The sequence below is a fragment of the Arenibacter sp. P308M17 genome (genome assembly GCF_003426735.1).
In the GTDB taxonomy this organism is placed as follows: domain Bacteria; phylum Bacteroidota; class Bacteroidia; order Flavobacteriales; family Flavobacteriaceae; genus Arenibacter.
Genome location: NZ_QVON01000010.1, coordinates 115,343 through 164,585 on the forward strand (window position 1 = coordinate 115,343; position 49,243 = coordinate 164,585).

Genomic DNA, 49,243 nt, shown 5'->3' on the forward strand with positions numbered 1-49,243 from the left:
TCCTGGAGGAGTTCAATACGGCATTTATCACCTTATCCCAGGAAGAACTGGATAGCTACGATTACAAAAAGGGGGATACCGAAGGGTTTGTTAATTATGGCCTAACCTTGGAAGGAATTGTTTTTGCCGTTATTTTTATTGAAAATCGGGAGGAAGGAATCATCAAAATCTCTTTTAGATCGGAAGGTAATTTCTCTGTAAATGAATTTGCTAGGGCCCATTTCAACGGAGGCGGACACACCAATGCCGCGGGGGGAAGAAGCGATGTTTCCATGATAGAAACAATAAGCCAATTTAAGTCCCTCCTACCCCAATATAAAAATGACCTAAACGCATGAAACACCTAATTTATTTTTTGCTTATTATCGCCTTAACCAACTGTAAGGGGCCGGAACCGCGTAGGCCGGTCAAAGTTAAAACGGGGAGTATTTTACAAAAATCGGTGGAACGCAATAAAGACCTATTGGCAAAGGAAGAAAAACAGATAATGGAAATTATTAAGGGCGACTCCCTGAACAGCTATTTCTCCAGTGGCAACGGTTCCTGGTATCATTACATCCACAAGAACGACCAGACGGATTACCGCCCAAAAACGGATGACCTGGTTACGCTACAATATAACGTTATAACCTTCAACAATGACACCATATACTCCAAAGAGAATATCGGGACCATAACCTATAAGGTAGATAAGCAAGATCTTTTTCCCGGCCTGAGAAATAGTATAAAACTTTTAAAGGAAAAGGAAAGTGCCACCTTCCTATTTCCATCCTCCCTTTCCTACGGATATCACGGGGACAAAAATAAAATTGGGGTAAACGTCCCCATTAAATCCACCATTACCATTTTAAATATAGACAAACAAGAAGACAACAATTAAAAATCAACTACAATGAAGAAAATTTATTTATTATTGGCAATCGCATCCATTGCGTTTTCAAGCTGCAAGTCTGGCAAGCATGCCGATTTGGGAGATGGCATTTTTGCTGATATTACCACCACCAAAGGTGAAATCCTCCTAAAATTGGAGTACCGAAAGACCCCTTTGACGGTTGCCAATTTTATATCCCTTGCCGAAGGAAGCAATCCTTTTGTTACCGACAGTCTGAAGGGCAAAAAATATTATAATGGCATCATCTTTCACAGAATTATAAAGGACTTTATGATCCAAGGAGGGGATCCTACCGGAACGGGCATGGGAAATCCCGGATACAAATTTAAGGATGAATTTAACGACTCCCTAACGCACCATAAGGCCGGCATCCTGTCCATGGCCAACTCCGGACCTACCACCAACGGAAGTCAGTTTTTTATTACCCATAAGGAAACTCCTTTTTTAAACGGCAGGCACACTGTTTTTGGGGAAGTTGTTGAAGGAATGGATGTTGTGGATTCCATTGCCAATGTAAAAACTGGGGAAGGCGACAGACCGGTGACGGACGTGGTAATGAACACCGTTGAAATTATTAGGAACGGCAAGGAGGCCAAAAAATTTGATGCCGTAAAAGTAATGAGCGATTACTTTGCCGAGGAAGAGGAAAAAATCAAGGCGATGGAGAAAATGAAAACTGATTTCGTTGCCCAAATCGCCTCGGAGGAAGCTACGGCAAAAGAGCTGCCGTCAGGGCTTAAAATACTTACCCTGACAGAGGGGGATGGTGAAAAACCCAAAGTGGGACAAAAGGTAAAGGTGCTATATGCCGGATATTTAGCCGACGGATCGCTTTTTGACAGTAATTACGAGGAGATCGCCAAAAAATATGGCGTTTATCAGGAGGCCAGAAAACAAGGTGGCGGTTACGAAGCCATTCCAATGGATTACAGCCCGGAAGCTAGGATAATTCCAGGCTTTAAGGAAGGTCTTATGGAAATGAAGGTCGGGGACAAGGTCCGCTTATTTATACCCTCCCATTTAGGTTATGGTGAAGCTGGTTACGGTCCTATTCCTCCAGATGCCAAATTAGTTTTTGATCTGGAAATTACGGAAATAGCCCAATAGTTATATTTTAATAAACAAAAAAACCTTGTTTGCATCCAAAATGGGAACGAACAAGGTTTTTTTTAATTTTAGTACATCAAAATCTCTCTTTAAAGGTTTCTCTGAAAATCGGCTTTGCCTCACCCGGAACTGCTGAAAAGCAGTCCCGACCCTGCCTACCGGCAAAGGCAGGCTCTCCCAAGGAGACGTAAACCCGTCCGTACCGTATCTGACGGATCGGAGAATCTTTAGATTAAAAAAATCTTGCGTAATTGAATTTTATCATGCTCTATGCTAACTTGTTTATACCTGAAAGTTGGTAATCAAAAAACAATGGGCAAGAAAAATTTGCCCAGCATACCAAATACGGAGGAAAAATGTATTACCAATTAGAGGATTTAAGTTTTAAAGTAGCTTTTAAAATATCTTTCTGGGAAATTTGTCCGACCAACTTTCCGTTTTCCACTATTGGAAAACGTCTGCGCCTTTCGTTCAAAAACTTATTGGCCGCATCAAAAATATTCATATTGCCATCAATCGTTTCCACATTTTTTACCATGTGTCCCTCCACGGTTAAATTGGAGCTTGGAAGATTGTGGTACCTGTTTTCGCTTATGTGCTTAATACAGTCCCCTTCAGAAATAATCCCGATCAATTCATTCCTATCGTTTACCACCGGACCCCCGGAAATTTTGTACTTCAAGAGGGCCACGATCACTTCTTCAACAGATTGTTCCGGTCTAAAAGTTATCAGTTTTCTGGTCATATAATCACTGACCCTGAGTGGTGCCTCTTCACTGGGTTGTTGAATTCTTGGGCCCTGAAAACTTTTGATACCCATATCAAATTACTTTAGACTCTTTTTAAATATAAAAAAATTTTTGAAGTTAACCTAGAAAAAAAGCGCTACACTATTACACCCACATTATTTCTCCTTCACTATATTAAAGTGAGTTCGGTTTATACTTAATTGTTAATGTGTTATTTATGATAATTTTGTCCGGTCGAGCGCAGTCGAGACCTTAATTTATGATATAACTGTCAAAAAAAACCTCTCGACTCCGCCCGCCTGAACGGCACGGGCAGGCCACCATTGGCAACTTTACTGAGAATCTCAATATCAATGATATGAACGGGGCAACGGTAGTCACTTCGACAGAGTCCCTTTTCGGGACTCCAGATAATTATCGGGAGAGAAGTCACAAATACTGGCCGGGAGCTAGATGTGCGATTTAGCTCATGCTATATTATTTTAGGGGTATTCGTGAACCTTCGGTTTAGCTTCGCTGAACCTTCGGTTTCTCATATGCATTCGAAATGACTACCTTGAAATCTTCAATTTATAACAGAAACCTATAAATATCTCTCTCTACCTATATCATATTTAATATGTAACCCAAAATCAACTTTTTGAAATAATGTCATTTTATCCGCTTGAAAAATGAAATTTCTTGGGTCTCGAGGGAGACAGTAGCATTTTTTTAAATATACGAAATCAATGTCTTGCAAATGCTTTTATATCAAACTCACGTTATATTAGTAAATGACAAAATTCAATTCCGTAAGATTTTCCTTAATTTTTGACCCCGACCCTAGAGGGAGAAATCAAAGAAAATCAGGCTCCCCTTAGTCCAGATAGTTTCTGGGAGCGAGTAAAACTGATTTTCCGAATAAACTTGTTACGACGATTTTTGTCATGTACTAGGCTTAACTGTATAAAACCGCAATAAATATCCAATCATCCTAAATCTTATTCCGAACCCAAATAGGCCATGACAAATCTACTTTTTGGGAATTGCCTTAAGTATTTCCAAAATGAACTTCCAAAATTTTTGTAATGACGATATGCTGGCCCGTTCATCGGGGGAATGGGCACCCTTTATAGTGGGCCCAAAACTTATCATATCTACCCCAGGATAATTCTTTCCCAAAATTCCACATTCCAAACCGGCGTGACAGGCAACTACTCTTGGCTGTTCATTAAAAAGTGCTATATATTTGATGCGTAACAATTCCAAGATGGCCGAATCGGGATTGGGGTTCCAACCGGGATAATCCCCGCTTAAAATCACTTCATAGCCCGACTTTTCGAAATTATCCTTCAATTCCTTGGCCAGCTCCATTTTCCCTTCCTCTAAGGACGATCTGGTTAAACACGCAATGTTTATCTGTCCATTGCCCACCTCCACCCTGGCCATATTATTGGATGTCTCTACCAAGTCCTTCATAGTGGCACTCATATTATAGACACCGTTATGGGCGTTCTTAACGGCATCCGTAAAAGCCAGCTGATCATGGGTATCCATTACCATTTTTGGAAGATGGGCAGCTTCGCAAACCATCTGTAGGTTAGGTTCGGTAGCTAGAAACTCCTTCTTCAATGAATGGGTCCAATCCTTGAACAATCCGTCCCATTTATCCGAGTCGGATGCTTTTATTGCTACCCAGGCGGTACTTTCCCTTGGAATTGCATTTCGCAATCCACCACCATCAATTTGCACAATCCTTAAACCGAGTTGTTCTTGCCCCAGTATCAACAAAGTATTCATAATCTTATTGGCATTACCCAATCCTTTATGGATATCCATTCCACTATGACCTCCCAAGAGTCCTTTTACCCCAATTTTGTAAGCTACAAAGCCTTCCCTTAAGGGGACCTCTCTATACATACCTTTAGCAGTAACATCTATACCTCCCGCACAGCCTATATCAATTTCATCGTCTTCCTCGGTATCCAGATTCAGCAAAATATCACCCTTCAACATTCCCCCCTGTAATCCCTTGGCCCCGGTCATTCCCGTTTCTTCATCAATGGTGAACAGTGCTTCCAAAGGTGGGTGGGAAATATTCCTGCTCTCCAACAGTGCCATAATGGTGGCTACCCCCAGACCGTTATCGGCCCCCAAGGTGGTACCTTTGGCCCTCACCCAATCCCCATCAATGTACATCTCTATGCCTTGGGTATTAAAATCGAAATCGGTATCCGCATTTTTTTGGTGTACCATATCCAAATGTGACTGTAAAATTACGGTCTTCCTATCTTCCATCCCAACTGATGCCGGCTTCCTAATGATTACATTTCCTACGGCATTCTTCGTGGTCTCAAGACCAAGGGACTTTCCAAAATCCAACATAAATGCAATTACCCGTTCCTCGTGTTTGGAGGGTCTTGGGACGGCATTCAGATCCGCAAATTTGTTCCAAACATTTTTAGGCTCCAAAACTCTTATTTCATTGTTCATATTTATTAATTGTTAAGAGAACAACCTCGGGGCAAGCCCACGAGGCATCAGGCTAAAACCTGAAAAACATTTCGACGCCCGCCTGAACGGGCAGGCCTGTCCGAACGGCACGGGCGGGCAAGCGTCGGACCATTTTAAATCTCACTTAGTGAGTCAAAAATACAGATAGAAAAACAACCATGCTAGATTATTGGCTATTTTTGGCCTGATGAAAACTAAAATCAAAAATCTTACCGCCCTCCTATTGCTTCCACAAATATTCTTGATAAAATGGCTAGGGCAATATCCCGAATTTATAGAAACCTATTACAGCAAAGGGATATATCCCTATATATCCGGATTTTGGCGCATCATATTGGGGTGGATCCCTTTTTCCGTAGGCGATATCTTGTACGCGCTTTTGGTTATCATGGGAATCAGATATATTATTATGAACAGAATGTCCATTAAATACAATATCCTTGGGTTTCTAAGGGACATCACCATGATATTGTCCGTAGCCTATTTTACATTTCACCTTCTATGGGGTTTAAACTATTACAGGCAGCCCCTTTCAAAAACCTTGGGTCTAGGAGAAAAACACAGTCAGCAGGACCTAATAAAATTTGTGGACCGATTGGTGATCAAAACCAATGAAATCCAATTTAGGATAACTTCGGATACCAGTAAAATGGTTAAAGTACCTTACAGCAAAAAGGAAATAATGGCCCGTACCTTGGAAGGTTACCAATCCCTAAATAATAAAATCCCTATTTTCACCTACCTCCACCCCAGTTTAAAAAAATCCATTTTCAGTGTCCCTTTGAGCTATATGGGCTATGGCGGTTATTTAAACCCTTTTACCAATGAGGCGCAGGCCAACAGTGCCTTGCCTAGTTTTAGGTTTCCGGTCATATGTGGCCATGAGATAGGGCATCAATTGGGGTTTTCCGCAGAAAATGAAACCAATTTTATTGGTTATTTGGCCACCGTTAGCAATGAGGATATCTATTTTAAATATTCGGCATATGCCTATGCCCTAAGCTATTGCCTAAATGAACTGGCGGGTCGGGACCAAGGGGAATTTAACCGCCAATACAACAATCTAAATCCCGGTGTTAAAAAGAATTATAAAGAAGTAGCAAAATTCTGGGAGGCCCATTCCAATCCAATGGAGCCTGTTTTCAAATCCATATTCAGTACCTTTCTAAAGGCCAACAACCAAAAGGACGGAATAAAAAGCTACAATGCCGTGGTTACCCTTTTGATCAATTATTATCAGCAAAATCCCTTATAACAGAAAAATAGTACATAAAAGCCGTGTTAAATTGAAAAAACATTAATTAGCTATATTCATTAAATTAATGAACAAAATACGATAAGCAAAAACTAAACTCAAAAAGGAACATCAAAGACTAATACTACTGATATTTTGAACCAGTATTTTCGAGGATCATAAACAAGAGGATCGTAAACAATAAGTGCATTTTTAGTAAGACCCTATTTTATTCTTGCGCCTTTCCCTCTACAAATACCCCATTTTCAGGCTTCGCAAAGAAACTTCTTGGTTTGCCCTGCCCACTAAACGCTATTCCTTCAAATAGCACCGGTATTTTGGGCGCTTTGATGGTCCGCCCTTCGGAATTGTACCAAGTCAATGTTTTGGGAACCATGAGGCCCGCTACGCTCGTCCAATCATGATACCCTATCCAATTTACACTGTTGGAACGTTCCCCGCTACCATAACTTACGGTATATCCAAGCCAAGCCATTTTATGGGTCTTGGGGTGGTAATGTAGGAAGTACTGATCTTTATAGGAGGTACCGATTCCCGATTTGAAACGTACGGCAATACCCGGATATTGGACACCTGCATATACCAGATCTTCAGTTTCCCCATAAACAATGCCCTTATCCCCTAACACAAAAGGCATATTGAAAAAATAGGATTTAAGATTGTGATAGAATACTGGATCACCTTTAAATGTATCTTCATCATCGAGCAACCATACTCTATCCCCATCAAACCCTAGGGAATAAGCTGGTCCGTCTATCCGGTCCATTCTAGTTTGAAGATCAATGGTATGCAGCTCCTCCCCCTGCCTAAAGACCAAAGTCCTCTGTTTTTTCCATTTCGCCAGGCCGCCATGGGCCTAAAAAACCTTTAATAATGGTTCCGGATACCGTGCAGGGAGAAGCTTGTCTTCCAATATTGGTTTGGCCGCTTCCACTTCCCTGGTCTTGTTATCCATCATACAAGATAGCATACTGGCTAAAAACAAGGCCATAAGTACATATTTCATTTTATTTAATTTAGTTGCCCCCCTTAGTCGCAAAATCAAAACTAAGTTAACATAATACATTATTTTTGTACCAATGAGCAATATAAAGGAGATCAGCAGTATTCACAACCCCTTGGTAAGGAGTGCAATAGCATTAAAGGAAAAATCCCGTGAACGAAAAAAAAACGGGCTTTTTATTATTGAAGGTTTAAAGGAGTTGCAGCTGGCCATTAAAGGACAATATACCCTAAAGACCTTTCTTTTCTATCCGGAACTCATTTCCGGCAATGCTGTTATGGAGCTTGTTGATGGTATTTTCCCTGCCCCCGAAATAATTTCCATATCCAAGGATATTTTTCAAAAATTAGCACATAGGGATACTACAGAAGGAGTATTGGGCATAGCCGTGGCCCGGGAGCATTCCCTGGAATCCTTAATATTTAAAAACGACAGCCCACTTATTTTGGTGGCGGAGGCTCCGGAAAAACCGGGCAATATTGGTGCCCTTCTTCGTACCGCAGATGCTGCCGGACTGGATGCCGTAATTATTGCCAATCCAAAAAGCGACCTGTACAACCCGAATATAATTCGTTCAAGTGTTGGCTGTATATTCACCACCCATATCGCAATGGGATCCACACCAGAAATTATCCAGTTTTTAACGAGTCGCCAAATCGCCATCAATTGTGCGGCATTAAGTGCCTCCAAGCCATATACGGAGGTAGATTTTACCAAAGGAACGGCAATTGTGGTAGGAACGGAAGCCACTGGCCTATCTGAACAATGGCTTAATAAGGCCGCTCAAAATATTATTATACCCATGCATGGGGAAATAGACTCCATGAACGTCTCCGTATCAGCTGCAATACTTATCTTTGAGGCGAGGAGACAACGGGGATCCTGACAAAGGATCGTTATCCTCTAATCTACAACATAATTAATATTTAAATCCTTTAGTCTTTTTATAAATGAACAGTAACGTCCTATTTTACATCATAATGTCCATTTTATTGATTCAATTTATAATTGAAGCCGTGCTGGAACATTTAAATGCCCAACGCTATACCGATGCTGTTCCCAGTGAGCTAAGCGACGTTTTCGACATGGAGGAATACCAAAAATCCCAAGAGTATAAAAAGACCAACTATCGTTTTGGCATGCTAAGCGCAGTCTTTTCCCTTTGTCTCACCTTGATGTTTCTGATTTTTGGGGGATTTGATTGGATAGACACCATTGCCAGGGGCTTCAGCGACAACCCTATTGTGATAGCCCTTATTTTTTTCGGGATTATCATGATCGGCAACGATATTGTTACCACTCCTTTTTCCTATTACCACACCTTTGTTATAGAGGAAAAATTCGGATTTAACAAGAGTACCCGAAAGTTATTTTGGGCAGATAAAATTAAAGGTTGGGTAATGATGATAATTCTTGGTGGCGGAATATTGGCATTGATAATCTGGTTTTTTCAATGGGCGGGCACCCACTTTTGGATTTATGCCTGGGCCCTCGTCGCCGTTTTCACGTTATTTATGAACCTATTTTACAGTAAGCTGATCGTCCCGCTTTTTAACAAACAGACCCCCTTGGAGGAAGGCAGTTTAAAAAGTAAAATAGAGGCCTATGCCAAAAAGGTGGGGTTCGAATTAAAAAATATATTTGTAATAGACGGATCTAAACGATCTACCAAGGCCAATGCCTATTTTTCCGGATTTGGCAAAGAAAAGAGAATTACACTGTACGATACCCTGATCAATGATCTGGACGAAGACGAAATTGTGGCGGTTCTTGCCCATGAAGTGGGACATTACAAAAGAAAGCACATCATCTTCAATTTATCGGCCTCCATTTTGTTAACGGGCTTTACCCTGTTTATCCTATCTATTTTTATAAATAATCCGCAGGTATCTTTGGCTATTGGTGTTTCACAGCCTAGTTTTCATGCAGCACTTATCGGTTTTGGAATATTATACAGCCCTATATCGGAAATTACGGGATTGGTCATGAACGCCATGTCCAGAAAATTTGAATTTCAGGCAGATGATTTTGCCAAAAAAACCTTTGCCCCCAAACCCCTTATAACCTCCTTGAAAAAGTTATCCAAAAATAGCCTAAGCAATCTCACTCCCCATCCTGCTTATGTTTTTATGCATTATTCGCACCCGACCCTAATATCCAGGATCCAAAATTTAAAGGCATAATTTTTGTTGTCTACAATCATAGTTTATGCTATTTTTAATATGAACTCATTTAAACCTTTTGGACTGAGGTGAACCCGCCTGATCCGGTCCGGGCTGGAATTAGATATTTTTTGCCCAATTGAAGATTTTTTTGAGTTGCATAGCATCGCTACGGAAGGAAAACCTGCCTGCCGGAAGGAAGGAAAAGGAAAAAATGGGTAAAAGGATGATTTTTTAACCAATTGAGAAAGTTTAAAGGAGTTCTATATGATGACCGAAGCTGCCATTGAGAAAGAGAACAAGGAAATAGCGAAGCAATATAAGGAACTGCTCCGCATAAGCTATCAAAATCTTACCGATGAGGACAAGAAGTTGATACGCTCTGCCTTTGATATTGCCGTTGATGCCCACAAAAACCAAAGAAGAAAATCGGGAGAGGCCTACATTTTCCACCCTATAGCGGTAGCCAAAATTGTGGCTTCAGAAATGGGTTTGGATGCCGTTTCCATAGCCTCCGCCCTACTCCATGATGTAGTTGAGGACACCGAATATACCCTAGCGGACATAGAACGTTTGTTCGGGGAGACCGTTGCAAGGATCGTAGACGGACTCACTAAAATTGCCCACCTGAAAAAGGATATGAACATATCCCAACAGGCCGAAAATTTTAGAAAAATGCTGCTTACCCTAAATGACGATGTACGGGTAATCATTATAAAAATTGCGGACAGATATCACAATATGCTCACTATGGACTCCATGCCAGAGCATAAGCAAGTGAAGATAGCCTCCGAAACCTTGTACATTTACGCACCATTAGCACATAGAATAGGGCTCTACAATATAAAAACTGAACTGGAAGACCTTAGCCTGAAATATACGGAACAAGATGTATACGAAGATATATTGGGCAAAATTGAAGAGTCTAAGGAAGAACAGCAGGCATATATCGATGCTTTTTCCAGCATGATCAGCAACTCCCTGGATAAAGAAAGTCTGAATTACCATATTAAGGGACGGATGAAATCCATATTCTCCATTCGTAGAAAAATGAAGGTTCAAAATGTATCCTTCGAGGAGATATATGACAAATTTGCGATACGGATTATATACAAATCAGACCGACATAACGAAAAGTTTTTGGCTTGGAAAATATATTCCATTGTTACCGATCACTTCACTCCCAACCCTGTTCGCCTGCGGGATTGGATCTCCTCGCCCAAATCCACGGGCTATGAAGCGCTGCACATTACCGTAATGGGCCCAAAGGGCAAATGGGTGGAAGTTCAGATCCGCAGTGAAAGAATGCATGAAATTGCCGAAAAAGGGTATGCCGCCCATTTTAAATACAAGCACGGCAATCAAAAAGAACAGGGAATCGAGGAATGGCTCAACAAACTACAGGAAGCCTTGGAAAATGCCAACAGCAATGCGGTCGATTTTGTGGAGGAATTTAAACTTAACCTATATTCCAAAGAGATTTTTGTTTTTACCCCCAAGGGAGAACTAAAATCCCTTCCCAAAGGGGCCACCCCATTGGATTTTGCCTTCAATATACATACCGAAGTGGGCATGCATACCCGGGGAGCAAAAGTAAACGGTAAGTTGGTACCCTTAAATACTACCTTACAAAGTGGGGACCAGGTGGACATCCTCACTTCCGACACGGCCAAACCCAGTCAAAGCTGGTTGGATTACGCCACAACTGCAAGGGCCAGATCGAAGATTAAATCCTCCTTAAGGGAAGAAAAAAAATCCACTGCCATTGAGGGCAAGGAAATCCTTAGGCGAAAATTGAGGTCCCAAAAAATTACACTTAACGAGGATACCATTAATAAATTGGTCGTTTTTTTTAAGCTCAAGACCAGTCTGGATTTGTTCTATAGGGTGGGCATAGGGGCTATAGACAATCAGATGCTCAAAGATTTTGCGGCCTCCTATAGCAACGCCTTTATAACTTTCTTTAAAAACAAGATAAAGAGAACTCCGGTTCCGGAGGATATCCATAAGGAGGAGATTACCACAAAATACGATACCCTTGTATTTGGTAAGGAAGAAGACAAGCTGGAATATAAATTATCGCAATGCTGCAATCCTATTCCTGGAGACGAAGTATTCGGATTTGTTAGTGTAAACGATGGTATCAAGGTGCATAAAAAGAACTGTCCCAATGCCATTTCACTGCAATCCAACTACGCCTATAGAATCATATCCGCCAAATGGATCGATTCTTCCCAAGAGGAATTTACCGTGGAAATAATGCTCACCGGCATAGATAACATAGGCCTGATCAGTGAAATTACCGAGATAATCTCCGGCAATTTACATGTAAACATGAGGAATATTAATTTCAGTACGGATGGCGGAACATTCTCGGGAAGAATAACCCTGGTTGTAAAAAACAATGCTATCCTTAAAAAAGTAATTGATAATCTAAAGCGCATTAACGGCATCGATAAAGTATCCAGAATTTAAATTTTAACTGTACATTTGTACCCTAACGCTGGGTAAATGCTATGGGCGAAAATAAGAATCAAGAAATAGTTAAAAATGTGTTCACCACTTTTCTGGAGGAAAATGGCCACAGAAAAACACCTGAACGCTACGCAATTTTACAGGAAATCTACGAAAGCGAAGAACATTTTGATATAGAATCGCTCTATATCACCATGAAAAATAAAAATTATCGGGTAAGCAGGGCCACACTGTACAATACAATAGAGCTTCTCTTGGATTGCAAATTGGTAAGAAAGCACCAATTTGGTAAAAATCAGGCCCAATACGAAAAATCCTATTTTGACAGGCAGCACGATCATGTTATCCTAACGGATACCGGAGAAGTTATGGAGTTTTGCGATCCCCGTATCCAAACTATTAAAAAGACCATAGAGGAAGTTTTCAACATTAAGATCAACACCCACTCGCTCTATTTTTACGGAACGCGAAATAAAGAAGAGAACACGAACAATTAATCCAATTACATACAGAATGGCAGTAGATTTACTACTAGGACTCCAATGGGGAGATGAAGGAAAAGGGAAAATAGTTGATGTTTTAACCAAAAACTATGACATTATTGCACGTTTCCAAGGGGGGCCCAATGCTGGCCACACATTAGAATTTGATGGGATAAAACACGTTTTGCATACCATTCCTTCAGGAATTTTCCACAAAACTGCGGTGAACATAGTTGGCAACGGGGTGGTTATAGACCCTGTTATCTTTAAAAAAGAGCTGGATAATCTTAAAAAGTTCAAACTGGATATTAAAGCCAAACTATTTATCTCTAGAAAAGCCCATTTAATTTTGCCCACCCATCGTTTACTGGATGCAGCTTCTGAAACTGCCAAAGGCAAGGCTAAAATTGGATCCACACTTAAGGGGATTGGCCCCACTTATATGGACAAAACCGGAAGGAACGGGATGAGGGTAGGTGATTTGGAGTTCTCGGACTGGAAAGAAAAGTACCGGATATTGGCCAACAAGCACGAAGCCATGATCAGCTTTTACAATGTGGAGATTCAATATAACTTAAAAGAATTGGAGGCCGATTTCTTTATGGCCGTAGAGGAATTAAAAAAGTTAACCTTCATTGATAGTGAAGAATATATTTTCAATGCACAAAGAGACGGTAAAAAAATATTGGCAGAAGGTGCCCAGGGATCTTTATTGGATATCGATTTTGGAACCTATCCCTTTGTAACCTCATCCAACACCACTGCAGCGGGAGCCTGTACAGGATTGGGGGTGGCCCCCAATAAAATAGGTAAGGTTTTGGGGATTTTTAAAGCGTATACCACCCGAGTGGGCAGTGGACCCTTCCCTACAGAACTTTTTGATGAGGACGGCGCCACAATGGGTAGGGTCGGAAACGAATTTGGTGCAACCACAGGGAGGCCAAGACGTTGCGGATGGCTGGATCTGGTGGCCCTTAAATACGCCGTTGAGATTAATGGGGTAACGGAACTGATGATGATGAAAGCGGACGTGCTTAGTGGATTTAAAATCCTAAAAGTATGTACCGCATATAACTATAAGGGAGAACAAATAAAACATCTGCCCTACAGCATAGAACCGGAATATGTAAGCCCGATCTATACGGAAATGAAGGGATGGGCCAAGGATTTGACCAAAATGAGCAAGGCCGATGAACTTCCGGACACCCTTATAGATTATATTAAATTTCTGGAAAAGGAACTGGAAGTTCCCATTAAAATTGTTTCGGTGGGCCCAGACAGGACCCAAACCATACATCGATAAAAAAGAGCCATCTTCACGATGGCTTTTTTGTTGGATAGGTTTTATTAAAACTATCCCAAACAATATTATCCTCCCTTAAAATATACTATTTTTGAGCAAAATTTTAAATATTGCTTAAGTCCGTATTTTTATTATTAACAATTTTCATTTGTTGGAGTGGTTGGGCTCAGGAACCTGAGACGGAGGTTAAACAAATAAACATTGTTTATGGCGGAACCTTTACCAAGAATGAAAAACAATATCCCGGGGCGGCCATCTTTAGCAAAGATGACCGGCAGGTTCAATTTGAACACGAAGGGGCGGATTTATGGTGCGATATTGCCATCTATTACCAAAAAGAAAATAGACTTAAGGCCATTGGGAATATTAAACTGCAACAAGGAGATTCCGTTCAGTTGACCAGTGGCAAAATTGATTATGACGGCAATTTAAACCTGGCCAAAGCCTGGGAAAATGTGGTTTTGAACCAAAACAGTATGACCCTCACCACGGACACCCTACGGTTCGATAGGGAAAAACAAGAGGCTTTCTATGAGCATTACGGAACAGTGGTAGATTCCTCCAATACCCTTACCAGCAAAATAGGGCGTTACTTTACACAACTTAAAAAATCGCAATTTTTAGACAGCGTAAACCTGGTCAACCCTGAATTTAAATTGGTTTCCAAACAATTGGACTACTACACCGTTTCCAAAAATGCCTATCTGTACGGTCCGTCAACCATCACCGGGGAAGCCTATACAATGTATTGTGAACGTGGGTTCTACGATACCAAGATCGAAAAAGGATACGGAATTAAAAATACCCGTATAGATTATAATAACCGTATTATTACAGGGGACAGCTTATATTTTGACAAAAAGTTGGAGTTTGCCTCTGCAACCAATAATATTACGATAAGGGATACCGTAAACAACGGATTGATCAGGGCACATTATGCAGAAGTGTACAAGGCCAAGGATTCCGTTTTTGCCACCAAACGGGCAGTATCCATCAATCTGGTGGAGCAGGACTCGTTATATATGCACGGGGATACCTTAATGATCACGGGGAAACCGGAACAACGTATCCTGAGGGCATTCAGAAACGCAAAATTCTACAAGACCGATTTAAGCGGCAAGTGCGATTCCATCCATTTTAACCAAAAAACCGGTATTACCGAGCTGATTACCAATCCGGTAATTTGGAACGGGGAAAATCAGATGACCGGAGACAGTATCCACTTATTATCCAACTTGGAAACCGAAAAACTGGACTCATTAAAAGTGATCAACAATGCCTTTATAATTTCTTTGGACACTGTTGGAAAAGTAGGCTACAATCAGGCCAAGGGCAAAGACCTATTCGGGAAATTCATAGACAACCAACTCAGCACCATAGATTTGGTAAAGAACACCGAACTTATTTATTATACCTACAACGATGACCAGGAACTTATCGGAATCGACAAGACCATTTGTAGCTCTATCCGAATGACCTTGGCTGATAATGAAATAGAGGAAATGACATTTTTCACCATGCCCGACGGGGACATCTTCCCGGAAAAGGATCTCCCGGAAAACAGTAGGCTATTAAAAGGGTTTGTCTGGCGTGGCAAGGAAAAAATTCTTAGCAAGGACGATATTTTTGATGAAGATGACAACAACATCCAACTGGTCACTATTCAAGGAGTGGACAACCCCATTGATTTGGATATAAGCGCTGAAGAAGCCGTGGAAGAGGAAAGAAAAAGGGATTCTATTAGCACGGCCAAAGTACCCTTGGCCAACCCAATAGAAGTAAAAGCGGAACCGAAAAAAAACGATAATTCCCCTAAACTTCGGAAAGATCCTATAAAATTGGATACCATACCAAAGGGACGCAACGAGGAGAAAGACAATTAATATCCGTCATGATAGAAGATTTCATTAAATATCAGGCCCAAACTTCTTCGCACCCATTGGCCTTGGAGGTCTCATATGCAAAGGGGAGCTATATTTATGATACCCGGGGAAAAGCCCATCTCGATTTTGTTGCCGGGGTATCCGCTTGCAGCTTGGGACATTGCCACCCAAGAGTGGTAACCGCCGTTCAGGATCAGGCGCAAAAATATATGCATGTTATGGTCTACGGCGAGTACATTCAGGAACCTGCCGTTACATATACCAAGCTGCTGGCAAGCCTACTCCCTGAACCCTTGAAAACGACTTACCTTGTAAATTCCGGAACTGAGGCTATGGAAGGTGCCTTGAAATTGGCCAGAAGGTGTACGGGAAGAAGCCAAATTTTATCCGCCAAAAATGCATACCACGGCAATACCATGGGAAGTCTGAGCATAATGGGCTATGAAGAGCGTAAAAGTGCCTTTAGGCCACTTATCCCGGATGTAGGCTTTATTCAATTTAATTCGGAAGGGGATCTAATGTCCATAACCGAAAAAACAGCCGCAGTTGTTTTGGAAACCATTCAAGGGGGCGCGGGTTTTATTCTACCGGAGAACGGGTATTTAAAAAAGGTAAGGGATCGATGTACGGCAGTTGGCGCTATGCTGATACTGGATGAGGTTCAGCCGGGCTTTGGACGAACGGGAAAGTTGTTTGCATTTGAGCATTTCGATTGTATTCCGGATATTCTGGTCATAGGAAAGGGTATGGCCGGTGGCATGCCAGTAGGCGCATTTGTAGCTTCCCACCAAATGATGCAATCATTGATAGAGAACCCTAAACTTGGCCATATTACCACCTTTGGAGGCAACCCTGTAATTGCCGCCGCCTGTCTGGCCACCCTACAGGAAATAACCGAAAGTAAGCTTATTCAGCAGTCTTTGGAAAAGGAGGCCCTTTTTAGAAAACTTTTACAGCACCCGTTGATTAAGGAAATTAGAGGTAAAGGATTGATGTTGGCCTTGATTATGGAAAAACCGGAAGTTGCCAATGAGGTAATCCTTACATGTGCCAAAAAAGGCCTCATATTATTTTGGCTCCTCTTTGAACCAAACGCAATTCGTATATCACCGCCAATGACGATTAGTAATCAGGAAATTAGTCTTGGATGTACGCAAATTCTAGAGGTGTTGGACGGAATCAAACAATAAATTGTTAACTAATTTGTTAATATAATAGACCAAATCTGTCGGAATTAAGGATTTCAAAAGATTACTTTAGTTCCAATGAATAACTAGAAGTTCCTATGGCGTTAGAACCAAACGAGAGACCAGGGCAACCAATTGCAAAGTTTGAATCCATGCTAAAGACGGATGACGTCTATTTCTTTGACGCAGAAGATTTTCAGGATATTATTCACCACTACCTCAATAACGGTAAAATTGCATTGGCCAAAAAAGCCATTAAAATAGGTCTACAACAGCATCCGGACAGTATAGAGCTTAAGTTATTGTCCATAGAGGTCCTGGTTTTTGAAAATAAGCTGGAGCTGGCGGAGAAGATGCTGGATGAACTGCAACTAATAGACGGCAATAATGAGGAAATATACATTCAAAGGGCCAATATCTATTCCAAAAAAGACAACCATGAAGCTGCGGTCTCCCTTTTGACCCATGCATTAAATTTAACGGACGACAGTTTTGACATCCATTCCTTACTTGGAATGGAATATTTGTTCATGGATAATTTTGAAGACGCCAAACAAAATTTTATGATGTGCGTGTCCTATGACGAGGAGGATTATTCATCGCTTTACAATGTTATCTATTGTTTTGAATTCCTAGAGGATTACGATGGAGCCATCGTTTATCTAAATGATTATTTGGAACGAAACCCTTATAGCGAGGTGGCCTGGCACCAATTGGGAAAAATGTACTTTTCCAAAAAGATGCACAAGGAAGCCCTAACGGCCTTTGACTTTGCCATTATTTCCGATGACACTTTTATTGGTGCCTATTTTGAAAAAGGAAAGGTATTGGAAAAAATGGGCAGGTACAAGGAGGCCATAGAGAATTATGAGACCACCATTGCCATTGAAGACCCTACCTCCCACGCCTATTTAAGGATTGGCAGATGTCACGAAAAATTAAAAAACGATGAATTGGCCAAATCCTATTATTACAGGACAGTTCATGAAGATCCCCTGTTGGACAAGGGCTGGTTGGCTATTACGGATTACTACATTAGACAGGAGGATTATAAAAAAGCGCTATACTACATTAATAAGGCCATAAATATAGATGGTGAAAATTCCAAATACTGGAAAAAATGCGGAAAGATCCATGCCAATCTAAAAAATAATGACGAGGCCTATTATGCCTATCAGCAGGCGGTAGACCTAGGGAATTTTGAATTTGATACATGGTTTCATTGGGCAGATGCGGCAGTACAAAACTTGGACGTTCATGCGGCCATAGAAATATTGCTCCAAGGCCATGAATTTTATCCTCAGCGATGTGAAATGCAATATAAAATGGCCGGATTCTATCTACTTATAAGCGATTTCCCCAGAGCGCAATACCGATTGATCAACGCCCTTAAGATAGATTTTGACCAACTACATTTATTTGAAGATGAATTTCCCCAATTCTTCCATACAGATTGGACCCAAAACTTAATTGAGGATGTGAAAAAGGCTTCCAGATAAATAAACTATTTTTGTTTTTTATCTTATATGGAAAAGCGCAATCTATTATCATACATCATTATTTTATTTAAAGGAATGTCCATGGGTGCTGCGGATGTTGTACCCGGTGTTTCAGGTGGCACCATAGCCTTCATCTCCGGAATTTACGAAGAACTGATTAGCAGTATCAACAACGTAAACCTATCCCTTTTAAACACATTGAAAAAGGAAGGCATAAAGGCCTTCTGGACCAAATTAAATGGCAACTTTCTGCTTGCCCTGCTACTTGGCATCGGTATTAGTATCCTGTCCTTGGCCAAACTCATTAGTTGGTTAATGGAGAACAAGCCCATACCCTTATGGTCCTTCTTCTTTGGCCTGGTCGTGGCCAGTATTATTTTGGTAGGCAAGGAAATAAAAAAATGGAATTTGTCTACAATACTCATATTTATCTTGGGAGCTGTCATCGCTTTTTACATCACAATACTGCCCCCTTCGGAAAATTCCGGTTCCCTCCCCTATTTGTTCCTGTCCGGAGCATTGGCCATATGTGCCATGATTCTACCCGGAATATCCGGTGCTTTTATCCTTGTACTCTTAGGTTCCTACAAAACAGTATTGGATGCAGTACATGAACGCGATCTTACGATTATTATCGCCGTAGGCCTAGGGGCCATTTTTGGACTTCTTAGTTTTGCAAAACTTCTAAAATGGATGTTCACACATTATAAAAACATAACTTTGGCATTACTTACTGGATTTATATTGGGTTCCCTTAATAAAATTTGGCCATGGAAAGAAGTCCTGGAAACCAAAATGTTCGGAGAAAAAGTAATTACCATAAAAGAGCGAAATATCTCCCCATTTTCTTTTGACGGAGACCCCCAGTTAATAAGTGCGTTTATTTTAGCTTTACTTGGTTTTTCCCTTATTTTTATACTGGAAAAATTGGCTGCAAAAAAATAAACTTCCTGCCCAAATGAAAGACCCTAGAACATTTACAGATAAATTTTTCCTTGTTATCAAGGGACTGTTTATGGGTGCTGCCAACAAAGTTCCAGGGGTATCCGGGGGCATAGTGGCCTATGTAGGAGGGTTTTATGAAGAGTTTATCCATTCCCTTCAAAAGGTAAACGGAAAAGCATTTAAACTCCTGATCAGCGGAAGGCTAAAAAGTTTCTACCGCTATACCAATGGCCAGTTTTTGACCCTCCTGATTTTTGGTATGCTGGTGAGCTATTTCAGTATCTCCAAAATTTTGGATTATTTTTTGGAAAGAAATGAACTTTATGTGTGGTCGTCCTTTTTTGGGATGATATTGGGCTCTATTTACTACATAGGAAAGGACTTTGAACATTGGAAAAAAAAAACTGTCACAGCCGGATTAATCGGATTGATCATAGGCATATCAATCAGCTTCCTTAATCCCGCTACACAAAACGACAATTTAATATTTATATTTTTTTGCGGCATGATCAGTGTATCCGGCATGACCTTACCTGGTCTATCGGGTTCTTTTATACTGATTCTTTTGGGGAATTATGTACTACTTTTGGTAGATTCCGTAAACGCACTTTATGATACCTTTGCAGAAATTTTATCGGGCGATTTCAGTTTTGTCAACAATCCAACACGGCTCTATACCTTAAAAATACTGGCGGTATTTACCGCGGGATCGGCCGCTGGATTAATCACCCTCTCCCATCTATTGACCTATGTACTAAAACATTTTAGGCATATAACAACAGCGGTGATCATTGGTTTTATTACGGGTTCATTAGGAGTGGTATGGCCCTGGAAGCGTACTTTGTTCAAAACGGATTTAAATGGCGATCTACTCTTGGACACGAACCATAACCCTATTATAAAGAATTATCAGAGGTTCCTACCCAACTTGGGATCTTCAGAGACTTGGTGGGCTATTTTTTTTATATTTATCGGGGTATTAATTTTATTAGGATTGGATTGGTATGGAAAAAACAGAAAAGGATAAAATTAGATTTGGCTTAATTGGAAAAAACATTTCCTATTCATTTTCCAGGGGCTATTTTACCAAAAAATTCTCCGAAATGGGGCTGAAAAGGCATTCCTATGAGAATTTTGACCTAGACCATATTAACCAGTTCAAGGGGCTATTGGAAGAAAACAAGAATATCAAAGGCTTTAATGTAACCATTCCCTACAAGGAACAGATTATACCCTTTTTATCAAAAATAGATCCCGAGGCAAAAGCTATTGGAGCAGTGAATACCATTAAGGTAAATGGGCAACAAACCGTAGGTTTCAATACGGACGCCTATGGGTTTCAAAAATCCATAGAACCCTACCTTCAGGAACATCATAAAAAGGCACTTATCCTAGGTACCGGTGGGGCTTCCAAGGCAGTTGCATACGTACTTCATTTATTGGGAATACCCTATAATTTAGTCTCCAGGAATCCAAAGGACAGGCAGCTCAATTACTCGGACCTGAATAAAGAAGTGTTGTCACAGCATACAGTCATTGTAAATTGCACTCCTTTAGGCACTTACCCCAATGTAAACAATAAGCCGGACCTGCCGTACAATTTCATTACCAATCAACATTTGCTTTTCGACCTTATCTACAATCCGGAAAAAACAGCATTTTTAATGGCGGGCGAACAGCAGGGAGGTATAATAATCAATGGCTATAATATGCTTCGATTTCAGGCCGAAAAATCCTGGGAAATATGGAATTCCTAACATAAAAAGCAATTAGGTCCCTAAAAACCATAAAAATAGAATTCCTCTCTTTAATAAACCTTAAAAAGAAGTTTCATTACCTTTGATATATAGACGGATGTAATTATATTTCCGTACATTACATTTAGAAAGCTATAAACATTCATAAAATGTTAGAAGACAAAGACGACAAACTACAGAATAATGTAGGGACAGAGGAGACCTTGGACAATACCGAAGCTATAAATAATTCGGACGCCGGGACAGAATCAAAATCCGCTCCCGATCCCGATACCGTGGAAACGGATTCTGAAAATAACACCGAGGAATTGGTGGAGGACCAAAGTACATCTATCCATTCAGAAGCCAAGGACGAAGAAAAAAGTAAAGAAAGTGCAACCCCAAAAACTCCGGAAAAAGTAACGTCCCCTGAAAAAAAAGCCACTTCGGAAAAACTTGTGGATGATTCTGCCAACAATGAAGGGATGGCCGAGTCAATCGAAAAGAAGGAAGAAGATGTTCTAGAGGAAATAGATGAATCCAATGCAGAGGACGCCGAAGATTCTGATAACCATCAGCGACACCATATTCCCATGCCAGATTACCACGCCATGCCCATGGAGAATTTGGTAGGGGAACTTCAACGATTGGTAAGGAACGAAAAGGTACAGGCCATTAAAAAGCATGTTGATGGCATTAAATATGAGTTCGATCAAAAGTTTCAGGAGTTTTTGGACGAAAAAAAGGAAGACTTTATCAATAGCGGTGGAAACGAAATAGATTTTCGATACAATTCCGTAACCAAAAGACAGTTTAACGAGGTCTATTCGGATTATCGGGAAAAAAGAAATAGCTATTACAAAAACCTGGAACAGGGCCTTAAATCCAATCTTGCGGAAAGGTTGGAAATCATCAACGAGCTTAAGGCGTTGGTAAACGTTGAAGAAGATATAAACACAACCTATAAAAACTTTAAGGATCTTCAGGAGCGATGGAAAAATGCCGGGCCAATTCCACGTGCCAATTACAATGATGTTTGGCGCACCTACCACCATCACATAGAAATATTTTACGACTTCCTGCATTTAAATAGGGAGCTAAGGGATTTGGATTTTAAGCACAACTACGAGGAAAAACTAAAAATCGTAGTGCGGGCGGAAGAGCTGGTCCAAATGGAGGATCTGAACAAGGCATTTCAAGAACTTCAGACCCTACATAAAATCTGGAAGGAAGATATCGGCCCCGTTGGCAAAGAGCACAGGGAAGAAATTTGGGACCGTTTTAGCAATGCCACCAAATTACTGCATCAAAGACGACAGGATTACTATAAAGACTTGGAAAAGGTCTACGAACAAAATCTGGAAAGGAAAAACGAAATTATCAGCTCTATAAGCTCCATTGCCACCCATATCGCCTCAAGCCACAAAGAATTGCAACAACAAATAAGGGAAATTGAAAAATTGCGCGATGCGTTCTTCAAGGCTGGGAAAGTACCCCAAAAAGTGAATGAGAAGACCTGGTCCAATTTTAAAGGTGCAGTACGCGAGTTTAACAGAAATAAGAACAACTACTATAAAAATTTAAAGAAGGACCAACAGCTTAATCTCGATAAAAAGAGGGCATTGTTAGAGCTTGCAGTTTCCTTAAAGGATAGTGAAGAATGGGATACTACCACCGAGGAAATGAAAAGAATCCAGAACGAGTGGAAAAAGATTGGACATGTTCCCCGAAAATACTCTGACAAAATATGGAAGGAGTTCAAAAATGCCTGCAACCATTATTTTGACCGATTACATGCTTTAAAAAATGAGGCCCAAAAAGAAGAGATCGAGAATTTTGACAGAAAAAATGCCTGCCTGGAAAATTTAAAGAATTTCCAATTAAGCGGGGATAAGGGCAAGGATTTGGCAGCAATCAAAGGGTTTATTTCCGAATGGAAAGAAGCTGGCCGGGTACCCTTCAATAAAAAGAGCATCAACGCCAAGTTTAACAAAATTCTGGATGCACTTTTCAAAAAACTGGATATTAATAGGCAGGAAGCCGAGCTTATGAAGTACGGCAATAAGATTCAGCAGTTGGCCAATAATGACAACGACTACGCCATCTCCAACGAACGTACCTTTATCAGAAGAAAAATAGACGAAAGCAAGAATGAAATCAGACAATTGGAAAACAATCTTCAATTCTTTTCCAATGCTTCCGAGGACAATCCCCTTGTAAAAGAAGTCATTAAAAACATTGACAACCACAAGGATTCGTTGGCCACATGGAAAGCCAAACTAAAAAAATTGAATATTCTGGAAAATAATTTGATGAAGGAGGCCGAAGAAGCGGAAAACGAAGAGGATTCCATATCAGACGAAGAATAGCATCGTTGGCGCGAGCGTCACGCTCGTGCTAACAACATATTAGCAATCTTCCTTTTGTGCCTTTATACCAATTCTGGGCAGTTTGGCTTTAATGCCAACTTCAGATTCTTGTCGAAGTGTATTTGTTCTAGAAAACTATAGACATGGAGACTTCGTATTGTCAATACATCAGTCAAAAAAGCAGGTTAAAATTTTAGTTTGGAAATCGATGTGTTTTTTGTTCTAAATAGGAGCTAGCCAATAAATTGAATGACTTGTTGTAATTAAGGCTCTAGCGTGACACCTAGCGCCAGCGAGTATAAAAAAGTCTGTCCAAAGAATGATAGCTAGAATCATTCTTTGGACAGACTTTAAAAAATTACCTATTTTTTATTTAGCTACGTTTACTGCTCTGGTTTCCCTAATGACCGTAACTTTCACCTGACCGGGATAGGTCATGTCCGTTTGTATTTTTTGGGAAATTTCAAAAGAAAGTTCGGCCGCTTTGTCATCGCTCACTTTATCACTTTCCACAATAACCCTTAATTCCCTTCCTGCCTGGATGGCGTAGGCCTTTTGCACTCCACCGAACCCGAAGGCGATATCTTCCAAATCCTTTAATCGCTGGATGTATGAATCCAATACTTGTCTTCTTGCCCCTGGTCTTGCCCCGCTAATGGCATCACATACCTGCACTATCGGCGCAATAAGTGTCTTCATTTCAATCTCGTCATGGTGGGCACCAATGGCATTGCACACATCGGGCTTTTCACCAAATTTTTCTGCCCATTGCATACCAAGAATGGCATGTGGGGTCTCAACGTCCGCCTCGGTATTTGGAACCTTTCCAATATCGTGCAATAGACCGGCACGTTTGGCCAATTTTGGGTTTATTCCCAACTCGGCCGCCATTACACCGCACAATTTGGCCACTTCCCTGGAGTGCTGTAGGAGGTTCTGTCCATAGGATGATCGGTATTTCATTCTACCCACCGCCTTGATCAATTCTGGATGAAGACCGTGGATCCCTAGATCGATTACCGTACGTTTACCTATTTCAACAATTTCTTCCTCTATCTGCTTTTCTGTCTTCTTAACAATTTCCTCAATTCTTGCCGGATGTATCCTTCCATCCGTTACCAGTTTATGCAATGACAAACGTGCAACCTCCCTGCGCACGGAATCAAAACAGGAAAGGATAATGGCCTCTGGTGTATCATCTACAATGATCTCTACCCCTGTAGCCGCTTCCAAGGCCCTAATGTTTCGCCCTTCACGTCCTATAATCCTACCCTTAACATCATCGGACTCCAAATTAAAGACGGAAACACAATTTTCCACTGCCTCTTCCGTACCTATACGCTGAATGGTGTTGATAATGATTTTTTTAGCTTCTTGTTGGGCAGTAAGCTTGGCTTCTTCCACTGTGGTCTGTATGTAGGCCATAGCATCGGATTTAGCCGTATCCTTAAGGGACTCCAACAATTGCGATTTGGCCTCCTCGGCGGACAGTCCTGAAATTACCTCCAGCTGTTGCACTTGGCTTTTGTGAAGTTTTTCAAGCTCGGATTGTTTCTTTTCCAAGAATTCGCTCTTGTAATCTACCTCTTTCAGCTTAATTTCTAGCTGCTCTCCCAATTTCTTCCCTTTAGCAAGTTCACTACTTACCTGGGATTCCTTATCCCTTATCCGTTTTTCTGCCTCTGAAATTTTCTTATCCTTATTGATAATGACCTTCTCGTGCTCCGCTTTTAGTTCCAAGAACTTTTCCTTGGCCTGAAATATTTTATCCTTCTTAACATTTTCCCCTTCAATATTGGCCTCCTTAATTATATGTGCCGCCTCTTTTTTTGCGCTGGCAATGGTTTTGGAAGCCTTGCCCTTTTCCAAAAATTTCGCAATGGCAAATCCAATTCCCAATCCGACCAATCCTATTATAATTGCTATACTATCCATATTTATATTGAAAATTATTTATAAAAAAGCCCACATTGATGGAAGATTTGTACAAACCCCGATAAACAGGTTTAGGGCTACCAGACTGCTCAAGGATCCTTATACAAGTAAGGCCTGCTTTTACAATCTAAACTCACCCTTTTCAAACAAATTAGTGTTGAGTTTGTCAAAAATTAATTACCAATGTGGGCAGTAACTTTGTTTATTTTAAAGAACGTTATTTCATCCCCAGCTTGGAACTGACCAACATATCCAGTGCTTTTAGTCGCTCTGCAGCTTCTTTTACACCTTCGGAATGGTCTATTCCCTTTTGCTCAATCTTAGAGGCAAACTGAAGTGCGCACATGGCCAGCACATCCTGTTTATCCCTAACGGCATAATTTTGCTCAAATTTCTTTGCCAACTGTTCTATATTCTTAGCCGCCTTTCTTAGGCCCTCCTCCTGTAAAGGATCAATTGTTAAGGGATATACCCTGTCTGCTATAGAAAGCTTGATTTTGAGCTTTTCTGCCATATTGTTCGATTACACTATTCTGAAAGTTGGGCAATGCAATGGTCCAACTCCCTAATCAATGTGTTTATTTTAAGCTTAGCTTCGGTCTTATTCGTATCACTACCCAACATAGAACTCGCTAATTTAAGTGAATTGTATTTTTCCTGCCATTCATTAACCGAAACCCTTGTAGCTTCATGCTCACTTTTTACGGCAACCAATTCTTCTTCCAATTTTATGTTGGTATGGTGCAAAAGCTCCAGCTTGTGCAACAACTTACTAATTTTATTTTCTAAAGAATCAACAATATCTACCAATTCACTCATTTGCAAATATCAATGCATTTTACACAAAGTTAACACACCTCTTCATACTTAGCAATTCTTTTTTCATTTATTCTTAAAGTGACCTACCAGAGGCCAACACAAGAGACATCAAGCGGAAAACCTGAAAACATTTCGACGCCCTTGTCCGAAGACTTTAAACCATACTTAGTGGGTAAAAGTTATAACTTCAATTTAAGAAAAATAATTATCCCTTTTTAAGTATTGAACTTATATAACACCGACTTTTTTTTGAATTAGAACCGTATTAATTACTTTCGTACCAAGTTAACACATCTATGAAAGGTTTTATCTTAGGATTTTTTCTATTTACCTCAATGTTTTATGGACAAGCGCCATATCCGAAGGATTTTTTTCGTCCTCCCTTGGATATTCCGATAGTGCTATCCGGAACTTTCGGAGAACTGCGCTCCAACCATTTTCATGCAGGCATCGATATAAAAACGCAACAGCGACAGGGATTAGCCGTATACTCCATTGGTGAGGGCACGGTGACCAGAATAAAAGTTTCGGAATGGGGATATGGAAAAGGACTTTATATTGCCCATCCCAATGGGTACACTTCCGTCTACGGGCATCTCCAAAAGTTTTCCCCCGAGATTGAAGCTTATGTAAAGCAAGTACAATACCAAAAAAAATCCTTTGAAGTAGAAATATTTCCTGAATTTTCGGAACTTAAGGTCCAGAAAGGGGATCTTATTGCCTATACGGGAAATACCGGGGGATCTGCCGGACCCCACCTACATTTTGAAATTAGGAACAGTGCCTCTGAAATGCCGACGAATCCGCTTCTATTTGGAATAGAGGTAAGGGATGCTACAGATCCCACTTTGTTGGGTGTTTATGCCTATCCCCTTTCCGGGAAAGCCCAGGTAAATAAAAGTGAGAAAAAAATAAAACTGAAATACCATAGACAAAGTGATGGCACCTATCTTGCCGACAAGGTAACTGCCATTGGCACTATTGGATTCGGAATAAATGCATTTGATCGTCAGGACCTCGCTGCCAATCAAAACGGGATCTATTCCGTAAAACAAATAGTGAACGGGAAATTATATACCGATTTCAATTTTGAGACATTCTCATTTACGGAAAGTAGGTATATAAACACTTTAATAGATTACGACCATTACAGTACCTATAGGGAGAGGATTCAAAAGTGCTTTAAGGATGAAAGCAATCTTTTGGGGATTTATAGGACCATCTACAATAGTGGAAAACTTGAGGTAAGCGAAGGGCTGTCCTATAATGTGGAAATCCATATTTATGATCTTGCCGGTAACCTTACCAAATTGGTCATACCAGTAGAAGGAAAACTTGAAGAAATTATAATTCCAAAAATTGAAGAAAAAACGGAAAACTTTATAATTGCAAAAAGGCCTAACAATTTTGATTTGGGTGCCGCAAAAGTGTACTTTCCGGCCAATACGTTCTATGACAATTTTTATATTGACCTAAAGAATGGCGCGGATACCGTTACTATTCACAATAACAAAGTACCCGTACATAGAAACTTTACCATAACCTTTGATGTCTCAAAATATTCGGACGAGGAAAGAAAACAACTGTTCATCGGGAGATTGAACAATAATGGATCTGTAAATTATGCCTCTACCTATAAACGGGGCACCACCTTTACAACAAGGACCAGGGATTTGGGCACCTATACCTTGGCCAAAGATAGTATAGCCCCCCAGATTGGACCACAAAATTTTAAAGATAAACAGTGGCTTACCAATTACAGTTATCTAAGCTTAAAAATTACGGACGACCTAAGCGGAATAGACACCTACAATGCAACGCTTAATGGGGAATGGATACTTTTGGAATATGAGCCAAAGACCAATACCATAACCTATAATTTTGATGATCTTATATTGGACAAAAAACAATGTGATTTGAAGGTAGTGGTTACCGATAATGTTGGCAATAGCAGTACTTTCACAAGTACTTTTTACAGAAAATGAAGCATTGAGACTTTTTAAACTATTTTTTCTTGTCGTATTAACATCTTCGACTACCATTCTAAACGCACAAACGGCCATCATAACCGGTGTGGTTTTTACCGAAGACCGAACGCCCTTGCCCAATGTGAACATTACATGCGATAACCAAGGAACCTTTTCCGATGTGAACGGGTTTTATATATTGGAAATTATAGCGGACCGGGAAACAACAATAACCTTTTCCCATCTAGGAAACGAAAAGTTGATCATAAAGGATTTAATTCTTAATACCAATGAGAATTATGAGTTTAACCCTGTTCTAAGAAATGAGGCCATACGTATTGCCGAGGTGCTGGTAACCCCTGTAGGTGGTAGGTACGCTGAAGGAATCACAACTATCCCATCGGATATTGTCCGGAATACCCCAGGACCCAATGCGGGGGTTGAGAATATCTTAAAGCTATTGCCAGGGGTTTCCTCCAATAATGAGCTTAGTACCCAGTACATGGTAAGAGGGGGCAATTTTGACGAAAATTTGCTGTATGTCAATGATATAGAAATTTATAGGCCCTTTCTAATACGTTCAGGACAACAGGAAGGCCTAAGTTTCATTAATAGTGATATGGTGGAAAACCTGCAATTTTCCGCAGGAGGCTTCCAAGCCAAATATGGGGATAAACTTTCTTCCGTTCTGGATATCAGCTATAAAAAACCAGTTACTTTCGGACTTAAAATAAGTGCCACCCGTCTAGGGACCTCCACTACATTGGAAAGCGTATCCAAGAACAAAAAGTGGTCCTCACTAACCAGCATCAGGTCGCGGGACAACAGCTTACTGCTGCATAGCCAGAATACCAATGGTAACTACGACCCCTCTTTTTTTGATATACAACAATATACCACCTACCTATTTTCCAACAAATTTCGAATTAGCTACCTAGGAAATATTTCGATCAACAATTATAGAAACCAACCGTTTACCAGACAGACCCGCTTTGGGACACTGGATGATATAAAAACGTTAACGGTCTATTATTCGGGAAGTGAAAAAAACCGGTACAACACCAATCTAAATGCCCTGAAAGCAGAATACCGACCCAATGATAATACCACTTTAAAACTTATTTCCTCCCTGTATTTTAATAGGGAGCAAGAATATTCCGATCTAATATCCCAATATCGGCTTAATGATTTGGAAACAGAACTTGAGGACGATATTGAATGGGAGCCTACCCCCATAAAGGGATTGGCCACACAATACAATAAGGCCGGAAATACGTTGGATGCAAAAATCATCAATTTGGAACATAAAGGAATCCACACCAAAGATGGTAGGGTCGTTTCTTGGGGACTCAAATACGAACACACCTATATTAGGGATCAAATTTGGGAATCGGAATCCATGGACTCTCTGCAATATATGGTTCCCTACGAGGGTATTTTTGGTCAGAATTCCATAAACACCAATAAACTCTCCGGATTTACCCAATATAGCCATAGGACCCAATGGAACGACCATAATATTTACTACAATATTGGTGTCAGGGCCAGCCATTGGGGAGTGAGTGGCAAAAACCTTAGGAATAGCCCCCATACCATATTTAGTCCCAGGGTACAATTATCCATTAAGCCCAACTGGACCAAGGATATGCTGTTCCGACTCTCAGGGGGAGTCTACCAACAACCTCCAATGTACAGGGAACTTAGAGGTAGGGATGGTAGTATCAACCCTAAAGTGGAGGCCCAAAAATCCTATCATATTGTATTTGGAAACCAATACAGTTTTAAATTGTGGCAAAGTCCGTTCACTTTAACCGGCGAAGCCTATTGGAAAAAAATGACCCATGTAAACCCCTATACCTTAGAGGATGTCCGTATACGATATGCGGCCCAAAACAATGCGAAAGCTTATGCCTATGGGGCCGAATTACGGTTAAACGGCGCCTTTGTTCCGGGTACGGAATCTTGGTTCAGTTTAGGCTACCTCAAAACAGAGGAAAACATTAATGAACGGGGATATATTTCTAGGCCTACGGACCAACGCTTAAAAGTCGGTATTCTCTTTCAGGACTACATGCCAGAGGTCCCTGACCTAAAAATGTATCTGAACCTGATTTATAATACCGGTCTTCCAGGAGGTTCCCCTAGCTATACGGACCCCTACCTTTATCAAAATAGATTAAGGGATTATAAACGTGCAGATTTGGGAATTTCCTATATTTTTGCAGGAGCCAATAAATTTAACGACAAAATTCCATTTTTAAGGATCTTCAAGGATCTAAGTGGCGGCTTTGAAATATTTAATCTGTTCAACAACCAGAATTCCATAACCAACACTTGGATCAGGGATCTGGTAAACGGACAACAATTTGCAGTACCCAATTTTATGACCGGTCGTATTTTAAATATTAAAATCGAGATGCGTTTTTAAAAGGAAGAATAAGTTTAAACCTCAAAATTGACGGGCACATAGGGAGCATAAAATTTTTAAGTCCCAATGGGGGAAGTGTCCCCCTCAACTATGAGCGGTATAATGAAAACAAATAACAATAGATGAAACGAGCATTAAAAAATTTAAAAATTCCTTCGGATCCCGATCACTGTTGGAAGGAGATGTTTAAAATTTTTAATGCGAGAACGGAGCGGAGCGAAGAGGTTACACACGTTCTCAATTTTTTTAATTACCTTAAAAACAATTAATTATAAAAATTTAAACGTGTGAAAAATATTCTTATAATTATATTCACTTTTATCTGCCTGGGTGTATCCGCACAAAAGAACATTTATGAAAGTGAAAAGTTTGATGAATTGAGCCAAGACCACAACAGTCTGGCCATTATTCCATTCTTGACCAATTTGGAATTGAAAGATGAAATATCCAGTGCTGAATTAAAAGATTTGAAAGAGAAGGAAGGATATGCCGTACAGGACGCCCTGGAAACTTATTTCTCCAAAAGAAAAAAGAAAAAGAAATTTTCCGTGGAGTTCCAAAATACAAAAAACACCAATGCCATCTTAAAACAAAATGGAATTTCATACGACAATATTGATGTTTACGGCGTAAAGGAACTTGCACAAATTTTGGGAGTTGATGGCATTATAAGTGGCACTTTGGACTTAAATGTACTGTTATCCAAAGGTGTTCCTACAGAATTCAGCCTTCTTGATTATATTAACGGCGATGCCAACTACGGTAGAATAGGAGTAAAGATAAGTGACGGAATTACTGGTAAATTACTCTGGAAATATGAAAAACAAATCAATAAGAAGTCCGGAAAAAATACTACAGACCTTATAGATCTCATGATGAAACTGGCTTCCAGAAAATTTCCTTACGACAGGGAACGTCCCCGGGATCGAAAAAAGAACTAATCGGAACCAAATTCCCTTAACACCTCAACCACGTAATCCAATTCCGCTTTGGTATTATATTTTGAGAAAGAAAATCGCAAAGAAGGTTTTTCCATATCCGCATCCGAAAGTATTTCCGCAAGAACGTGCGAACCAATATCGCTGCCGGACTGGCATGCACTACCCTTGGAACAGGCTATGCCCTTTAGATCCAAATGAAACAATAGCATCAGTGCCTTTTCAGGATCAAAAGGGAGGCGCACGTTCACAAGGGTATAGGTACCTCTTTCCATGTCCCCGGAAAGACCATTAAAGGCCACACCGGGAATTACTTTGGATATTTTTTCTATAAAATATCTTTTTAGCTCCGTCACATAATTCCTTTCCTCTTCCAAGTGGTCATAAGCGGCCTTAAAGGCCTCCTCCAAACCTACAATATTATGATAGGGTTCCGTTCCGGCCCTAAAACCACGTTCCTGTGACCCACCAAAAATCAGAGGCTTAAAACCTGAGTTCCTTTTAATATAGGCAAACCCGACTCCCTTGGGACCATGAAACTTATGTGCCGCAGCTGTCAAGAAATGGGCATTGGCTTTCTGTACATCCCATGGGAAATGGCCAATGGACTGCACCGTATCGGAATGGAACAAGGCATCATTTTCCATACATAGTTTGCCTACGGCCGTTATGTCCACAATATTTCCGATTTCATTGTTCACGTGCATCAAGCTCACCAATTTCTTACTACCATCCCTTTTCAGTAGTGACTCCAAATGGGATAGGTCCGGATTACCATTACTATCCAACTCCACAAACAAAAGTTCAACACCATATTCTTGGGAAAGTGCCTGTGCCGTATGTAAAACGGCATGATGTTCAATCTTGGAGGTGATCAAAGTTTTTACCCCTAGGTCCCTTACACTACATCTAAGAATCATATTGTCCGCTTCGGTACCTCCCGAAGTAAAGATTATCTCCGATGGATGCGCATTTAAGTACTTAGCGATGGTTTTTCTTGCCTTTTCAATAGCCGTTTTGGCTGTCCTACCAAACCCGTGGGAAGAAGATGGATTGCCATAGCAATTGGCCAAGGCCTCCTGCATTTTTGAGATGACTTCCGGTCTAACCTGAGTGGTTGCCGCACTATCCAAATAAACCTTTTTCATTAAAAAATAAATCAAATTAAAAACTTTCCCAACTCAGGAAAAGTGCACCAAAATTACTTGAAATAAAGTTAATTTCCTGCAAAATGCTCATAAACCTCTAGGATTATAACCTTTATTTCGATTAAATTTGGGGCATGAAAAATCTCCTGACTTTCCTATTGTGCCTAGCCCTTTATTCATGCGATGATGGGGATCTACAAATTGAAACTATCAATTTTGACGATAGCAACATTGCATATTGTGGCAGTTCGGTTACAACTAGCAGCACTTTATTTTTTAAAATTGTGGGCAGTGAGGCCTTAATACTAAGGGTGCCAAGTGGAACCCTTAAAAACGAGGCATCCGATGGCGAAGTTGAATATCCCATTTCCAGTAACACAACCCTAGCCTATCGCATTTTTTCAGATAATGTTACCAATGCCTATTTTTGTGAGGAAATTCCAGTAACGGAACCTACGGTAATCCAAGAAATTGAGGCAGAAGGTGGGTCCGTACTTATAACCACTACGGCAATAGTTGATGGCGAAAGCACTTCTTACGAACACAGCATAAGATTGAGCGGGATTACCTTTATCAACAGTTCCAATAATCAACGGATCACGGATCTAAGAATAAACGAATTTGGAACCGTTACAACCAATTGATCACGGGGTGCTCTGAAAAAAATACACTTCCGTAGCTCCCAAACCGTATTTCTGGTAGTCCGCATCATAATACTTTGCGTTTTCGTACCGCTTCAACAGAAAATATAGTTCCTCCTTTAAAATACCTTCCCCTACTCCGTGGATCAACACCACCTTTTGTATCTTTTTGCGAATGGCGAAATCCAGTTGACGTTTGGCCGTACCCAATTGAAGGTTCAATATTTCAAAATTGGTCATTCCCTTTGAAGAAGGTGTCAGTTTATCGATATGCAGGTCAACTTCCATCAACGGGGCATTACGCTCCTTGGGCCTTAATTTCTTATTGGACCTTTTCTTTGAGACTTCTTTCTCCGCCTTTATTCTGGCTACCTCAAAATTGGACACTTTAATAACATTGTAGCCGGTAACCTTCAATAATTCAGCAGCCGTATATTTCAACAAGAACCCGTCTATACTTTCCACAGTAATTTGTCCGCCGTTTATTTTTACCACAACTCCTTGAACAATATCATCGATGGCCTCAACCTGATCCCCTACCTTAAAATCCATTAGTCATTTTCTTTATCTTTTTCCTCATCCCCATAATGTTCCATACTCCATAACTGTGTGGTCTTGTAAAGCCCAAACATTAGAAGGGCAATTCCAGTGGCCAAGGCATATTCCTCATGCATGAACCGATCTCCCAAGCCCGCAATTCCAGCACCTAGCAGTATCAATACCAAATAAAACGTCCGTTTCGTTTTCATTGCATAAAAATAATAGTATTTTTCGGTAAAGAATTATATTAGCACTTTAAATAATTACAATGGCCATTCCCATGGAACTGGAAAATTATATGCTGCCCTGTATGAACAAGCAGATTTTTGGTATTGAGTGTCCGGGATGCGGAATTCAACGCTCCATTTCCTATTTGTTTGAAGGTCATTTTATTGAAGCCCTAAAGATGTATCCCGCAATTTACACCCTGATATTTCTATTGGGTTTCATTGGTGCCTCCCTATTGGTCAATATCAAAAATTCCTTCAAGATCAAAATTTATCTTCTATACCTAAACGCCGGAATCATCATTGTAAGTTATATTTACAAAATGGTTCATCTAATACATTAAACAAAAATATGGAACAACAAAAACTACCCAACGCAACCCTAATCCTGGTTTTCGGGATTATTTCAATAGTTACCTGCTGCTGCTATGGAATTATTGGACTGATATTTGGTATAATAGGCCTTATCCTGGCAAAAAAAGCTACCATGATCTACGCAGTAAACCCCAGTATGTATGAGGGGTACAACAATGTTAAGTTAGGCAAAACCTTATCGATCATAGGGATAGTTTTAAATATTCTGGTAATCTTCTTTTTCATATGGATCATCTCCATTATTGGTTGGGACGCCTTACAGAACGAGGAACTGATGAGGGAAAGAATGGAAGATTATTTTCAAAACCTTCAATAATTTTTATATCGATCAATTTAATCAAGCTTTTTTATGGAGAATTACCCAAACCGTCCCAAACCGAACAACTATCTGGTTTTAGCCATTATCAGTACGGTATTCTGTTGCCTTATTCCGGGCATAGTAAGTATTGTGAATGCAGCCAAGGTAAATGAGGCCTATGCCCTTGGCCAGTATGAACAGGCAGAAAGAGCCTCTAAAAATGCAAAAACTTGGGCAATTGTCGGTATTGCCATAGCCGGCCTGTTTTGGCTTTTATATATCGCTTTTTTTGGCTTGGCCATCTTTGGTATTTTTGGTGGTTTAATGAATGCGGGTGATTTCCAGTAAAAAGAAAATATTGGGAAACTTACTATTGGGAGTGGTATTCTTTGGAATACTGCTCCTTTATTTTTTCAACAACCCCAGTAATTCCGACCACTTTCCCCAATGTCCGTTTTATATAGCCACAGGCTATTACTGTACAGGATGTGGAAGCCAGAGGGCATTGCACGATTTGCTACACTTGGATATAATGGGTGTGGCCAAACACAACCTTCTATTTATTCCTGCATTTTTATTGATTGCCTATCATTGGGTCCGTACTTATGCCCCCTTAAAGGGCAAAGAAATTTTACCTGATGTAATTTATCACCCCAAAACACCATTGGTACTATTTATAATAATTATCCTGTTCACTATTTTTAGGAATGTAAATATATACCCTTTTACTCTTTTGGCTCCATAATAATAAGGCCTGCCATAAAATCATTATCCCAAAACCATACTGAACTGAAGGAATATTATTTTTCAAACTTCCTTAGCGTTTGTATTATAATATCGACACACTCCATAAGTTGTTCCCTGTTCATCACCAAAGGAGGTGCGAACCTGATAATATTTCCATGTGTCGGTTTTGCCAAAAGACCGTTATCCCTTAATGCCAAACAAATATCCCATGCGGTTGAGCTATCTTCGGTATCGTTTATCAGAATGGCATTTAATAAGCCTTTACCCCTGACAGCCTTTACTATATTACAAGTTGGTATAAACTTATTGAGCTCTTCCCTGAACAGCACCCCCAATTGATAGGCGTTTTCTGCCAGCCTTTCTTCCCGGACTACCTCAAGGGCCGCTATGCCCACTGCCGCTGCCACTGGGTTACCGCCAAAAGTACTGCCATGGCTTCCAGGCTTTATTACTTCCATGATATCGTCATTGGCCAAAACCGCGGAGATAGGGTAAGCCCCTCCTGAAAGGGCCTTTCCCAAAATCAATATATCCGGTTTCACCTCGGGCGTCCCGCTGCAGTGCCTGTCGGGACAGTTACAATTACCACATGTAGCCAATAATTTGCCCGTACGGGCTATTCCCGTCTGCACCTCGTCCGCAATGAAAAGTACATTGTACTTTTTACATAGTTCCAATGCCTTGGCAAGGTAGTCTTCCGAAGGTACATATACTCCGGCCTCTCCCTGAATGGGCTCCACCAAAAATCCTGCAATATTCCTATCGCTTTCCAAAACTTCTTCCAGAGCGTTTAGATTATCGTATTCAATCTTAATAAAACCTTCCGTATAGGGGCCATAATTTTTACGGGCAATAGGATCATTGGAAAATGAGATGATGGTGGTAGTACGTCCGTGAAAATTATTTTCACATACAATAATCTGCGCCTGGTTTTCTGCAACTCTCTTTTTCTCGTAGCCCCATTTTCTACAGATCTTAAGGGCAGTTTCCACCGCTTCGGCCCCGGTATTCATGGGCAACAACTTATTGTAACCAAAGGTTTGCGCGGCCAACTTCTCAAATTTTCCCAGCATATCATTGTAAAAGGCCCTGGATGTCAAGGTCAGCGTTTGTGCCTGATTTATCATGGCATTGACTATTTTGGGATGACAATGCCCTTGGTTTACCGCTGAATAAGCGGACAAAAAGTCGTAATATCTTTTTCCTTCAACATCCCAAACAAAAACTCCCTCTCCCCTACCCAAAACAACAGGTAGCGGATGATAGTTGTGCGCTCCATATTTTTCCTCCAATGCCATAGCATCCTTAGAAGATAACTTTTCCAAAACCGACATGATTAAATAACTTTTAAATAAACTTTAGCAATTCCTTCTTGGGGAGAGAAATCATCCATCCATAGCAGAGACCGCAAATTACGAATTGTAACTTGCATCCTAAAATTTTATGGGATTGATTTCTGAGAGGAAAAACCTGCCGGTCCCTCTTTTATTTGAAAACTGGCACATAGGGCAACTATAGCCCAAAAAGGAGTTTTTAGGTGCGATGAACACCTGCAACACCATACATTTAGAAGGAGATTTGGTGTGCTAGCCAACCCAAACTTCATTGCTTACTTGGGCCATAATCCAATCCAAGCTTATTATCCCTTACCGAATTCAGTTTTCCCTGCAACTTCCTTTGCATTTCTTCAATTACATGTCCATAAGCCGGATTATTGGCCAGATTGTTATACTGTTTGGCATCGTGCTCCATATCAAAAAGTTCCTTGCCGGCTCCCGCATCTTCGTCATATTGAATATAGGCCCATTTATGGTTTCGCAACAAAAAAGACTTGCCTCCTTGGCTTACGGAAAAAGCAAAATCCCTAACTTCCGATTGGGGATCATCCAAAGTCTTTACAAGACTTTTTCCCTGTAATTCCTTGGAGGCCTCCAACCCTGCCAGTTCGGCCAAGGTGGGATACAGATCCAAAAGTTCTGAAAAGGAATTACAAACCGCTGCTGCCTTTCCCGGTACTTTGATGATCAAGGGAACCCTGACCGATTCCTCATGAAGGCTTACTTTCATCCAAAAACGGTGCTCCCCCAAATGAAATCCGTGATCAGAAGTAAAAACAACAATGGTATTATCCTCCAAACCTTCCTCCTTTAAGGTATTTAAAATCTTTCCCACCTGTGCATCCATATAGGCAACGGATGCATAGTACCCGGCTACGGCCTTTTTTTCCTGCTCTTCGGACATTTCACCATTTACACTGGTAACGTAGTTAATTCCCCGGGCAGGAATGTCGTCCCAATCGTTTTCCACTTTAGGGGGCAATACCATTTCTTGGTGCGGATATGGTTCAAAATACTTCTTTGGAGCAACAAAAGGTACATGGGGCCTTACCAGGCCGACCGCTAAAAAGAAAGGGGTTTCCTTATGCTGTCTAATAAGTTGTACCGCCTTTTCTGCAGTTTTGCCATCGGAATGTATCAAATCGTCCCCATCTGCCTTTACGATGGTCATCACATTTCCGCCTTTTCTAGGCTTTAGCCCATAGGGATTGTTCTGTACCCGTTCTGCCTCCCCCACGGCAGTCCATTCCGGTCCCTGACTGTTAAATCTTTCGGTCCAGGAAGCCTCATCATCCTGACCGTTGGAACCTGTTTCTATGTCTATAGGTACGCCCATATGATAAATCTTACTTACCCGTGCCGTATAGTATCCGTTCTCCTTAAATAATTGTGAAAGTGATTTACGTGAAGGCCCCACCTTATCCCTTCCACTGACATATCCGTAGGTCGTAGTAGCATTGGGGTAATAGCCGAACATTAAAGATGCCCTTGAGGGCCCACAAACCGGATATTGGGTGTAGGCCCTGGTATACTTGGTTCCTTGAGATGCCAATTGATCAATATTAGGGGTATGCGAGGCTTGGTTTTCATAAGATGAAACTGCGGTAGCCGTTAGGTCATCGGCAATTATGAAAAGAACATTTGGTTTTTTGGCACCACTTTTTTTTGTGGTTTTGTTCTGCTGGGCTTCCCCTAAAAAAAAGCACAAAAAAGATAAACAAAAGAGTATTTTTCCCATTTAAAACATAGTTTTAAGATTCGTCAATTGAATAGCAGCAGACCCTTTGGGGTATTATTTAATTCATTCCCTCGCCAATCCGAAACCGTAATGATATAAATGGGTCGTTCCGCATTAAGATTCGGAGTTGGAATTACGAATCTAATAAATACAAATAAGACTCTGTTAAAAAGCTAGATAAATCCTAAAAAATTCTCCTATTTTTGCCCCATGGGCAGAAAGAATACAAGACAAGTTTTTGAAAACGTAGAAGTAGTTGATGCAGGAGCCAAAGGCAAGACCATTGGAAAGGCGCCGGACGGACGGGTAATATTCTTGATTAATACTGTCCCAGGAGATGTGGTGGATGTTATGACCACCAAAAAAAGAAAGGCCTATTTTGAAGGGGTAGCCACCAAATTCCATTCTTTTTCCAATAAAAGAACCAAACCGGTATGTGAGCATTTTGGGGTTTGTGGCGGTTGTAAGTGGCAGGATATGGACTATGCACACCAACTGTTCTATAAGCAAAAGGAGGTAGAGAACAACCTACGTAGAATTGGCCATTTGGAATTGCCGAAGACCAATACCATCCTGGGCTCTAAAAAACAGTATTTCTATAGGAACAAGATGGAATTTTCTTTTTCGGATAGTCGGTGGTTAACGTTGGAAGAAATTAAATCCGACAGGGAAATTGACGATAAAAACGCTCTGGGGTTTCACATCCCAGGTATGTGGGACAAAATATTGGACATTAAAAAATGTCATTTACAGGAAGATCCTTCCAACGCCATTAGGTTGGAAATAAAGGATTTCGCCATAAAGAACGATCTTTCTTTCTTCAATCCCAGAAACCAATGGGGCATGCTGCGTACAGTAATGATACGCACCTCCTCTACCGGGGAAATTATGGTCATGATCCAGTTCTTTGAGGATAATTTGGAAAAAAGGGAATTATTGATGCATCATTTGGCAGCCACTTTTCCAGAAATAACCTCCCTGTTATATGTCATCAATCAAAAACAGAACGACACCATATACGACCAAAAAATCATATGTTTTTCGGGAAGGGACCATATTTTTGAGGAAATGGAAGGCCTGCAGTTTAAAATAAATGCCAAATCATTTTATCAAACCAACTCGGAACAGGCATATGAACTTTACAAAGTAACCCGGGATTTTGCCGAACTTAATGGAAATGAATTGGTATATGACCTTTACACCGGTACGGGGACCATTGCCCAATTTGTAGCCAAAAAGGCCAAAAAAGTTATAGGCATAGAAGCAGTTCCCGAAGCTATAGCGGACGCCAAGGCCAACGCCAGGAGAAATAAAATAGATAATGTTGAATTTTTTGTAGGGGATATGAAGAATGTCTTTACTCCTGCCTTTATAAAGGAGCACGGTAGGCCAAACCTAATTATTACCGATCCCCCCAGAGATGGTATGCACGCGGCCGTTGTGCAGCAAATACTATCCATTGCTCCGGAAAAAGTAGTATATGTTAGCTGTAATAGCGCTACACAGGCCAGGGATCTGGAAATGATGAAGGAGGATTATGAAATATTAAAAGTGCAGCCTGTTGATATGTTTCCACAAACCCATCATGTTGAAAATGTTGTACTTTTAAAAAAAAGGGCCAAATAGTCCATTCAAAAATGAGAAAATTCCAGACTGCAATATTGGTTATAATTATATTTATCAGCGTAGGGGCCTGTGAAAAAGATGATATCTGTATAGACGGGGTCACCCCTTTGCTAGTGATACGGTTTTATGATGTGGACAACCCTACCGCATTGAAAAAGGTTACCAAATTTAGAATTGTGGGAGTTGGCCAGAATACAACGGTCACCACGGTATCCGACAGAACCGACTTGGATTCCATTGCCATTCCGTTAAAGGTGGCAGAAAACACTACAGGTTTTTATTTTATCCGCAATTCTTCAGATGTAGAGGCCACTAATTCCAGCGGAGACACAATTACTGTTGAAGGAGGGGATCTGGATACCTTATACTTGAATTATAATAAGATAGATAAGTTTGTTTCCAGGGCCTGTGGGTATATTGCCAATTATGAAGATGTAAGTAGTGATTTAAAAATGGAAACGGATAATTGGATAAAGGACATTGAGATTGTAACCCCATTGGTAGAAAATTCAACAGCGGCCCATGTTAAAATATTTCATTAATAGTTTTCTATTTTTCGCCATTTTTTTGGGATATTCCCAAAGCAAGCCCATTGACCTGCAGCCAAAAGATACGGTGGCCCACACCGACCCCTATGGTATTAGGGTAGGAATAGATCTTAGTCGCCCCTTAATTTCATTTTTCAATGATGACTACCAAGGACTTGAAATTGTTGGGGATTATAGGATTACCAACAGACTTTATGTGGCAGCTGAACTGGGTAATGAAAAGAATACCAAACAAGAGGACCTATACAATTTTACTACCTCTGGAAGCTACCTAAAACTTGGTGTGGATTATAATACCTACGGCAATTGGTACGGTATGAACAATTCAATACATGTAGGGGGGCGCTACGCCTATAGTACCTTTAACCAAACGTTGAACAATTATAAGATATTTGATACTAACCGATATTGGAACGATCCGGAATATCAAATAAATCCTGACCCCAATGCCATTAATGATTTTCCCTGGGGCTCGGAGGTAGCCCAAGAATTTAGCGGACTTAATGCCAGCTGGCTGGAAGCCGTGCTGGGTGTAAAGGCCGAACTCTTCGCCAACATTTATTTAGGGGCCAGCGTCCGCATTGGGTTCCTGGTAAGCAACAAGGAACCGGACAACTTTAGAAACCTATGGATCCCAGGATTCAACAAAGTTACCGACGGGAGTAAATTTGGCGTGGGTTACAATTATTCCATCACCTATTTTATACCGCTCTACAAAAAAGCCAAAAAAATTCAGGAAGAGGAAGAAAAGAAACCGCCCATGGAAGAAAAACCTACAGCTCCCTAAAACCCCTTAAGAAAAATCCATTTCATTATTAGTTTCCCTCCCGATTGCATTTTTACGGCACTGGATTTGGGTGCCAATACACTTGCGGCCACTCCCCGGCCATAAACGCCAAGACCAGGGTATTGAGGGACAATTACATTGCAAGTAATATTCTGGCCGCAACAAACAAAATGGCGAACCCTAGAAAATTCAAGATGAGGGCTTTGTATTTTTGTTTCAAATTTCTGTACTTTTAAATAATTGGATTTTAACTATTCCTCTTTGTTAAACTTGGCCTTCTTACTGCCCTCGTACATTACATATTTTACCAATCGTGACTCCAAATGGCTATTATAGACCTTGATCTTCCTTGAAGGACGGAGTCCCACAAACTTTAAGGCCTCCAGGTTGGATGTAATGAACCAGGCATCCGTTCCCTGGTAATTTCTTTTTAATGTATTCCCTATTTCGGTATAAAATTCCTCCATTTCAATATCCAATCGCTCGCCGTAAGGTGGATTGAATACCATATGCAAGTGATTGTCCGTGAATTTTTCCGTATCAAAAAAGTTTTTCCTTTCCACGGTTATGTAATCGGATAAATTGGCATTGACAATGTTATCCTGGGCCTTTCTTACTGCAGAGGGTGCCTTGTCATATCCCATGAGCTTATGATGAAATTCCCGGGTCCTATTAAGACTACTATCTACAATTTTTTCAAAAAGATCGGCATCAAAATCGTGCCATTTTTCAAAGGCAAATTCCTTCCTATTAATGTTGGCAGGAATATTACAGGCAATCATGGCCGCTTCAGTAAGTAAAGTGCCGCTACCACACATGGGGTCCAAAAAATCACATTGTCCGTCCCATCCACTTAACAACAAAAGACCGGCTGCCAATACCTCGTTTATGGGAGCGATATTGGTGGCAGTCCTGTACCCCCGTTGATGTAGGGATCTCCCGGAAGAATCCAGGGCCACATTGCACTGATTGTTCTGGATATGGATATTGATCCTAACATCAGGGAATTTTATATCTACATCCGGTCTACTGCCATCCGTATCCCTAAACTTATCCACTATGGCGTCTTTTGTTTTTTGGGAGACATATAAGGAATGGGTAAAATTTTCGCTGTTCACCGTGGCATCTATGGCAAAGGTCGTGGAGGTGGACAGATAATCGAACCAATCCATGGCATAGATCTTTTTGTAGAGATCGTTTTCATCCCTAACATGAAATGAATGAATGGGTTTAACTATTTTTATCGCAGTCCGCAAACAAAGGTTTGCCTTGTACATGAAACCGGTATCGCCCTCAAAAAAAACGCTCCGGACCCCTTCTTCAACATTTCCCGCACCTAGGTTACGGAGTTCTTTGGCCAAAATTTCTTCAAAACCGAACATGGTCTTGGCCACCATTTTAAAATTATTGTTCATATCTACCTTTAAGAATAACGCAAAAATACGTTAATTTTAGCCCTTATTAGCCAATATGGTAATTTTGTAGAATACCAGAACCATTCCTAAATGAAATATGTATTACCCATTCTTGGCGTATTGCTAAGTTTTATATTTGTGTACTTCACCAAACCAAAAAACAAGGAAGTCTTTAAACTGCTCCTTGCTTTCAGCGGGGCTTTTTTACTGGCACTTACCGTATTTGAACTGTTCCCTGAAGTTTATGGCAGTGCAGCACCAAAAACGGTAGGGGTATTTATAATGCTGGGGATCCTGCTCCAGATTTTTCTAGAATTTTTTTCCAAGGGAGCCGAACATGGACATGTTCATTTAGACCCCGAAAAGTCTGATTTTCCGTGGATGCTTTTCATTAGCTTATGTATCCATTCCCTGCTTGAAGGGTTGCCTATAGAAAATCACGGCACTATTCTATACGGAATTTTGATCCATAAAATTCCAATAGCCATCATCCTTAGCATATTTTTATTAAGCTCCAAGATAAAGTTATCCTCTGCCCTATTCTTTATTGTACTATTTTCCTTGATGACACCCATAGGCACCTACATTGCTGCCAATTATGAGATTGTCCAAACCTATGCCGTCTTCCTGAACGCTTTGGTTATTGGCGTTTTCCTGCATATTTCGACTGTTATTTTGTTTGAAAGTTCGGAAGCCCATAAGTTTAACCTGCGAAAATTGGTGGTCATAATATTGGGTATCGCAATAGCTTATTCCCTATAAATGTTCAGCAGGGACGAAGCCAAAAAGTTAAGGCAGGAATTCTGGATTTCCTTCGGCAAATCCTTTCCCAGAAAATGGATTCTGTACAATACCGGTATTAAGGATTGTTCCTTTAAATTTCATTTCGATTTAAAGAGTGCCATGGTATCTATGGATATTGAAAATCAGGATTTGGAAAAACGGCTGGAATTATGGGAAAAAATAATCTCCCTGCAATCGCTTTTTAAAGACGAATATTTACCTGAAGCCCTGTTTCAGGATACGGTTTTCCTAAAAAACGGCAAGGAAATCTCCAGGGTCTCGGTAAGCTTGGAACATGTTTCCATTCACAATAAAAACACCTGGCAAATGACCATGGAGTTTTTAAAGGAAAACATGGCCAAATTTGAAGATTTCTTTAAAGAATATGAAGATATTATTCGTCCTTAAACCACATCGATCAAAATAAAAAACCAATGGCTGATGGCACCTCCCAGTACAAACAAATGCCAGATAAAGTGGTTATAAGGGATTCTCTCCATAGCGTAAAAAACAATTCCCAAGGTATAAAAAGCACCTCCTAGAAAAAGCACTCCCAGACCAACGGTAGAAGTCTTAATCAGTAAAGTATCCAGATCCAATACGATCAACCAGCCCATTATTAAATATAGCAACACTGAAATAAATTCGTATTTCCCAGTATAGAACAATTTCATTACCGTTCCCAAGGCAGCTATTCCCCAAACGGTATAAAACAGTAGCCATCCATTACCTTTGCCCAGCAAAATTAAAGCCACCGGTGTATAGGTCCCGGCAATCAAAAAATAAATGCTGATGTGATCCAATATTCTTAACCCGTTTTTTAAATTGGGATCCCTCACAAGATGGTAGAGGGTAGATGCCGAAAACAGCATCACAATGGAAACACTGTAGACCACAATTGAAAAAGTGGCATAAGTAGTATGCTGTCGGCTATTTTGCAATACCACCACAAAGCCTATCAACCCCAGTACTACTCCAAGGGCATGGGACAGGGTATTCCATTTTTCCTCTTTGGCGTGCATGCCCCAAAATTATACAAATGTTTTTAAAGAGACCTACTCTTGGGTTGAAATTTGATTGTTAAATATCACCGTATTTTAAATACGCAATATGACCAAAAACGACTTTATTATAGTTATACAATATTATCCTATTGCACAATAAGTTTCGCACGCATTATGGAAGAATGCCCTGGAAAGGTACATACAATCCAATATTCTCCGGGCTCCTCGGGCATTTTTACATAAATTGTTTCCGCCGTTTCGGGCTGCATGATGGCCGTATGGTACAATACTAAATCGGTATCCGGAACATAATTATAATCCGGTCCGTCCAATCCCAACATCAAGGCCATTTGCCCCACCTTATCCACCGATTCCTTGCCTTTTTGGGTAATTACCAGGTTGTGCATCATATCATCGTTATTATTAAAGGTAAGCGCTACCTTTGCCCCCCTTTGTACCCTAACTTCCTCCAAATCATACTTCAATCCTGGTTTGGTACCTATCATCAACTTTTGATCGGACCCATTATCCCAATCGGCCGGCATCTTTGTAATTCTTTTGGGTTGGGCAATATTTTTACCCGATTTGACCATAGCTGTCATCTGAGGTGACTTCAATACGCCCCCAGGAACTTCGTTCAGCGTGTAATAACCAGTGTTATGCAGCAATTTCCGACCAGAACTGGAAGTAAGGTCCGGAATTTGTATCTCGTGGATAAAGCCCAAACGCATTCCATGTAACGTTAATTTCACGGATAATCCATCTGCCGAGACCGCTGCCTTGTGTACCATTATCGGCTGTTCTTCCACTATGGGGCTCCCATAGGTATTGTGATATTGGTAGGTAAAACTCTTCATTTGATAGTTGGTCGTATTGCTAGCCAACTTTTTATTGACCGGTTGGGTAAATTCCAATTGAAATCCGTCATCCAATGCTTTCATCGTTTTAATTTCAAAGGGTACTTTCCCCGTCCACTCCAATCTTTGCAGACCATAGGGAGCTTTCCCTGTAGAGGCCCACCCCCTACTGGTCATACCTACGAACATACTGGAATCACTACCCCAGATCATCCGTAATATCCCTGAGGAAAAACCCTCCTTAAATAAGAAGGAAGCACCTTGGTACACCCCATTGACTTTTTCCATAAACACCCTCATAATCTTACTATGCCCTTGGTCGCCAATAAATATCTGGCCCTCAAAGGGGCCAAATTTTCCATTAGTGGTATCATATAGGATATCCGATGTAGAAATCCCTTGTATGGTATGGGGAAACCAGATAGCCGGAGCTTTAAGAGCCGGTACTTTTTTAGCATATTCGTAAAGACTCAAACCAGATTGTTCCTCAATATCTCCCTGTTTCAAACTTAAGGGCGACCGTGGGTCATCTGTCCATCTCAGACCTTCAGGATTACCCGCAAAATCACCTACTTCCAAATGGGTCATCCTTCCTGAACCTACCCAATCCCCTTGGTTTTCAGTATAGAAATAATCGCCTTCAGGACTCACTTGAAAACCCGCTGGCGATCTTAGGCCTGTGGCAATAGGGGTCATTTCCCCTTCCGGGGTTATTTTTAACATCCATCCCCTCCATTTTACTAAACTGGCTCCATGGCCTATCCAGGATAAATTTAAGGTGACCAACATATCCCCATTGGGTAATATTTTTGGTCCATAAGAGTAATCATGGTAATTCCCGGACAAGGGCCAGGTATAGATGGTCTTATAACTATCTGCCTTTCCATCCCCGTTTTTATCATCCAATCTGGTAAGTTCCCCTCGTTGGGAAAGATAAAAACCATTGTCCTTATAGGCCAGGCCCAATGCCTCATGCATGCCATGCGCATATCTCTTATAAACCGGGTTTGTACTGTATGCCCTATCTATTAACCAAACCTCCCCCCTTCTGGTGGACACCCCTAATTTATCATCATCGGTAAAGGCCAGACCTCCTACTTCCAAAACAATGTCCTTTGGGATGGGAACATCCACTATTTTATAATATTCGGATTCCTTTTTGGCCATGTCCGAACTTTCCTGACCCAAGGTAAATTGCATCGCACCCATTAATAATACATAGAATACGGCTTGTCTTAAAATCTGCATAATTGGTTGTTTTGGGTTACCAAATAATATTGTAAGTTATGTTCCCGCTACCTGCGGGTATTCTTAGAAGTAATTCATCCTTTCCATCGGAATGACGGATAATAGGATCTAAGTCGCTATTTCCTAGGAAGTCGACAAAATAGCTTTCATCCTTAACAATAAAGGTACCATCCTCAAGCACATGAATAGATTCCCCTTCGGCAATTTTATGCCAAATATCCTCCTTGCCATTTACGGCGATGTTACGTGTTAGCCCACGACCCTTCTCAGAAGGTATAAATGTATTGCTAATAGACGTTCCTTCTATTTGATGTAGAAATACTGGAATACCGTTGTCCCTAATCTCATACCCAATTTGTTTGTATTTTATATTTGATGGAATACTATCTGGCCAAATCATATCCTTATTTTCCAAGATCATAAAATCCGGATCACCGTGGAAGGCCACGGAAAACCCTTTGGGTACAGCCAATTGATTGGTTCCACGAGAATGCCACATTTGGGTAACATCCAGAAAATCCCCTTCCCATACCTGTAAAATGGACTTCCTACTTAAATCATAGGAGAAGTTTATTTTTTCCGGGGTACCTATCGCAATGCAATGTGTCCTTTTTTCGCCATCATGCATCATAAATCCGCGCTGCATAGTAGGCTCGTCTCCTACATTAATCAATATATCCTCTTCCGCTCCCCTATTGGAAGATCCTAAAGAATTCTTGGCATTCAAGGACATCCTTTGCATTTCAGGCCCCTCTACATCCATTCTAAATCCAGTATTCCAGGGATTGTGCTTATTATAAATAAAAGTGAAGGGCAGTTTCCCTTTTGCCAATTCCACTTCCCCTATCCCAGGGGTCTCCAAACTATAATCCCCATTTAGATCAACTACCGTATCCTGGCCTATAATTAATAGGGCCCCTCCATTGTTTACCCCTACATGAAAGAGATAGGTTCCAGAATTTGGAATATCCATTTGACCATCATACTTTAATATTCTTTGCACCCTATCCCCTGTGACCATTTTGGCAGAAATACTGTCTGCCTTTATATTCCTAACCACAGTAAGGGTATCGAAGCCTGTAATTGAATCCGAATTACTTTCGTATTCGGTCATATACATATCGGTCAAGGTCAATTTTTTATCTTCATACTTTTTATAGATGATGTTTTTTAGGGCAAAGGGACCGTGATCTCCTTGAATCATTAAGGGACCTCTTGCCTTTTCATCTTCATAAGCAGATGACCTAGTAGGACCGGTAACCTCCACATTTTCCTGAATCAACACACCATTCAACCATACCTCTTGGAAACTGGCATTCCTCGTCTTAATACCTGAAGCGTCAAACTTTGGAGCGTGAAATATAATTTTAAAATGCTGCCAAAGTCCGGGCGATTTAGAAGCGTTGACCTTTGGAGGATGTCCTTCAAAATTTTCGTTTCCTTTACCTCGTGCATCGTCCCATCTTTGATAAATTCCTCCCATATCCCCGGATGTTTGTTCCTTAACTCCCCAACTATCCAATAATTGCACTTCATACCTGCCCTGAAAATAAATACCGGAATTGGAGTTGACGGGCATCATCACATCCAGCTCAATTTCGATATCACCATGGTCAAAATTTGTAAAAAGATGACCGTTATTGGTTTCCCCTCTTGGAATATTTGCCAATATCCCCTTACCTGGTAAGGCTTTTAATATCTTGTCTTTATTTCTATCCACGTAGACATCCCCAACAATATTCCAATTATTGGTATCTACCTCAAACATGGACAGATCTTCCAGTTGTAGCTTGGAGAAAGGTAGATAATCCTTTATTTTGATGGGCTCTGTAGTTGTGGCAGCAGTTTCTTTGGTTGGACGATCGCCACATGAAATAAAAATCAGCAATAATCCACTTAAAAACAATGGAGTTTTCATAAAATTGAGGCTTAGGTTAGTTGAAACAGTAGTTTCAAATCTTAAATATATAACTATAAGTTATAAAACTCCCATTTCCCAAACGACATGGCACAAAACACTTTAGTACCATGTCCCCGAACACAGGACATTTGGTCTACGAAAAGGTTTTCGTAACTTCATGAAGTCATTTACAAAAGTTAGCAGCTTGTAGCAATGGATCAATGCCGCAATTGTCCAATGTAACAATTAGTCAATTTGATGACGGGCCGATTTGGAAATGTACCAATGAACCAATTTACCAATGAACCAATTTACCAATGAATCAATGTACCAATTGAACAATGGATCGATGAAACAATTAGGCAATTTGATGATTTGAAGATGGGCCGGTTTGAAA

General features: G+C 40.6%; 46 protein-coding genes and 1 other RNA gene (1 of these 47 only partly in view). 30 read left to right on the forward strand and 17 right to left on the reverse strand.

The window, feature by feature from the left end; genetic code table 11:
• The 3 genes in view from D0S24_RS19455 to D0S24_RS19465 are tightly spaced (at most 12 nt apart) and all read left to right on the forward strand, a layout consistent with a single transcriptional unit that may run on beyond the window.
• Positions 1–338 carry the final stretch of a bifunctional oligoribonuclease/PAP phosphatase NrnA gene (locus tag D0S24_RS19455; protein ID WP_117021503.1) on the forward strand. It extends 679 nt beyond the left edge of the window, so the window shows 338 of its 1,017 coding nt (coding positions 680–1,017); its start codon lies beyond the left edge, outside the window; the stop codon is at positions 336–338.
• On the forward strand, positions 335–880 hold the full coding sequence (gene gldI / locus D0S24_RS19460) for a gliding motility-associated peptidyl-prolyl isomerase GldI (protein WP_117021504.1): 546 nt from the start codon (positions 335–337) through the stop codon (positions 878–880). Before D0S24_RS19455 ends, gldI begins: the two co-directional genes overlap by 4 nt.
• A 12-nt stretch (positions 881–892) precedes the next feature.
• The gene (locus D0S24_RS19465; protein WP_117021505.1) at positions 893–1,999 is read left to right on the forward strand and encodes a peptidylprolyl isomerase; all 1,107 of its coding nucleotides are present in this window, start codon (positions 893–895) and stop codon (positions 1,997–1,999) included.
• Between the two features lie 361 nt (positions 2,000–2,360).
• Here D0S24_RS19465 and D0S24_RS19470 read toward each other — a convergent pair whose 3' ends face one another.
• Together D0S24_RS19470 and D0S24_RS19475 are read right to left on the reverse strand one after the other, a co-directional pair.
• A complete protein-coding gene (locus tag D0S24_RS19470; RefSeq protein WP_117021506.1) occupies positions 2,361–2,819 on the reverse strand; it encodes a CBS domain-containing protein in 459 nt (152 codons plus the stop codon).
• Between the two features lie 940 nt (positions 2,820–3,759).
• Positions 3,760–5,220 (reverse strand): aminoacyl-histidine dipeptidase, encoded by a 1,461-nt coding sequence (locus D0S24_RS19475; protein WP_117021507.1) that lies wholly within the window; start codon positions 5,218–5,220, stop codon positions 3,760–3,762.
• Positions 5,221–5,428: 208 nt separating this feature from the next.
• On the opposite strand from D0S24_RS19475, the gene D0S24_RS19480 reads away from it, so the two are divergent.
• The gene (locus D0S24_RS19480) at positions 5,429–6,496 is read left to right on the forward strand and encodes a DUF3810 domain-containing protein (protein WP_117021508.1); all 1,068 of its coding nucleotides are present in this window, start codon (positions 5,429–5,431) and stop codon (positions 6,494–6,496) included.
• A 208-nt stretch (positions 6,497–6,704) separates the two neighbouring features.
• Here D0S24_RS19480 and D0S24_RS19485 read toward each other — a convergent pair whose 3' ends face one another.
• Entirely contained in the window at positions 6,705–7,313 is a 609-nt protein-coding gene (locus tag D0S24_RS19485; RefSeq protein WP_147321483.1) for a DUF6503 family protein, read from the reverse strand.
• 39 nt (positions 7,314–7,352) lie between these two features.
• The gene (locus tag D0S24_RS21200; protein WP_181938143.1) at positions 7,353–7,502 is read right to left on the reverse strand and encodes a hypothetical protein; all 150 of its coding nucleotides are present in this window, start codon (positions 7,500–7,502) and stop codon (positions 7,353–7,355) included.
• 73 nt (positions 7,503–7,575) lie between these two features.
• Between D0S24_RS21200 and D0S24_RS19495 the strand changes: the two genes are divergently transcribed.
• From D0S24_RS19495 to D0S24_RS19550, 12 genes are all read left to right on the forward strand, one after another.
• Positions 7,576–8,385 (forward strand): RNA methyltransferase, encoded by an 810-nt coding sequence (locus D0S24_RS19495; protein ID WP_117021511.1) that lies wholly within the window; start codon positions 7,576–7,578, stop codon positions 8,383–8,385.
• Positions 8,386–8,449: 64 nt separating this feature from the next.
• Positions 8,450–9,682 carry a M48 family metallopeptidase gene (locus D0S24_RS19500; RefSeq protein ID WP_117021512.1) on the forward strand — a complete coding sequence of 411 codons (1,233 nt, stop codon included), beginning with the start codon at positions 8,450–8,452 and terminating at the stop codon, positions 9,680–9,682.
• A 249-nt stretch (positions 9,683–9,931) separates the two neighbouring features.
• Positions 9,932–12,136: a bifunctional (p)ppGpp synthetase/guanosine-3',5'-bis(diphosphate) 3'-pyrophosphohydrolase gene (locus D0S24_RS19505; protein WP_117021513.1), complete on the forward strand. Its 2,205-nt coding sequence runs from the start codon at positions 9,932–9,934 to the stop codon at positions 12,134–12,136.
• 41 nt (positions 12,137–12,177) lie between these two features.
• Positions 12,178–12,633 carry a Fur family transcriptional regulator gene (locus D0S24_RS19510; RefSeq protein ID WP_117021514.1) on the forward strand — a complete coding sequence of 152 codons (456 nt, stop codon included), beginning with the start codon at positions 12,178–12,180 and terminating at the stop codon, positions 12,631–12,633.
• Positions 12,634–12,649: 16 nt separating this feature from the next.
• Entirely contained in the window at positions 12,650–13,921 is a 1,272-nt protein-coding gene (locus D0S24_RS19515) for an adenylosuccinate synthase (RefSeq protein WP_117021515.1), read from the forward strand.
• Between the two features lie 110 nt (positions 13,922–14,031).
• Entirely contained in the window at positions 14,032–15,804 is a 1,773-nt protein-coding gene (locus D0S24_RS19520; RefSeq protein ID WP_117021516.1) for an OstA-like protein, read from the forward strand.
• A gap of 8 nt (positions 15,805–15,812) precedes the next feature.
• Positions 15,813–16,994, forward strand: coding sequence for an aspartate aminotransferase family protein (locus tag D0S24_RS19525; RefSeq protein ID WP_117021517.1), 1,182 nt, complete (start codon positions 15,813–15,815; stop codon positions 16,992–16,994).
• Between the two features lie 95 nt (positions 16,995–17,089).
• Positions 17,090–18,490: a lipopolysaccharide assembly protein LapB gene (locus tag D0S24_RS19530; RefSeq protein WP_117021518.1), complete on the forward strand. Its 1,401-nt coding sequence runs from the start codon at positions 17,090–17,092 to the stop codon at positions 18,488–18,490.
• A 27-nt stretch (positions 18,491–18,517) separates the two neighbouring features.
• The gene (locus D0S24_RS19535; protein WP_117021519.1) at positions 18,518–19,435 is read left to right on the forward strand and encodes a DUF368 domain-containing protein; all 918 of its coding nucleotides are present in this window, start codon (positions 18,518–18,520) and stop codon (positions 19,433–19,435) included.
• Between the two features lie 13 nt (positions 19,436–19,448).
• Positions 19,449–20,462, forward strand: coding sequence for a DUF368 domain-containing protein (locus D0S24_RS19540; RefSeq protein WP_117021550.1), 1,014 nt, complete (start codon positions 19,449–19,451; stop codon positions 20,460–20,462).
• Entirely contained in the window at positions 20,440–21,192 is a 753-nt protein-coding gene (locus D0S24_RS19545; RefSeq protein ID WP_117021520.1) for a shikimate dehydrogenase, read from the forward strand. Before D0S24_RS19540 ends, D0S24_RS19545 begins: the two co-directional genes overlap by 23 nt.
• 149 nt (positions 21,193–21,341) lie before the next feature.
• Positions 21,342–23,540 (forward strand): DUF349 domain-containing protein, encoded by a 2,199-nt coding sequence (locus D0S24_RS19550; protein ID WP_117021521.1) that lies wholly within the window; start codon positions 21,342–21,344, stop codon positions 23,538–23,540.
• Between the two features lie 369 nt (positions 23,541–23,909).
• Here D0S24_RS19550 and rny read toward each other — a convergent pair whose 3' ends face one another.
• The 4 genes from rny to D0S24_RS19570 form a co-directional block, all read right to left on the reverse strand.
• A complete protein-coding gene (gene rny, locus D0S24_RS19555; RefSeq protein ID WP_117021522.1) occupies positions 23,910–25,475 on the reverse strand; it encodes a ribonuclease Y in 1,566 nt (521 codons plus the stop codon).
• Positions 25,476–25,528: 53 nt separating this feature from the next.
• Positions 25,529–25,638, reverse strand: a non-coding RNA gene (gene ssrS, locus D0S24_RS19560) — 6S RNA.
• 54 nt (positions 25,639–25,692) lie between these two features.
• Entirely contained in the window at positions 25,693–25,989 is a 297-nt protein-coding gene (locus D0S24_RS19565) for a cell division protein ZapA (protein ID WP_117021523.1), read from the reverse strand.
• Positions 25,990–26,003: 14 nt separating this feature from the next.
• Entirely contained in the window at positions 26,004–26,294 is a 291-nt protein-coding gene (locus tag D0S24_RS19570) for a hypothetical protein (RefSeq protein ID WP_117021524.1), read from the reverse strand.
• Positions 26,295–26,590: 296 nt separating this feature from the next.
• Here D0S24_RS19570 and D0S24_RS19575 point away from each other — a divergent pair, with 296 nt between their 5' ends.
• The 4 genes from D0S24_RS19575 (at position 26,591) to D0S24_RS19585 (ending at position 31,630) form a co-directional block, all read left to right on the forward strand.
• Entirely contained in the window at positions 26,591–28,279 is a 1,689-nt protein-coding gene (locus D0S24_RS19575; protein ID WP_117021525.1) for a M23 family metallopeptidase, read from the forward strand.
• The gene (locus D0S24_RS19580; protein WP_117021526.1) at positions 28,233–30,689 is read left to right on the forward strand and encodes a carboxypeptidase-like regulatory domain-containing protein; all 2,457 of its coding nucleotides are present in this window, start codon (positions 28,233–28,235) and stop codon (positions 30,687–30,689) included. Before D0S24_RS19575 ends, D0S24_RS19580 begins: the two co-directional genes overlap by 47 nt.
• A gap of 122 nt (positions 30,690–30,811) precedes the next feature.
• Entirely contained in the window at positions 30,812–30,958 is a 147-nt protein-coding gene (locus D0S24_RS21205) for a hypothetical protein (RefSeq protein ID WP_181938144.1), read from the forward strand.
• Between the two features lie 18 nt (positions 30,959–30,976).
• Positions 30,977–31,630, forward strand: coding sequence for a hypothetical protein (locus tag D0S24_RS19585; protein WP_117021527.1), 654 nt, complete (start codon positions 30,977–30,979; stop codon positions 31,628–31,630).
• Here D0S24_RS19585 and D0S24_RS19590 read toward each other — a convergent pair.
• The gene (locus D0S24_RS19590; RefSeq protein WP_117021528.1) at positions 31,627–32,775 is read right to left on the reverse strand and encodes a cysteine desulfurase family protein; all 1,149 of its coding nucleotides are present in this window, start codon (positions 32,773–32,775) and stop codon (positions 31,627–31,629) included. The genes D0S24_RS19585 and D0S24_RS19590 overlap by 4 nt on opposite strands.
• 134 nt (positions 32,776–32,909) lie before the next feature.
• Here D0S24_RS19590 and D0S24_RS19595 point away from each other — a divergent pair, with 134 nt between their 5' ends.
• Entirely contained in the window at positions 32,910–33,419 is a 510-nt protein-coding gene (locus D0S24_RS19595; RefSeq protein ID WP_117021529.1) for a hypothetical protein, read from the forward strand.
• Here the strand turns inward: D0S24_RS19595 and D0S24_RS19600 are convergent, their stop codons facing one another.
• Positions 33,420–33,968, reverse strand: a complete 549-nt coding sequence (locus D0S24_RS19600; protein WP_117021530.1) for a Smr/MutS family protein — start codon at positions 33,966–33,968, stop codon at positions 33,420–33,422.
• Positions 33,968–34,165, reverse strand: coding sequence for a hypothetical protein (locus tag D0S24_RS19605; RefSeq protein WP_117021531.1), 198 nt, complete (start codon positions 34,163–34,165; stop codon positions 33,968–33,970). Before D0S24_RS19605 ends, D0S24_RS19600 begins: the two co-directional genes overlap by 1 nt.
• Before the next feature lie 59 nt (positions 34,166–34,224).
• On the opposite strand from D0S24_RS19605, the gene D0S24_RS19610 reads away from it, so the two are divergent.
• Genes D0S24_RS19610 through D0S24_RS19625 form a run of 4 tightly spaced genes read left to right on the forward strand, consistent with a single transcriptional unit; the run spans position 34,225 to position 35,601 of the window.
• Positions 34,225–34,527, forward strand: coding sequence for a DUF2752 domain-containing protein (locus tag D0S24_RS19610; protein WP_251795845.1), 303 nt, complete (start codon positions 34,225–34,227; stop codon positions 34,525–34,527).
• 8 nt (positions 34,528–34,535) lie between these two features.
• Entirely contained in the window at positions 34,536–34,874 is a 339-nt protein-coding gene (locus tag D0S24_RS19615; protein WP_117021532.1) for a CCC motif membrane protein, read from the forward strand.
• A 33-nt stretch (positions 34,875–34,907) separates the two neighbouring features.
• Positions 34,908–35,204: a CD225/dispanin family protein gene (locus D0S24_RS19620; RefSeq protein WP_117021533.1), complete on the forward strand. Its 297-nt coding sequence runs from the start codon at positions 34,908–34,910 to the stop codon at positions 35,202–35,204.
• Positions 35,205–35,214: 10 nt separating this feature from the next.
• Positions 35,215–35,601 carry a DUF2752 domain-containing protein gene (locus tag D0S24_RS19625; protein WP_181938145.1) on the forward strand — a complete coding sequence of 129 codons (387 nt, stop codon included), beginning with the start codon at positions 35,215–35,217 and terminating at the stop codon, positions 35,599–35,601.
• Positions 35,602–35,656: 55 nt separating this feature from the next.
• On the opposite strand, the gene rocD is transcribed toward D0S24_RS19625, so the two are convergent.
• A complete protein-coding gene (gene rocD, locus D0S24_RS19630; protein ID WP_117021534.1) occupies positions 35,657–36,937 on the reverse strand; it encodes an ornithine--oxo-acid transaminase in 1,281 nt (426 codons plus the stop codon).
• 268 nt (positions 36,938–37,205) lie between these two features.
• Entirely contained in the window at positions 37,206–38,678 is a 1,473-nt protein-coding gene (locus D0S24_RS19635) for a sulfatase (protein WP_117021535.1), read from the reverse strand.
• 210 nt (positions 38,679–38,888) lie between these two features.
• Between D0S24_RS19635 and rlmD the strand changes: the two genes are divergently transcribed.
• Genes rlmD through D0S24_RS19650 form a run of 3 tightly spaced genes read left to right on the forward strand, consistent with a single transcriptional unit; the run spans position 38,889 to position 41,639 of the window.
• Complete coding sequence (rlmD, locus tag D0S24_RS19640) at positions 38,889–40,304, forward strand: 23S rRNA (uracil(1939)-C(5))-methyltransferase RlmD (protein WP_117021536.1); 1,416 nt, start codon at positions 38,889–38,891, stop codon at positions 40,302–40,304.
• Positions 40,305–40,315: 11 nt separating this feature from the next.
• On the forward strand, positions 40,316–40,846 hold the full coding sequence (locus tag D0S24_RS19645) for a DUF6452 family protein (protein ID WP_117021537.1): 531 nt from the start codon (positions 40,316–40,318) through the stop codon (positions 40,844–40,846).
• A complete protein-coding gene (locus tag D0S24_RS19650) occupies positions 40,827–41,639 on the forward strand; it encodes a DUF6048 family protein (RefSeq protein ID WP_117021538.1) in 813 nt (270 codons plus the stop codon). The genes D0S24_RS19645 and D0S24_RS19650 overlap by 20 nt, the downstream gene beginning before the upstream one ends.
• A gap of 251 nt (positions 41,640–41,890) precedes the next feature.
• Here D0S24_RS19650 and D0S24_RS19655 read toward each other — a convergent pair whose 3' ends face one another.
• A complete protein-coding gene (locus D0S24_RS19655; protein ID WP_117021539.1) occupies positions 41,891–43,054 on the reverse strand; it encodes a class I SAM-dependent RNA methyltransferase in 1,164 nt (387 codons plus the stop codon).
• Between the two features lie 90 nt (positions 43,055–43,144).
• Here D0S24_RS19655 and D0S24_RS19660 point away from each other — a divergent pair, with 90 nt between their 5' ends.
• Positions 43,145–43,816 (forward strand): ZIP family metal transporter, encoded by a 672-nt coding sequence (locus D0S24_RS19660; protein WP_117021540.1) that lies wholly within the window; start codon positions 43,145–43,147, stop codon positions 43,814–43,816.
• Positions 43,817–44,245, forward strand: coding sequence for a DUF4268 domain-containing protein (locus D0S24_RS19665; RefSeq protein ID WP_117021541.1), 429 nt, complete (start codon positions 43,817–43,819; stop codon positions 44,243–44,245).
• Here D0S24_RS19665 and D0S24_RS19670 read toward each other — a convergent pair.
• The 3 genes from D0S24_RS19670 to D0S24_RS19680 all read right to left on the reverse strand — a co-directional run bounded on the left by D0S24_RS19670 (position 44,242) and on the right by D0S24_RS19680 (position 48,864).
• The gene (locus D0S24_RS19670; protein WP_117021542.1) at positions 44,242–44,859 is read right to left on the reverse strand and encodes a PAQR family membrane homeostasis protein TrhA; all 618 of its coding nucleotides are present in this window, start codon (positions 44,857–44,859) and stop codon (positions 44,242–44,244) included. The two genes, D0S24_RS19665 and D0S24_RS19670, sit on opposite strands and share 4 nt — an antisense overlap.
• 128 nt (positions 44,860–44,987) lie before the next feature.
• Entirely contained in the window at positions 44,988–46,946 is a 1,959-nt protein-coding gene (locus D0S24_RS19675; protein WP_181938146.1) for a plastocyanin/azurin family copper-binding protein, read from the reverse strand.
• A gap of 16 nt (positions 46,947–46,962) precedes the next feature.
• Positions 46,963–48,864, reverse strand: coding sequence for a family 16 glycoside hydrolase (locus D0S24_RS19680; RefSeq protein WP_117021543.1), 1,902 nt, complete (start codon positions 48,862–48,864; stop codon positions 46,963–46,965).
• Positions 48,865–49,243 lie beyond the last annotated feature (379 nt).

Excerpts from the sequence above, each read along its gene's own strand:
- D0S24_RS19500 (WP_117021512.1), top strand. The coding sequence starts at position 8,450 with ATGAACAGTAACGTCCTATTTTACATCATAATGTCCATTTTATTGATT.
- D0S24_RS19515 (WP_117021515.1), top strand. The coding sequence starts at position 12,650 with ATGGCAGTAGATTTACTACTAGGACTCCAATGGGGAGATGAAGGAAAA.
- D0S24_RS19505 (WP_117021513.1), top strand. The coding sequence starts at position 9,932 with ATGACCGAAGCTGCCATTGAGAAAGAGAACAAGGAAATAGCGAAGCAA.
- D0S24_RS19595 (WP_117021529.1), top strand. The coding sequence starts at position 32,910 with ATGAAAAATCTCCTGACTTTCCTATTGTGCCTAGCCCTTTATTCATGC.
- rny (WP_117021522.1), bottom strand. The coding sequence starts at position 25,475 with ATGGATAGTATAGCAATTATAATAGGATTGGTCGGATTGGGAATTGGA.
- D0S24_RS19675 (WP_181938146.1), bottom strand. The coding sequence starts at position 46,946 with ATGCAGATTTTAAGACAAGCCGTATTCTATGTATTATTAATGGGTGCG.
- D0S24_RS19550 (WP_117021521.1), top strand. The coding sequence starts at position 21,342 with ATGTTAGAAGACAAAGACGACAAACTACAGAATAATGTAGGGACAGAG.
- D0S24_RS19655 (WP_117021539.1), bottom strand. The coding sequence starts at position 43,054 with ATGAACAATAATTTTAAAATGGTGGCCAAGACCATGTTCGGTTTTGAA.
- D0S24_RS19665 (WP_117021541.1), top strand. The coding sequence starts at position 43,817 with ATGTTCAGCAGGGACGAAGCCAAAAAGTTAAGGCAGGAATTCTGGATT.
- D0S24_RS19570 (WP_117021524.1), bottom strand. The coding sequence starts at position 26,294 with ATGAGTGAATTGGTAGATATTGTTGATTCTTTAGAAAATAAAATTAGT.
- D0S24_RS19610 (WP_251795845.1), top strand. The coding sequence starts at position 34,225 with ATGGCCATTCCCATGGAACTGGAAAATTATATGCTGCCCTGTATGAAC.
- D0S24_RS19525 (WP_117021517.1), top strand. The coding sequence starts at position 15,813 with ATGATAGAAGATTTCATTAAATATCAGGCCCAAACTTCTTCGCACCCA.
- D0S24_RS19600 (WP_117021530.1), bottom strand. The coding sequence starts at position 33,968 with ATGGATTTTAAGGTAGGGGATCAGGTTGAGGCCATCGATGATATTGTT.
- D0S24_RS19615 (WP_117021532.1), top strand. The coding sequence starts at position 34,536 with ATGGAACAACAAAAACTACCCAACGCAACCCTAATCCTGGTTTTCGGG.
- D0S24_RS19530 (WP_117021518.1), top strand. The coding sequence starts at position 17,090 with ATGGCGTTAGAACCAAACGAGAGACCAGGGCAACCAATTGCAAAGTTT.
- D0S24_RS19480 (WP_117021508.1), top strand. The coding sequence starts at position 5,429 with ATGAAAACTAAAATCAAAAATCTTACCGCCCTCCTATTGCTTCCACAA.
- D0S24_RS19510 (WP_117021514.1), top strand. The coding sequence starts at position 12,178 with ATGGGCGAAAATAAGAATCAAGAAATAGTTAAAAATGTGTTCACCACT.
- D0S24_RS19620 (WP_117021533.1), top strand. The coding sequence starts at position 34,908 with ATGGAGAATTACCCAAACCGTCCCAAACCGAACAACTATCTGGTTTTA.
- D0S24_RS19650 (WP_117021538.1), top strand. The coding sequence starts at position 40,827 with ATGTTAAAATATTTCATTAATAGTTTTCTATTTTTCGCCATTTTTTTG.
- D0S24_RS19680 (WP_117021543.1), bottom strand. The coding sequence starts at position 48,864 with ATGAAAACTCCATTGTTTTTAAGTGGATTATTGCTGATTTTTATTTCA.
- D0S24_RS19605 (WP_117021531.1), bottom strand. The coding sequence starts at position 34,165 with ATGAAAACGAAACGGACGTTTTATTTGGTATTGATACTGCTAGGTGCT.
- D0S24_RS19645 (WP_117021537.1), top strand. The coding sequence starts at position 40,316 with ATGAGAAAATTCCAGACTGCAATATTGGTTATAATTATATTTATCAGC.
- D0S24_RS19540 (WP_117021550.1), top strand. The coding sequence starts at position 19,449 with ATGAAAGACCCTAGAACATTTACAGATAAATTTTTCCTTGTTATCAAG.
- D0S24_RS19660 (WP_117021540.1), top strand. The coding sequence starts at position 43,145 with ATGAAATATGTATTACCCATTCTTGGCGTATTGCTAAGTTTTATATTT.
- D0S24_RS19465 (WP_117021505.1), top strand. The coding sequence starts at position 893 with ATGAAGAAAATTTATTTATTATTGGCAATCGCATCCATTGCGTTTTCA.
- D0S24_RS19580 (WP_117021526.1), top strand. The coding sequence starts at position 28,233 with ATGTTGGCAATAGCAGTACTTTCACAAGTACTTTTTACAGAAAATGAA.
- rocD (WP_117021534.1), bottom strand. The coding sequence starts at position 36,937 with ATGTCGGTTTTGGAAAAGTTATCTTCTAAGGATGCTATGGCATTGGAG.
- rlmD (WP_117021536.1), top strand. The coding sequence starts at position 38,889 with ATGGGCAGAAAGAATACAAGACAAGTTTTTGAAAACGTAGAAGTAGTT.
- D0S24_RS19565 (WP_117021523.1), bottom strand. The coding sequence starts at position 25,989 with ATGGCAGAAAAGCTCAAAATCAAGCTTTCTATAGCAGACAGGGTATAT.
- D0S24_RS19535 (WP_117021519.1), top strand. The coding sequence starts at position 18,518 with ATGGAAAAGCGCAATCTATTATCATACATCATTATTTTATTTAAAGGA.
- D0S24_RS19635 (WP_117021535.1), bottom strand. The coding sequence starts at position 38,678 with ATGGGAAAAATACTCTTTTGTTTATCTTTTTTGTGCTTTTTTTTAGGG.
- D0S24_RS19590 (WP_117021528.1), bottom strand. The coding sequence starts at position 32,775 with ATGAAAAAGGTTTATTTGGATAGTGCGGCAACCACTCAGGTTAGACCG.
- D0S24_RS19670 (WP_117021542.1), bottom strand. The coding sequence starts at position 44,859 with ATGCACGCCAAAGAGGAAAAATGGAATACCCTGTCCCATGCCCTTGGA.
- D0S24_RS19470 (WP_117021506.1), bottom strand. The coding sequence starts at position 2,819 with ATGGGTATCAAAAGTTTTCAGGGCCCAAGAATTCAACAACCCAGTGAA.
- D0S24_RS19545 (WP_117021520.1), top strand. The coding sequence starts at position 20,440 with ATGGAAAAAACAGAAAAGGATAAAATTAGATTTGGCTTAATTGGAAAA.
- gldI (WP_117021504.1), top strand. The coding sequence starts at position 335 with ATGAAACACCTAATTTATTTTTTGCTTATTATCGCCTTAACCAACTGT.
- D0S24_RS21205 (WP_181938144.1), top strand. The coding sequence starts at position 30,812 with ATGAAACGAGCATTAAAAAATTTAAAAATTCCTTCGGATCCCGATCAC.
- D0S24_RS21200 (WP_181938143.1), bottom strand. The coding sequence starts at position 7,502 with ATGAAATATGTACTTATGGCCTTGTTTTTAGCCAGTATGCTATCTTGT.
- D0S24_RS19475 (WP_117021507.1), bottom strand. The coding sequence starts at position 5,220 with ATGAACAATGAAATAAGAGTTTTGGAGCCTAAAAATGTTTGGAACAAA.
- D0S24_RS19495 (WP_117021511.1), top strand. The coding sequence starts at position 7,576 with ATGAGCAATATAAAGGAGATCAGCAGTATTCACAACCCCTTGGTAAGG.
- D0S24_RS19575 (WP_117021525.1), top strand. The coding sequence starts at position 26,591 with ATGAAAGGTTTTATCTTAGGATTTTTTCTATTTACCTCAATGTTTTAT.